Origin of the sequence: Sphingobium cupriresistens LL01 (assembly GCF_001046645.1) — a bacterium.
In the GTDB taxonomy this organism is placed as follows: domain Bacteria; phylum Pseudomonadota; class Alphaproteobacteria; order Sphingomonadales; family Sphingomonadaceae; genus Sphingobium; species Sphingobium cupriresistens.
In genome coordinates this window covers 1-53,771 of the sequence record NZ_KQ130439.1, presented here as the reverse complement: position 1 = coordinate 53,771, position 53,771 = coordinate 1, and the positions used below count along the sequence as shown (strand labels likewise).

Genomic DNA, 53,771 nt, shown 5'->3' with positions numbered 1-53,771 from the left:
CTTGGAGTCCGCTCGTATTCCTCGACAACCCGTGCCAGCTTGGCGAGACGGAATGTACCTTCGCGATCCAGGGCATCACCCGGCCAATTCGGACGCCGGCCCGGGTCGATCAGTTCGACAAGCCGCGCGCCTTCGCTTGGTCCTGCGGCATCCCTTATCTGTTCACGCTCGAAGAGCGGTACGAGCTGGCAGGGGACGATGGTGGCACCAGGCTAACACATAGCTGCACGCTGCGCGGGGCGCTGTCTCTGCCGTTCGCGGCGATGATGTTGCGTCGTCTGCGGTCCCTGATGATCGAGGCTGACGATCGCCTTGCAACCTATCTGCGCTGGCGGGTGGGTCAGCCTGCCCGTGGGATCAATCGTCAGCGCGTCCCCTCCCGCTACAGGAGGAAGGCGCGATGATGCCGTTGAAGCGGGTACTGCCCGCCCTCATCCTCGTTGTCGGGCTGGCGGCTTGCACGGAAAGCAAGCCGCCAGCCCCGCCAACGGAGCAGCAAATCCATTCGTCCGACAGCGCCGTGGCGACCGGGGAAATGGGGCGCCATCCCTATCGCTGTTCCGACGGGGAACCGCTGTTCGTCGACTACAAGGACAACGGCCTGCAGATCGATTTGCGGCGCTCCAGCAGCGCCGTGCCCATGACGCTGACCGCGCCAGCGCAGGGCCTCCAATATGTCGGCGAGACAGCCACCGCGACCTTCAAGGGGTCGCAGCTCACCGTCGTGGAAGGCGAGGGCCGCACCCGAATCTGCGAACGGGAGGGCACCCGATGAACCGTCCTGTCTTCCGACACGTCGCACTGGAACGGGAGAGAAACGATGTCTGACACGTCGATCTCGAATGTGATGGCCATTCGGGCCGAAGTGATCGCGCGAAGCCGCGCCTTGCGCGAGGCGCAGCCGACGGCACCGCCCGGCGTGACGCCGACCGCTCCGGCGTCGAACTTCGCCGATACCCTCAATGCCGTGGTCGCGAAGGTCAACGAGACCCAGGAGCAGGAGGATGTCGTCACCGAAGCATATGAGCGTGGCGAAACCACCGACATTGCAACCGTCGCGCTCATCCAGAGTCGCGCATCCATTACTTTCGAGGCGACCCTGCAAGTCCGGAACAAGCTGCTGTCCGCTTATCGGGACATCATGAACATGCCGATCGGATGACGATCGCTAAGAGATTTAGGGCGTAATTGATATGATTGTCGGCGCGAGGCCACGTTTTAGGCAGATCATTATCGAGGTTTGGAAGCCTCTCACGATCCTGTTCGTGTGGGACGTGGCGGTGACGGCATTCCACATGATGACCCCGATCAAGGAACCGCCTTTGCCGACGGCGCTGTTCGGCACTGCCATCGCGCTCTTCATGGGGTTTCGGACCAACGCAGCTTATGCGCGCTGGTGGGAAGCGCGAACCCTTTGGGGCGCGCTCATCAATGCGTCGCGCAGCCTGGCCAGGATCACACGCAGCCTGACCAAGGGGGAACCCGAGGGCAGTGAGACGCGGCACAACATCATCCTGCGGCAGATCGCCTTCGCGCACTCGATGCGCTGCCAGCTTCGCCGACAGTCGCCCTATGAAGACATTGCCCGGATCGCCGGAACGGACGTCGCCGATATGGCGGTCGCTCGCCTGAACCCTGCCAACGCGCTCTTGGAGGACATATCGGGCAATTACGCCGACGGGCTCGCGGAAGGTCGGATCACCGAGATCCAGCAGGCAACTGTAGAGCGCGTCCTGATCGACATCGCCAATGCGCAGGGTGGCATGGAGCGGATCAAGAACACGCCGCTGCCCAATGGCTTTCGGTTCTTCCCGAACCTCTTCACGCGCGTGTTCTGCGTGCTGCTTCCGATCGCGCTGGTCGAATCCCTGGGCCTTGCCACGCCGATCGGATCGACGCTGATCGGACTCGTCTTCCTCGCGGTGCTGAGCATCGGCGAGGATCTGACCGATCCGTTCGCCAATAGCGTCCACGATGTCCCGCTCACGGCCATGTGCCGCACGATCGAGATCGACCTTCTTCAGACGGCGGGACTACCGGCCCCTGAGCCGCTGACGCCCGATCACGGCGTGCTGTGGTGAGGGCGGTGCGCGCCTTGCGGCACCTGCCTGGCCTGACAGCCGCGCGCATCGGCGCCGTTCTGTTCGCGGGTATGGTCGTAGGGGCGTGCAACCCCGCTCCAAGCCAACCGGCCGAGCCGGCGCATGAAAAGCATCTGACGCCTCGATTGATCGCGCAGCGCATCATGTATTGCGACGATGGATCGCGCGCCGATGTCGACTTCATCGACGACGGCCTGAAGATGGCTGTCACCTGGCTGCCCAAGGGCAGAACCGAGATCCTGCACGCGCAACGGACCGGCGAAGAATTTCGCGGCGACCAGTCGCGGGCAGTCGTGGCGGGCGGGTCGATCGCCTTCACGCAGCGCGGGAAGATCCGCGTCTGTCATCGAACACCGGAGGAATCATAGGATATGCAGGCATTGCTCTACACGCTTGCGCCTGTGTTGGCGGTCGTGCTCGGCGCGATCATCGCGAGCCGCACCAAGTTAAATCCTGGCCTCGTGGCGGGGCTACAGCATCTTGCTGCCGGCGTCGTGTTCGCGGCGGCAGCGACTGAAATCCTGCCGCAGGTCAAGCATGAGGCTTCGCCCAGCGCGACGTTGATCGGCGGGGCGGCGGGCGTCGTAACGATGCTGGGTCTCAAGGCTTTCGAGGCCCGCTTCAAGGGGCCGATGGCGCTGCTCGCCGCGATCGGCATCGACATCCTGGTCGATGGCCTGGTGCTCGGCCTTGCGTTCGTCGCGGGCGAGAAGGCGGGATTTCTGCTGACGATCGCGCTGACACTCGAAGTGCTCTTCCTGGGTCTGACACTGACCAACGAGCTGGCGGAAACCTATCGCTCGCGCCTGCGCATCATCGTGATCGTCTCGGCCTTGGCGCTGCTGCTGCCGATCGGCGCGCTCGCTGCCGTTCCTGTCGCCACGCTCTCGCCGGTAATGGTCGCTGGCTTCCTGAGCTTTGGGCTGATGGCGCTGCTCTACCTCGTCACGGAAGAGCTGCTGGTTGAGGCGCACGAGAAGCCTGACACCCCGCTCATCAGCTCGATGTTCTTCGTAGGGTTCCTTGCCCTGCTAACGCTCGAGGAGATCATGGGATGATCCCGAGCAACGACAACAATGGCGGCGAAGAGCGTCGCACCCTCTGGATCGTCCTGCTGCTGAACGCGGCAATCGCGGCGGGCTTCTTCGTCTCAGGATTTTTCGCGGATTCGAGCGCCCTGATCGCCAACGGTGTCGACAATCTGTCCGATACGGCTGTGTATGCGCTGAGCCTTGTGGCGCTAACCCGGGGCCAGACGTGGAAGACACGCGCTGCGGTCGCTTCGGGCGTCATGCTGCTGATCTTCGCGGGCGGTATCCTGATCGACGTTGGCCGGCGCTACCTTCAGGGCAGCGAGCCGATCGGACCGACCATGATGGTCATGTCGGCGATCGCCGGCGTCGTAAACTACCTCTGCCTGCGGCTGCTCCAGCGGCTCAAGGATCCGGACGTTAACCTACGGGCCGCCACCACCTTCAGCTTCAATGACTTCATTTCCAATGGCGGCATCCTGATCGCGGGCGTGCTGGTGCTGTGGCTGGGCACCAACTGGCCGGACCTTCTGGTCGGCTTCGCTACCGCCATCATCGCCATCAAGGGCGGTGTCGAAATCCTGCGCGACGCGCGCGCCGAAACCAAGAAAAGCGAAAGGAGGTCGTCATGAACGACAAGCTCGAACTCGATATTCCAGTATTGTTGCCGGACCTTCCTGACGCGGCCGACGCTTGCCTGGACCGTCTCGTATCAACCCTGTCAAAGCGCGAAGGCGTCGAGCGGGCGCATGTGATCTGCCTCGATGGCGACACGCCGGCGGCCCTGTGCATCCATTTCGACGCCGCCAAGCTACCGCTGCCGCGATTGCGTGAAATGGTGCGGGCCGCAGGTGCCGAAATCACTGAACGCTACGGTCATGCGATCTGGCAGGTGACAGGGATCAGTCACGAACGGCGGGCGCGCACGGTCAGCGATGCGCTATGCGCGTTGCCCGGGGTGGTACAGGCAAGCGCCAGCACCAGCGGGTCGGTCCGGGTCGAATATGATCGCCGAGAGACCACAGAAGAGGAAGTGCGCGCTGCTCTTCGCAAGCTGAAGGTGAGGGTTGGCAAGCGGGTCGCCGCCGATGACCATGCCGGCCACGACCACGGCCCCGGGGGCCACGACGCGGGCGAAGAGAAGCACGGCCCCGGCGATGGTCACGACCATAGCCACGCCGAATTTCTCGGCCCCAATACCGAGCTGATCTTCGCGCTTGCCTGCGGCGCGCTGCTGGGGATCGGCTATGCGATCGAAAGGCTGGTTGCCGGCGCACCGGAGTGGCTGCCCACGGCCTGCTATGTCGCAGCCTATTTCTTCGGCGGGTTCTTCACGCTGCGCGAGGCGATCGACAACCTTCGGATGAAGAAGTTCGAGATCGACACGCTGATGTTGGTTGCTGCCGCCGGCGCCGCTGCGCTGGGCGCATGGGCCGAAGGCGCGCTGCTGCTGTTCCTGTTCAGCCTTGGCCATGCGCTTGAGCATTACGCGATGGGACGCGCCAAGAAGGCGATCGAGGCGCTGGCGAAGCTCGCGCCCGAAACCGCGACCGTGCGACGCGACGGCCAGACCAGCGAAATCCCGGTCGAGCAAATGGTCGTTGGGGATGTCGCCATCGTCCGCCCGAACGAGCGCCTGCCTGCTGACGGCTTCGTCATCACGGGCACCAGCGCGATCAACCAGGCCCCGGTGACCGGTGAAAGCATCCCGGTCGACAAGGTGCCGGTCGCCGATGCCGCCGCGGCGCGGGCAAAGCCTGATGCAGTGGACGCGGAGAGCCGGGTTTTCGCCGGTACGATCAACGGTGGCGGCGCGATCGAAATCGAGGTGACACGCCGTTCCAATGAAAGCGCGCTCGCCAAGGTCGTGAAGATGGTGAGCGAGGCGGAGACGCAGAAGTCTCCGACGCAGCGCTTCACCGATCGGTTTGAGCGGATCTTCGTGCCTGCTGTCCTGATCCTGTCGGTGCTCCTGCTCTTCGCATGGGTGGTCGTCGACGAGCCGTTCCGCGACAGCTTCTATCGCGCGATGGCGGTGCTGGTGGCAGCAAGCCCGTGCGCGCTCGCCATCGCAACGCCGAGCGCTGTCCTGTCTGGCGTTGCCCGTGCAGCGCGGGGCGGCGTGCTCGTGAAGGGCGGTGCACCGCTCGAAAACCTCGGGTCGCTCAAGGCGATTGCTTTCGACAAGACGGGGACGCTGACCGAAGGTCGTCCGCGCATCACCGATGTCGTGCCCGTCGATGGCGCCGATGAAGGCGAGCTGCTGGCGCTGGCCGTCGCCGTCGAAGCGTTGAGCGACCATCCTCTGGCCCAAGCGATCGTCAAGGACGGCCGCGAACGACTGAACGATCGTGCCGTGCCGACTGCCGGCGACCTCAAGAGCCTGACCGGTCGGGGCGTCACCGCGAGCGTGGATGGCGAGACGGTCTGGATCGGCAAGGCCGAGATGTTCGGGAGTGAGGGCATTCCGGCGCTGGGGCAGGGAGCGCAGAACGCGATCGCGAAACTGCGCGAGAACGGTCGCACGACGATGGTGGTCCGCAAGGGAGACCGCGACCTGGGCGCGATCGGCCTGATGGACACGCCCCGCGAAGCGGCAAAGACCGCGCTGCGCCGGCTGCACGAGATGGGCGTGTCGCGGATGATAATGATCTCTGGCGACCACCAGAAAGTCGCCGAAGCGATCGCCAACGATGTCGGGATCGACGAGGCGTGGGGCGACCTCATGCCCGAAGACAAGGTTGCGGCGATCAAGAAACTCGCCGGCGAAGACAAGGTCGCAATGGTGGGTGACGGCGTGAACGATGCCCCGGCGATGGCAAGCGCCACGGTCGGCATCGCGATGGGCGCGGCGGGGTCGGACGTTGCGCTGGAGACAGCCGACGTCGCCCTGATGGCTGACGATCTGGCGCACTTGCCATTCGCGGTGGGCCTAAGCCGGCATACGCGTGGAATTATCCGGCAGAACGTCTTCGTCAGCCTGGGTGTCGTCGCCTTCCTCGTTCCTGCCACCATCCTTGGCCTCGGTATTGGGCCAGCGGTGGCGGTTCATGAAGGATCAACGCTGCTTGTTGTCATCAATGCGCTCAGGCTGCTCGCCTACCGCGATCCGGCGGGGAAGGCGGCATGAAGTGGATGATCGCCTTCGACCTCGACGGCACGCTTGCCGAGAGCAAGCGGCCGCTATCGGAAGATATGGCCGCAACCCTCGCCCGATTGCTCGCCGTCACGGATGTGGCGGTGATCTCGGGCGGGGACTGGCCGCAGTTCGAAAAGCAGGTCGCCTCGCGTCTTCCTGCCGGCGCCGCGCTTGACCGTCTCTGGTTGATGCCGACCACAGGCACAAAACTCTATCGGTTCATCAATGGCGCTTGGCGCGCAGTCTATGCCGAGCTGTTCGACGATGCAGAGAAGGCGACGATCCGCGCGGCCTTCGATCAGGCCCTGACCGATGCCGGCCTCGCCGACGAACGTATCTGGGGCGAACGGATTGAGGACCGGGGCAGCCAGATTACCTTTTCGGGGCTGGGGCAGGCAGCGCCGCTAAAGGAAAAGGAAGCGTGGGATCCTGACCGAAAGAAGAGGACCGCGTTGCAGGCCACGTTGCGCGCGACGCTGCCGGACCTCTCGATCAATCTAGGTGGCACGACATCGATCGACGTGACCAGGGCAGGGGTGGACAAGGGCTATGGCCTGAAGCGCTTGAGTGCTGAAAGCGGCGTCCCGCTCGACGGGATGCTGTTCATCGGCGATGCGATCTTCCCCGGTGGGAATGACTATCCCGCCGCTGAAATTGGCCTCGATACGGTGAGAGTGCGCGACGTTGCGGAAACCACCGCCGTCGTGACTGCCATCATCGCATGTCTGCACCGGTAGGGATCGCCGATGTTCGCGATCCCCGCCTTGGGCCTGAACGTCTGTGGGACTCTCGGCCCGACCTTACCCCTTTACCTCCGATCTGGAGCAATCGCGTAGAACAGGCAGGCCGGCATGTTTCAAAGCTCGTGGTGGGAGATAACCACCCATATCATCAGTCTCGCCATCGCCTACGCGCTCGCCCTTCCTGTTGGCTGGGATCGCGAGAACGACGCCCGCAGCGCAGGCATCCGTACATTCCCGTTGGTTGCCATCGCCAGTTGCGGCTTCGTGCTGGTGGGCATTGCGATCCTCGGCCGCACGTCTCCAGCGCAAGCCAGGTTGCTCGAAGGTCTGATTACGGGTGTCGGCTTCATCGGGGGCGGCGCGATTCTGAAGAAGGGCGACAAGGCGTCAGGCACAGCGACGGCGGCCAGTCTGTGGGCGACTGGCGCGCTCGGCGCGGCCGTGGGCTACGGCCTATACGACATCGCCTTCATCCTGAGCGCTACCACCTTCCTCACCCTGCGCTGCTCTCGTCCGCTCAAGCGCGCCACCAATGGCGACGTCGGCAGCTCGGCGAGCCGATGACGAGCCCTTGGGCGAGCCGATGGATGCGGCCTGTGCGATCCCTTACCCGGCGCTGGGCACCGGCGAGGACCATCGCGGCGCGTGACCGCCAACATCGCTTGCTGCGCTGGGCGACGCTGCTGGAGCGCAATCCCCACCAGATCATCGGCCTGCTGTCCCCTTCGTGGGCGGGCGGCGACGCGCGCGGCACGATGGTCGATCGGCCGAGCGCGATCGATGTCGCATGGAGCGACGTGGTGCTGCGGGTGATGGGGTTGGCGGGACGATCGCGCGGTGAAGCAAAATCGTTCTTCGGGTTGTCGGATGCCGAGCTGGATCGGATTGCCGCAGGTTCGTGGCGGTGTCCGGTTCGACCCGCTTGGCAGGTCGCCGTGCGGATCAGGAACGTCGAATGTCCGCGCCTGGAAAATCGGATCGTTGGGTCCGTCGTCGCCCTCCTGCTCGTGATTTGCGCGATCTCCTATTGGATCTTCTGACGAGGCTGGTTTGTGTTCGACATCATAACATCGATCCTCGCGTCACTCGGCGGCTTTGGCGTCTTCCTGCTGATGCTGGCCGAAAATGTCTTTCCGCCAATTCCGTCGGAAGTGATTTTGCCACTTGCCGGCTACACCGCTGCGCAGGGGCGCGGCTCGCTGTGGGTGGTGGCAATCGCCGGCACCCTCGGATCGGCTGCAGGGGCGGTGCTGTGGTACTATGTCGGCCGCTGGATCGGCATCGAACGATTGAAGCGCTTTGCTTCCCGCCACGGCCGATGGCTGACGTTGACGCCCGGTGAGGTCGATCATGTCGACCGCTGGTTCGACCGCTACGGTCGTTGGGCGGTTCTGTTCGGGCGCATGGTCCCGGGAGTCCGGACCCTGATTTCGGTGCCCGCAGGGGTCAGCGGGATGCCCCTTGGTCCATTCTTGGTCTCGACGCTCACCGGCTCGGCCATATGGACCGTTATCCTCGTGCTGGCGGGCTATGAGCTGGGCGAACGCTATAGCCAGGTGGCGAGCGTCATCGAACCGGTCAGCAACGCCGTGCTCGCGCTGGCCGTCATCTGGTATCTTTGGCGGGTCGCGACTTTCGGGCGATCAAGGGGTGGCCATTGATGGCTGACCTGCTGCCCGCGTTTCCTGCCGGCCTTTGGCTCATGGCAGCTTCGATGCTTGTCCGCATCACACGCTTTGCACGTGCCTTTAGCCTGATCTCACCAGCCAGCGCGATCATCCTCATCAGATTGGTTGGAAGGCTTCACCGCAGCGGATTTCACGCATGGCGTCGCAACGGAGGGAAGTGGCGTTGGGCCGGAATATGGAGAGGATCGACATAATGGGGAACAGCAAGCAGCAGGCGATCATCGCCGTTGCCGCAACAATCGTTCTGTCCGGATGCGGGCTGATTAAACCACGCGACGCCGGCTATTTCCGCTTCCACGCGGAAGAGGCGAGACTGGTCGTCACACGCTGCGAGCGGGGCCAAGAGACCGGCAGCGACTGCGAGGCCGCGGCGCAAGCCGTGGCCGAGCTCGACGCGGCGGCGGGGCGGCAGTCTGGACGCTGAAGCGAGCCACCTTCGCCCGCCCCATGAACCAAATCACTATCACTGGAGAAGAATCGTAATGATCGGAAGCAACAGGCCGTTCGCGCTGGTGCTGGCAATGACCGCCGTCTTAACCCCGCTTTCCGCGAAGGCACAGCATACCCAGCATGGGTCAACTGGTGCCGTGTCAGGCTCGCTAAACGAGCCGCCCGCTACGCGGGCCTACCGGGCCGCAAATGCCAAGATGCATGGCGATATGGACGTAGCCTTCACGGGTGATGCCGACGCCGATTTTATGCGCGCGATGATTCCCCATCATGAAGGCGCTATCGCGATGGCTGAAATCGAATTGAAGTATGGCCGAGATCCCGCCGTGCGCCGCCTCGCGGCCGCAGTGGTGGCAACCCAAAGGCGCGAGATCGCCGAAATGCGCACCTGGCTTGCACGTCGGCAACCCCGAAAGTAGCGGCTGATTGAAAAGGTGGCGCTCACCGCCGTCAATGATGGCGACGGTCGTGATTTTGGGATCATAGGCCAGTCGCGCCGCCACGTCCCGGCCCTCGTCGGGGCCGGGACGTGGGGGCGCTCATGCCGGCTCGTCCAGTTCAGGGGCCGTCTCAACGGCCATGCGGCTCAAGAGCCAGTCGGACGCGTCCTGGGCTAGGCGGGCGGCGGTGAAGATGCACCGCTTGTCGTTGCGCAGGGCCTGTAGCCAACTCGCCAGATAGGCGGCGTGGTCTTCACGGTCGTGAAGCTTGATGCCGATGGTCGCGCTGACGAACGCCGCCCCTAGCTCGGCAACCAATTCCTCTCGGGCGTAGTCCTCGCGCTTCGTGGAAATGAGAGAGGGACGGGCAAGTCGGTCAACATGTCCCGTCGCGTGCGAGTTATGCCGATATCGGCATAACGGCCATTATGCCGAACGCAGGATTATGCCGCATGTCTTTGCAGAACGGCAGATTTCTGCGGATCAGCCATGCCGAAGTTCGGCATAGTCAGAGCTTTTGCGACAGTGGCTGTTGTGTCTGACTTTGTGGGTTGTTCTACGGGGGCATATCCTGTCGATGTTACCGCGAACCGATTGTTCCCAAGGGGAGAAGCCCTCACCTTAGCTGGCGTGGTTCGCGTATCTCGTCGGCATCCTGCGTGGCTTCGTGCACCTCCTCGCGGATGATCTTGGTGGTGATCTCGTCGAGATGGGCGGTGAGGGCACTGCTCAGTTCCTCAAACTCTGGCCAAAGCGTCATCTGGACGAAGCTGGCCGGGGCACGGATAATGACGGTTTGACGGTGCATCCGCGTGTAGCGGAAGGGCTTGATGCCGTATCGACGGCATAGGGCGATAAAAAGCTGACGGGACCAGGGATCTGTAATCGAGAATTTGAACTCTTCGGCACGTTCCTGCTTGCTGGCGTTCTCGAATTTGACCCTGATGCGCTCCGCCGCTGCGCCAGCGGCAGACTTCTCGCCGTCAGTCTTGGCACCGGCGTAGAGCGCTTCGATCTTGCGCAGCTTCTCGCGGAGTTGGTCTTCGGATATCATGGCCGTCAATGCACCGTCGGCTTCTCGGTGAGGATGCCCTCGATCATCTGACGGCGCGCGCGCGTGCAAGACGATACGGCCTCGTTGATCTCGGTCTCCATGATCCGCGTCAGTTCGCGCAAATGGCTGAAGGTCGTGCCTAGCTTGGCGGCGTCATCTGCATCCGGTGCGTGCGAAACCAGCTCGCAAATACCCGCCATCATAGCGCGCATCTCCGCAAGACGGTCGACGGCCTCGTGTGCCCGCTCAGGCAGATCGATGACGTCCTCGCCATTGAACAGGCCTTCAATGAACCCATCCAGTTCCTGGAGGCGAACGAGGCCATATTGGCCCAGGTCGACGGCGGTCGGCTCCGTGGACGGGCGGGTCAGCCGGAACGGCTGGCTGCGCTTCTGATGCCGGGTCAGGTCGTTCCAGAGCCCTTGCACGAGAGTATCGAGCAGTTCGTTGACCTCCTCAATACTGTCAAAGGGCGGCAGTTCGCCACCCCAAAGGTCCTTGATGATCTGAAGCGGCGAGGCCGAAATCGCGGGCGTTGCGATATTGCCCAGGAAGCGGGTGCGTACCTCGTGGAACGGCACGGGGCACTCATGCTTCGCCAGCAATGCCTGGGCCGTCTTAATGCTCGGCCCCTTAGTCGCCTTCTTCATATCGTTCCGCCCGCAACAAAGATCATGATCGTCATGCCCTAATCGGCAATTACGAGCTGACGATAGTATTGCGATCGGGGCGGTCGCAAGGGTCGGATCGTGCTTCCATAGCAAGGAGCACGAAAAATGCCGAACGACCTTCAATCTCCGCTCGACCGACACATCGTCACGTTCATGGACCGGCTGACCGCCGAAAACTACAAGCCTCAAACGATAAAGGCCTATCGGGGCCTGCTGAAGCGCCTGATATCCCTGATCGAAGCCGCCGGAATATCACCACAAGATCTGACGGCGGAACGGGCGGCCGAGTTGGTTCGCAACGACGAGCGTAACCGGCGCGAGCCCAACAAGTGCCAGAATATCGCCCGACGCTTTGTCGCCCATCTAATCGCCAGCGACGCGGTGCCAGCTCCGGTCGCGACATCGGGGCAGATCGCCCGTGCAGCCCTGCGCGTCGATTATGAAGAGTATCTGGTTCGGCAGCGCGGGATCAGTCCCCGCACGATCTATCATGCCTGGCGCTTTGCCGACCGGTTCCTCGACCATCGGTTCGGCGACGGCGAAGCCAAGCTCGCGGCGATCAGCGCCGGCGATGTGGTATCCTTCCTCCAGCATCTACTCGGAAGAAAAGGCCCCTATCGCGACAAGACGGCTGCCACCCACATGCGCGCCTTCTTCCAATATCTGTTCCAGCGTGGCGTCACGGAGACCAACCTTGCTCTGTGCGTGCCGACCATAGCCCAGCGCTGGGACGCGAGACTTCCGCGCTTCCTGTCGCCCGAGCAGATCGAAGCCCTGCTCGCATGGGTCCGCGACAATCCGAAGCATGGTTTGCGCGATCATGCAATGTTGCTGATGATGGCGCGCCTTGGGCTGCGGGCACCGGAGGTGATCGCCATCCGGCTCGATGATATCGACTGGCGCGCCGGTGAGTTGCTCGTCCGGGGCAAGGGCCAGCGCTACGATCGTCTGCCTGTTCCGCCGGATGTGGGAGAAGCGATCGCAGCCTATGTCCGTGAGGAACGCATATCGGCATCACGGACGCTCTTCGTCTCGTTGCGGGCGCCAAACGGCCCCTTCAAGGATGGACAGGTCATCAATACCATATTGAAGGATGCCTTCGCCGCGACCGGCGTCACGCCGCCCGGCCCATATGTAGGATCGCATGTCCTTCGCCACAGCCTGGCGACGAACATGGTGCGCAACGGCGCGTCACTTGCGGAGATCGGCGACATGTTGCGCCACCGGTCGCGGGCTTCGACGATGATCTATGCGAAGCTGGATATCGACGGCCTGCGTTCGATCGCAAAACCATGGCCGGTAGCGGGAGAGGCACAATGACTCTCGCTCATGAACTTGACCGCTATCTCAGCGTCAGGCGCAGCCTGGGATATGACCTCGGCACAGCCGAAAGGGCGCTGCGCCGCTTCGTGCAATATGCCGATGAGCAGGGCGTCAATCACATCACGACCGACCTGTTCCTGGGCTGGCAGGGCGCGTTCGGCAATGCCAGACGGTCAACATGGGGGGCTCGCTTCATCATGGTGCGCCTGTTCAGCCAATGGCTGCACGGCCTGGACACTACCCATGAAGTGCTTCCTCGTGGCCTGGTCCCGTACCGCTATTGCAGGACGCACCCCTATATCTTCACCCCGGCGGAGATCGTCGCCATCATCGAGGAAGCCGCGCAGCTGCCGTCAATCTATGGCATGCGCGGTCTGACCTGCTCGACGCTGTTCGGGCTGATCGCGGTGACGGGCATGCGGATCAATGAGGCGCTGAGCCTCGATGCCGACGACGTCGATCTCGATACCGGTATCGTTCACATCCGCTGCGGCAAGCTTGGCAAGGAGCGCCTGCTTCCCGTCCACGAGACCGCTGTTGACCAGTTGCGCGCCTATGTTGCCCAGAGGGACCGGTTGCTGGGGCGCGCTTCGGTTCCATTCTTTGTGAAATGCGATGGAAGCAGGCTCGGCGATTGCGGCGCGCGCTACAACTTTGCACATGTGTGTCAACGCATTGGCCTGCGTGAACCTCAGACCAAGGGGCGCCACGGGCGTGGTCCCCGCATCCACGATCTGCGGCACAGCTTCGCTGCGCGAACGATGATCGACTGGTACAGGTCCGGCAAGGATCCGGCGCGGGAAATGATCAAGCTGACCACATGGCTTGGCCACGCCAACCCCGATCACACCTACTGGTATATCGAGGCCGTTCCGGAACTGCTGGATCTGGCGTCAGCTCGGATCACCGATCCTCATGATCGGGAGATCTGCTCATGACCGGCATGACGTTCCCGGCGCTGCTCCAACGCTTCTTCACCGACCGGCTTTGCACGCAGATGGAGGCAAGCCGCCATACGATCGCGGGATATCGCGATACGTTCCGGCTTCTGGTTCGCTTTGTTGCCGCGCGATCGGGTAAGCCGCCGACGTGCCTGGGCATCGCCGACCTTGATGCCGAAGTGATCGGCCACTTCCTCATCCATATTGAAATGGCGCGAGGCAATGGCGCGCGAAGCCGCAATACGCGGCTTGCCGCCGTCCGGTCCTTCTTCCGGTATGTCGCCATGAACGAGCCGGAGTGGCTGTTGCACTGCCAGAGAATCCTCGCTCTGCCGGACAAGCGCTATGTGAAAAGAAGCGTCACGTTCCTTGATGGACCTGAGATCGCAGCATTGCTGGCTGCGCCCGACCGTTCGACCTGGACCGGTCGGCGAGACCACATCCTGCTGCTGGTCGCCCTGCAGACGGGCCTGCGGGCATCGGAACTGACCGGTCTGCGCCGCAGGGATCTCGTCCTCGGCACCGGGGCACATGTCCGCTGTCTGGGTAAAGGTCGCAAGGAACGTTGCACGCCGCTTCGTCGGGATACCGCCAAGGCCCTGCAAAACTGGTTGAAAGAATGGCGCAGCGACGATGATGGGCCGCTGTTCCCTTCCATCCGTGGCGATCCACTCTCGCGTGATGCCCTGGAACATCTGGTCCGCAAACACTGTCTGACTGCTGCGCGTTCCTGCCCAAGCCTCGCCAGCAAGCGGGTGACCCCGCATACCCTGCGCCACAGCACCGCTATGGAACTGCTTCACCATGGCGTCGATCAGTCGGTCATTGCTCTTTGGCTCGGGCATGAATCCGTCGAGACGACGCAAATCTATATCCATGCGGACATGCGGCTGAAGGAAAAGGCACTGGCCAGCGTCGCCGCTCCGGAAACTCGCCCCGGCAGGTTCCGCCCCGACGACGAACTACTCGCCTGGCTCGAAGCCCTCTGATTATGCCGAACCGCCGCATGGCTGGTCCTCAGAAATCCGTCGATCTGAAAGGCCATGCGGCATAATCCGGCGAGCGGCATAATGGCAAAGTTCGTGCGCTAGGGTCGAATAATAGTCATCGCTGGTGTGGAAATCGGCAAACTCGGGCATGACCACATGATCGCCGCTCGGCTGATAATAGGGCTGCGATCCGAAGTGTTTAAGGGTGACGGAGATGCGAGCGAAAAGCGCGTCCAGCTCGGCATCCCGCTCATCGGGATTGGTTGCGGTGATGATCGGCGCGGGGGTTGGATATTTCGCCTCGATGCCATCGATCTGCTCGGCATTGAAAACGGTATAGCGCTTAAGAAACGCCACCTGACGCTTGCCGTCCTCGCTGCTCTCTCCACCCTTGTCGGCGTCAACCTCGATCTTGTTGGCATAGACGACGGTCGAACCCTTCTCGCCCTTGCGGACGCATCCACCAAGCGCAAGCGCTTGCTTGAAGGTCAGCCAATGCGGAGAGGCATAGCCCTTGGTCATGGCGGCAACCCAAAGGGTCAGGACGTTGATGCCCCGATAGGGAACGCCGGTCGAGCGGAGCGGGATATTCGGTGCGGTGCTGCCATTCCACGATTTCGACCACGGCCGGGTGCCGGCCTCGATCATCGCGATCATCTGATCGGTGATTTCCTGATAGATGTCGGCTCGATTGTCGGTGATCCGTCCCATGATGTCTTCCTTTCCTTTGAGGCTGAAAGCCGGTCGCAACAGCAACCGGCTCTGCCTTTCCGGCGAGGAACGGGATGGGGAGGGAGGGCGAGAATCTGGCCTCTGGCGCGGGCGAGCCGCCTAGCGCGGCCGACGCTCCGCAGGGCGTCGGGTGCCGCGTTTGGCGGATTACACGGGGGGCCTGATTGTCGTTCGGGAACGAAAGGGCAGCCGCCCTTGGTGTTCCCCGGCACCGGTCTGGCCTCCGGGGGAGGGCAGCGTGCCCAACAAGCTGTGCCACGCTCCAGGCGTGTCATGGGGGGTGTGCCACGTGGCACACCTGCCTTGCGGCAGCGCGAATAGGAAAACACGGGGAGAGGGGGAGGCCGTGGGGGCTCCCGCTGGGTTTATCCTCGGTTGATACGCCAGGAGTGTACCCTGAGCGGTTCCTATATGGGGATGTCCTATGCTTTGTAGGCCCCGTGCGGCTCCCGGGTGGGCGGTCCAAAGGGCCGGGGAGGGGGCGGCCTGCGCGCCCTGTGGGGCGCCCCTAGTGCCGCCCCCTCAAACTTGAATCCCCTTCGCGCGAGGGGCATATTTGCAGCCAGAAAGGATAATCACATGGCTGCGAAAAAGCAAAAGGACAGCAGCGCCGATCTGCGAACGAATGAGAAGAAGTGGACCAAGCCGCTGATGGATGCGGGCTGGACTGCATTGCCGAGCGTCATCATCGAAAATCAGCGCCAGCTCATGCTGTCGCCGCTCGATCTCAACATCATCGTGTATCTGGCGAGCAAATGGTGGACGGCGGAGGGCAAGCCCTTTCCGTCCAAGACCACGATGGCGAAGGCGATGGACGTTCATCCGCGCACGATCCAGAAGCACATCGCTGCGCTGGAGGGGGCAGGGTATATCCGTCGCGAGGAGCGGCGGACCGAAACCGGCAGCCGCACCAACATCTACCATCTCGATGGGCTGATTAAGGCAGTAGCGCCGTTCGCGGTCGAGAAGCTGGCTGAGATCAAGGACAAGGCCGAGTTGGCGAAGCGCCGTCAGAACCGGGCCGGGGCGCCTAAGCTGCGTCTGGTACAGGATGACGACGAGTGAACGCGCATATCCAAGATTCACCCCCGAAAGTGGAACCGAGGGTTACGGCCGCGCCAAGCATCCGTCAGCTCTACTGGTGTGACTTTCCGCAAGACGCCCAGCTCCCGGAGTTCTGGAAGCGGCGCCCCGTCATCATCGTGTCGTTCAAGAACACGCTGCATGGCGCGGTCACGGTGGTGCCCTGCTCGACGGCAGCGCAGCCAGGAAACAAGTGGGCCTTTCCGCTGCAGACCACGATTGACGGTCGGGCGGCGTTCGCGATCTGCGACAAGCTGACGACCGTGGCGGTGAGCCGGCTAATCCCTGACAAAGGCGGCATCATGCGAATGCCGGTCGGGGAGTTCGACGACATGCTGCGCCTTGTGTTGGCCTGGCTGCCGGTGCCCTCGACGCCCCCGTCGCCGCCTCAGGGGGTGCCGCCTACGCCCACCGGTTCCGGCGCGTAAGGCCGGTTGATGTCCTTTCAGATTTTAGTTGAATCGTAAGGGATGGGTTTCTACATGGGGAGCACGCGCGGCCTCCCCCTGGGGAGTGTCCGTTTCCCGCGAGGGAACTAAATGGTCGGGGCCGCCTCAAAAGGGCGGCCCTTGGCTTATCTGCGGCACTGGCACGCAGCCCGCAAGCTTCAGACATAATGACCTGCTCGCCGGTAGATTGGCATCGAGTCGTCCAGTCGCATGGCAGGGAAGGGCGGAACGTCGTCGGCCGCCGCTTAGGCAGAGCAATAAATTCGCTGTGAGCGGATTTTATTCGTTGACTAGCGAAGTGCGCTAGGGCATCACACTCTCGTTCAGTTTGAAAGGGGATGTGTCGCCATCAACCGAGGGGGAAACCCCTCCTGGAGAAGAAACCTTCTCTGCTTTGTGGCTCCGTGCGTGCGAGCGAGCGGCGCCGCGGGCGGCCACCGGACGGCCCGGTGTCCGCCTTGGTGTTCAGGGTTAACGTGCTTCTACCCCACCCTCCAAAGCCTCGGCGGCGCCCCTGCATGGTGTGGGGGTTGGCAGAGGAGGACGCCATGCGAAAGCTTGGTCTGAACGAGAAGCGTGCGCGAACGAAGACGGTGCGACGGCAGCATTGGGCAAAGCGCCTGATCCGTCCGTCCACTTTGAAGACGGTGGTGGCCTTGGGGCGAGTGGTGGTGCAACTGCTCCACATCGCCCTCTCCATCATCAAGGTTTTCCGCCAGTAATTCGCACCCTGAATAGCCTCCTGAAAGGAGATGCAATGTTGGGTGAAGCTCTTCGCTTGATCCGAGTCTATCACGACCTCAAGCAGAAGCAGGCGGCTGAGCGGTTGGAGGTTTCGACGTCGTATCTGTCGGAAATCGAACGCGGCCTGAAGACGCCCACGCTGGACATCATCCAGCGCTATGCCACTGTCTTCGACATGCCTGTCTCGTCGATCATGTTCTTTTCGGAGAACCTCGATCAGAAGAGCACGCTCGACCAGGCACGGACCTTTGTCGCTGGCAAGGTGGTGAGCCTGCTTCAATTCCTCGAGGCTCGGTCCGGTCGGACCCATGCCGAATAAGACGGTCATCCCGCTCAATCAGTCGCAGCTCTATAAGCTCACGAGTCCGCGCCGCCTCGCTGACGTGCTCGGCCTTGCAGAAGCTGAGCTGCGGGCAATGGCGACCGGGCCGGATCGGTATCGGCAGTTTGAGATTGAGAAGAAGAGTGGCGGAAAACGTCCGGTTGAAGATCCGGTCGCGCCGCTCAAGCGTGTACAGGGCCGTATCGCCAAGATGCTGGCGCGGATCGAGCCGCCATCTTTTCTGTTCTGCCCGGTGAAGGGACGATGCTACGTCAGCAATGCCGCGCGCCATCGCGGCAACCGCGTCGTTCACTGCCTCGACATCAAGAAGTTCTTCCCCAACACGCCCCGTGTGCGGGTGATTGAAGCGCCCCGGGTTTCCAGGAGGCTCCAACTTGTGAGAAGGAGCATCCGTTATGAGCAAGACAACCAACAAATTTTCACCTGAAGTCCGCGAGCGGGCGGTTCGTATGGTGGTGGAGCAGCGGGCCGAGTACGGCTCGGAATGGGAAGTGATGAAGTCGATCGCGGCGAAGATCGGCTGCTCGCTGGAGACGCTGCGCCGGTGGTGCCGCGAGGAGGCGAGCCGACGAGCGGGGCCAGCGGCGCTGGCGGCGGATGACCGGGAACGCCTGAGATTGCTGGAGCGCGAAGTGAAGGAACTACGCCGGGCCAACGAGATTTTGCGCAAGGCATCTGCGTATTTTGCGATGGCGGAGCTCGACCGCCCCGGGAGATGATGATGGCGTTCATCGACGTCCATCGCGAGGATTTGGGTATCGAGCCGATCTGCCGGGAACTGGCAATCGCCCCATCCTCCTACCATGAACACGCCGCGCGTAGTGCCGATCCCGGCAGGCGTCCAGCACGTGCGCAGCGTGATGACGAGATCAGGGAGCAGATCAAGCGGGTCCATGAGGCCAGCTTCGGTCTCTATGGCGCACGCAAGGTCTGGCACCAGATGCGGCGTGAAGGCATCATGGTGGCGAAATGCACGGTGGAACGATTAATGCGCGCCATGGGGCTGGCAGGCGTCCGTCGTGGGAAGAAGACGATCACCACCATCAGCAACCCGAAGGCGCCGTGTCCGCTGGACAAGGTCAATCGGGCATTTCGCGTCAGCCGGCCAAACGCCCTGTGGGTCGTCGATTTCACCTACGTGCATACTTGGGCAGGCTTCGTCTATGTCGCCTTCGTGATTGATGCTTTTGCCCGGCGGATTGTCGGATGGAAGGTCAGCACGTCAGCCACTGCCAGCTTCGTTCTGGATGCCCTGGAGCAGGCGATTCATGCCCGCAGGCCAGATCCCGATGATGGACTGATCCACCATAGCGATAGGGGAGTTCAATATCTTGCGATGAACTATACCCAGCGCTTGGCCGAGGCCAAACTCGTCCCCTCGGTCGGTAGCGTAGGTGATTCCTACGACAACGCCTTAGCCGAGACGATCAACGGCCTTTACAAGGCCGAGGTCATCTGGCGGCAGCGATCATGGCCAAGCGTTTCGGCCGTGGAAATGGCAACGCTGCGCTGGGTCGATTGGTACAATAATCACCGGCTCTTCGGCCCTATCGGGCACATCCCGCCCGCTGAGGCCGAAGACAATTACTATGCAGCCCTCGAGAACCTCGATATGGCTGCATAGCCAAATGAAAACTGCCTCCTGAAAACCCGGGGCGCTTCAGATCGCGTTCTTCCAAAGCATCATGGGATGCCGCGCCGACGTTGCCGGCATTCTTGGTGATCTTTGCACGTTCGAGGGTCATTTGCCGACGGGCAGTCCCCTCAGCCCGATCCTGGCATATTATAGCTATCACGATATGTGGGCCGAGATCGCGGCGTTCTGCACGGCCAAGGGCTACACGCTGACGGTCTATGTCGATGACGTGACAATTTCCGGCGCGAAAGTGCCCGTAGCAGATGTTTGGCATGTGCGGCGCATGATCCACCGGACAGGGCTGCGCTATCACAAGCTCAAGCACTATGTGGATCGGCCAGCGGAGATCACGGGTGTCGTCGTTCGCGACGGGAAGGTCGTCGTGCCCAATCGCCAGCGCCTGAAGCACCGTAAGACGAGGTTGGCCCTCCAGCAGCCCGGCAGCGGCGATCAACGCCTGAAGGGCCGTCTGAGCGGCTTGGCGGGTCAAATGCGCCAGATAGATAGCATGAACGAACCAGGTTGATTGATGCCGGTTGCTGTGACCTTAGCAGGGTTTGCGGCTGACGATCGATCCCGCCTCAACACGCGCATACCCATATTCACGCTGATATTCGCGCGCGGCGGTCTCTACGTCGGTGCGCGAGGGGCCACCGGGAACGAAGCAGTTGATGTGGCGCTTGCCGCCATCTTGAGCATCGACGACCGGCTTTGACCACGGGTTGTCGTCCACCATCGGCCCCTCGACCGAAAAGACGCGCCTGTCGTGATCGGCAACAATAAGAACGAAAGGCTCTATCGGCATCACACCCTCGCAAAAGTCATCGCGACGCCATGTAGGTCTCGCGATAGGGGTGTGCCACGTGGCACACCTCGTGTTCATAGCCATTGCCCGTCGAGAGCGGCAGCATATTCGGCAGCAAGGGTAGCGGTCCCGGCGATCGTCGCGACGAGTGCAAACAGCACGAGCCGCGCAGGGATGCCAAGGCGCGGTCCGTCTTCCTTGGTGAAGACCACGGCGCTGCCGACCGCAGCAACCAAGATCAGCGCCGGACCCAGCTCGTATAGGACAAGGCCAGGAAGCCGATTGGGCAGGAGATAGGGGAAATTACGGATCAGGCGGCCGATCAGGACCGCGCCGGTAACAAGTGTGAGGGCCATCCCCCAGCGGCCGATCAATGCCGCTCTTGGCGATCCGCGTTCAAGCATTGTGCAGCCTATTTCTTGATCGTCCCTGTGCTACATCCCTGCGGCACCTGCGCCCTGCGAACAGCAAGCTGACGCATTCCCTCATAGTCCACGCCCCATAATCCTGCCCGCTGCGCTGCCGCCTTCTGCATCAGCTCGACATAGGCTCCACCGGAGAAAATGCGGTAGTCGACGGCATAGCCTTGGGCGACCATCGTTGCCCCCACGCTCGCCTTATTGGCGGGAAAACGACACGCCAGATTCAACCGCCCGTAGCTTTTCGGATCGGTGCGGCACTGCTTCTCCCGCCGCAGCGCATAGTCAAACATAGACACCGAGCAGTCCATTCCGCCGTCCCGGAGCGCCAGCCCGCGCAACGCCTCGCTGGAGATGGCCTTTAGCTGTGGCAGATCATCATCGGGCGCATCGATGCCGACGACGCGAACCCGTCCATTGGGAAAATCAATCGTATCCCCATCGATGATCCCGGGACTTGGCGAAGACAATCTTGTTTTCGAGACTTCGACGAGCGACTGCTTGTTCTGCGAGATTGCATAGGTTGCCACGATCAGGAACGTCGCCCCCATCGTCCATCGTTGGAACCGCGTCGCTCCAGGAAACAATTTCATAGCGAACGGATCTCGCGCAGCAGATCGTTCCAGTCGCCAGCATGGGGCGGTGGCTTGACGACGAGCTGGCGGCCGTTGGCCGCCAGATGCGGAGTGGCGCGCTCGATCGCGCGCGCTGCCTCGGCCCCATGCTGGCTATAGATGACGACGGTGTGCACGCTCTCCGGGATCGCAACAGCCTGATACCGTTCGATCCCGAGAACGGGCCATACAAAGCGGCCTGGCTCCAGCAGGTTCATCACGCTGGCGGCGTCCTCGACGCCTTCGGCGAGCCGCAAGATGCCGTCGAGCGGTACGCCACCCCAACGCACCGCGCCGACGCCGGGATTACCAAGCATTCGCTTGGGTTCGTCCATATCGGCTTTCCAGCGGCCATCAGGGCGCAGGAATGTGCGATGGATCGCGACGACGCCGGCGTCCTCCTCGATAGGGACAATAAGGGCAGGCGCAAAAGCCTTGGCGGCACCAGCACCGCATTGGCAGCGAGGGTCGAAACGAGCGTTGATCCCATCAGGAACGATCGACCGCCCCTCGCGCAGGTAGCGATCGGCCAGTGTGCCAGCGAAGGGTTCGGCGTGACGCCAGACCGCGAGCGCGAGCTTGTTGAGGTCCGTCTTGCTGTCCTGACGCTGCCCTGGGTCGTGATTGGCGGGCGCGAGGATCTTGCCTGTCCGTAACGCCGACATGATCGCGTCGGCCGTGCAACCGGCAAAACAATGGAAGAGAACGGCACGCTCGCCAACACGTATCGACAGGCTGGCCTTCCCATCTGCGTGCGCCGGGCACCGGCACATGGCGAAATCACCTTGCCACTTTCCGCCGAGTTGACGGACGATGCGGTCCGCCTGCTCCTCGATCGAAGCTGACTCACGTCGCGCCATCTATGGACACCTCCGTTACAGGACGCATAGTTGGTAGAGCGCGGGGGCAATGCGCGCCAGCGAAAACCAGTCAAATCGCTTTAGCAGGGTGGCAATGGAATTAGAACTCATACTGGAACGCGAGCTGACGACGCAACGCCCTCCAGGCGGGACGATGACTGACGTTCACGTCTGTCAGCACGAGTCTGGCAAGTGGCATATCAATGTCCGCGTGAGCTGGCGCGGCACCGCACTCTATCACGTCGGCCTCTATGATAAGAAACGTATCCGATTGTATAAAAAGGCTTCTTCGGCCATCCGACATATAGTGTTGGGGTATGGCTATGAAGGCGTGATTCACGTCCACCCGTTCGCGGGATTACAGGACGCAACTACATTCTGAGCCAAATCGGACCAATCTGCGAACCGTTCTCAAAGAGGGATGAAGCGAGCAACCGGGGCATTTTCGGACTAGCCCCCGCTCCAATAGCGATTTAGCCTTGTTCACCAGTGGAGTGAAAACATGGCTTATCGCTTGTTTACATCGCTCGCGGCTGCCGCCTCATGACGGCTTCGTTCGCCTCCGGTCCGGTTCGCGTCACCAGCACGCCGAACTGCAGGAACCTCCCGCGCGGCAGCCAACCGGGTCGGCTCAACTTCGCTCTTCATGCCGCCTATGGGGGGCGGGGAGCGGCACCCAAATCCCATTTGGAAAGTACGGCGCAGCCGGGCAGTCCCCTTGGGTCAAAGACATTGGAGCGGTAATGACGCTCCCCGCCGCGGTCATCATGGGTCTGGCAGCGCAATGCGCGCCGAGTGTGGCTCCAGCAACGATCGCGGCGATCGTTCAAACGGAAAGCCAAGGCTTCGAATGGGCGATCAACGTCAACGGTCTCGGTCGCAAGATCGTCCCGACAAGCCGTGAGCAGGCGGTGGCGCTCGCTCGTCACTATATCGGCAAGGGTCACTCGGTTGATCTCGGCCTTGGCCAGATCAACTCCCGCAACATGAAGGCCCTGGGTCTGACCTGGGACAATGTGTTCGATCCTTGCACGAACATCGCCGCTGCCGGAGCGGTTCTCTCGGGCAACTATCACAGCGTGCGCGCCGGACTTCACCCGCAGCGCGCGCTCCGCATCGCTTTATCGATGTACAATACGGGATCGCAGTCGCGTGGCTTTTCGAACGGCTATGTCGGGCGGGTAGTCGGCAATGCCGGCGTCTCGGACGGCATCCAGCCCGCCGCCGTTCGCATCGGTGAACCGATGCCCGCCACCGATACTAGCGCAGGGTCGAGCGCGGCTGCGCAGCTCGCCGCGCTGGTCGAGGAAAACACGTCCCCAGCAGGGCCGCCAAAGGCAATGCCCGCACCACCGCCGCCATCGTGGGACGTGTTCGCGAGGGCGGAATATGAGCGAGCACGGCTCGCCGAAGAAGGAGAAAACCGATGAATCTCGCATCTTTCGGTGGGCCGGCGCTTGCCCTTCGAACCCACGTCACCAAGCGGGTTGAGGCGATGACCCCGCGCCAGCGAAAAGCGTCGCGGGCGCTCTCAATGGCAAGCCTGGTGGCGCTGACATCGCTCGTCACAGCCGAACCAGCGTTCGCACAGACCAATTTGGAGAGCTTCGGCAATGCGGTCCTCGGTCTGCTGAGCAACGGGCTCCTGCGCATCGTTGCGATCCTTGCGCTGATTGCGGCGGGCTTCGGGTGGCTGACAGGTCGCGTCAACACAGGCGCGCTCGTCACGGTCATCATCGGTATCGCGATCATCTTCTCGGCGCCGTGGATCGTCGATCAGCTTCAGGGCTGATCCGTATGTGGGCGGGGTGCGAACAGCGCCTCGTCCACACCCGTTTCGTGTGGAGTGCGTAGCGTGGAGGAAGAACGGGAAGTAATGGCGCGCAACACGCTGTTCCTGGCGGTGACGCGCCCTGCGTTGTTTGCGGGCATCCCGATCGAGGCGGCCGTGGTGATCCTGCTGACCTCGGTCATTACGCTGATCGGGACGACAAACCCCGTTTACGGCCTTGTCGTCGCAGCGGTGATGTTCGGCATTTCGCGCCTCGTGGTGCGCCACGACGTCAACGCCTTCCGCCTCATCTTTCTCTGGGGCCGCACCAAAGCGGCCAATCGTAACCGCGTCTTCTGGGGCGGGTCGAGTTACACGCCGCTTCCCCTGAAAGGCATCAAGCGAAAGGGGTTTGGCCGCAATGGCTAGGGCCAATCGTCTGTCGGAACAGGTGCCGATGAAGGTCGCGCTCAAGGAAGTGATGCCGACCAAGTTCCTGCCCTATGCGCGGCACGTCACCGATGAGGTGGTGGTGCTCGATTCCGGGGCGATCATGCTGACGTTCGAGCTCCAGGGCCGAGCGTTCGAGACGGCTGACGTGCGCGATCTGAATGACTGGCACGCGAAGCTCAATGGGATGCTGCGCAACCTGCATGACGATCGCTTGTCGATCTGGACGCACCTCGTCCGCGCTCGGGTTGAGCAATATCCCGGCGGCAATTTCCGGTCCCGCTTCGCGCGGGATCTCGATGCCGCTTACTTCGCGCGGATGAACAAGGAGCGGTTGTTCATCAACCGCTTCTTCGTAACGCTGGCGTTGCGCCCATCGGTCCACGGTGCCGACAAGCTGGTGCAGCTCTTCAAGAACAAGGCGAGGGCCGAAGCCGAAACCGATGCGATCGACGCCGACCTACTGGAGGCGCTGGAGGACAAGGCGCGCGATTTCGAGAAGCTGATGGATCGCTGCTCGCCGCGCCGGCTCTCGATCTACGGACATAATGGCCTCAAGTTTTCTGAGACGATGGAAGTCGCGGAAATGGTGATGACGGGACGGCATCGCCGGGTTCCGATCATCCGGGGGCACCTCGGCAGCGCGCTCTATCGTCAACGCGTCGTCTTCGGCGGCGAGACGGTGGAGGTGCGCGATGCCGATCGCAGCGCTTTTGGCGGCATCTTCGGCATCAGGGAATACCCGGCGTCCACCACCCCCACGCAATTTCAATCTCTGCTGGCGGTCGATTTCGCGTTCGTGCTGACGCAATCCTTCACATTCCTCGGCCGTGCAGCGGCATCAGAGCGTTTTCGGCTGCGGCAAAAGCAGATGGAGAACGCCGATGATCGGGCCGTCAGCCAGATGCTCGATCTTGTCGACGCGGCGGACGATCTCATGTCCAACCGCTTTGTCCTGGGCGATCACCACTTCACGCTCGCGGTCTATTCCGACAGCCTCAAGAGCCTGCGCGACAACATGTCGATCGCCCGTGCAGCGCTGGCCGATACCGGCATGGTCGCGGCACGGGAAGGGGCGGCGCTGGAAGCCGCTTACTGGAGCCAGCTCGTCGGAAATTTCGCATGGCGCGCGAGGCCGGCGCCGATCACGTCGCTGAACTTCGCGGCGTTCTCGCCCTTCCATACCTATCCCGCTGGCCTCGCCACGGGGAACCATTGGGGGGACGCGATCGCGCTGATGAAGACGAGCGCACGCAGCCCCTACTTCTTCAGCTTTCACAAGCGCGACATTGGCCACACGCTGATCGTTGGCCCGACCGGGGGCGGCAAGACGGTCATCGTCAATTTCCTGATGGCGCAGGCCGAGAAAACGGGCGCGCGTCAGATTTTCGTCGACAAGGACCGCGGTGCGCAGATTTTCGTGCTGGCTTCGGGTGGCACCTATCTGACGCTCGAGAACGGCAAGCCCACCGGCTTCGCGCCGCTCAAGGCGCTCGAGAACAAGCCGGAGGATCGCGCCTGGCTGTCGCTGTGGGTGCGCCAGCTCGTTCGCGCCGAAAGTCGCCCGATCACTGTTCAGGAAGAGCGGATGATCGATGAAGGGATCGCCGCAGTGATGCGGCTTCCGCGAGAGGATCGTTCGCTCGATGCGCTGCGCACGATGCTCGGCATGGCGGACGCAGGCGGTATTGGCGCTCGGCTCGAGAAGTGGACCTCGCGCGGGTCGATGGGGTGGGTGTTCGATAACGCGGCGGACGAAATGACGCTCGATGCCCGATTCATCGGGTTCGACATGACGGACTTCCTCGACAACGCCGACGTCCGCACGCCGCTGATGCTCTACCTGTTCCACCGCATCGACAAGCTGCTGACCGGCGAGCGCACGATCATCGCCGTCGACGAGTTCTGGAAGGCACTTGGCGACGATGCGTTCCGGAGCTTCGCGCAGGATGGCTTGAAGACATACCGGAAGCGCAACGCGATGATGGTGTTTGCCACGCAGTCGCCGGCGGACGCGCTCAAGAGCGATATTGCCCACTCGATCCTCGAACAGGTCGCGACCCAGGTTATGCTTCCCAATCCAAAGGGTGCGCGTCGCGACTATGTTGACGGGTTCTCCCTCACCGACGCGGAATATCAGCTCATCCGCGAGGAGTTGTCGCCGGAATCGCGCAAATTCCTCGTGAAGCAGGGTCATGACAGCGTTGTGGTCGAGCTGGATCTGACAGGCCTCGATGACGAGCTGTCGGTGCTGTCGGGACGCGCCGAAACAACACCGATCGCCGTGCAGGCCGCAGCCGAATTTGGCCCCGATCCCGCCAATTGGCTCCCCGTATTCCACCAACGTCGTCGTCCAAGCTGAAGGAGAAGGGACATGCGTAGATTGAAGTTCGTCACCCTCGCACTGTCGGGATCAGCGCTCCTGTCTGCTGGTGCGGCACATGCGCAATTCGGTGGCATTGTTCATGACCCAACGGCCTTCGCCAGGCAGCTTCAGGAGTTGAACGAGGCCCGGAAAGTCGTCCAGCAAAGCGCGCAACAGCTCGATGAAGCACGGGCGCTGTACCGCGACCTCAATAAAATGACGGACATCGGCAACGTCGCGAACCAGCTCAAGAACGACGTGCTGCGCACCAGTAACGTGTCATCCAGCAGCCTTGATGGCTACACCAGTGGCGATCTGAACGTCGTCGGCGGCCTGCGGGGCAAGGCGAACGACGTTTATCAGGATCTTCTCGGGCGCGGATCGCCCACGATGACGCCCGAGCAGCGCGCCGCCTATGAACAAGGCTCGCGGGAAGCTGCGGTGACAACTGGCCTTGCGGGTAATGTCGGCGATGCCGTGACAAGCCGGCGTCAGGGCCTCGAAGAGCTGCGGGGTCGGCTCAACAGCTCAACCTCGGCGGCCGAACGCGCCGACATGTCGGCGCGGCTCCAATTGGAGCAGGCGCAGATGATGAACGATCAGATGGGCCTTCAGGCGATCGAGTTGCAGCGCCGGGCAAAAGCAGAGGCAAATTACCAGCGCAGCCTGGCATCAAACAGAGCGGAGATCGACAAGCTTCGGACTGAGGCTGGGGTCAATCCGTGACCAAGGGCCTCTGCCTGGCCGGGCTGCTGCTGACGCTGGCGGCATGTGGAACGAAGGAATCCAAGTCGGATGAAAGCAACCTTCGGTCCGACATGCCGCTGCGCAGTGCCAAGTACTTCATGCAGAACAAAGACGAGCTAACCGAAGTAGATACCATATGCACTGCGTGGAAGGCTTCACAACGTCCACCGCTGTCATGGCCCGCCGTTGTCGTTAACAACTGCAACAACGTCGATACTGCCAAGACACTACTTCTTAACAAGAATGAGACTGACAAGCTTCGTCGAGAGGCTGGCATCTAATTGACGTAACAATTTCCGGGGTCGTGTAATGGGCTTCAATATCTATACCGAGATGTTCGATCAGCTCAGCGCTGCTCTGGCAGGCGTCATTGCCACCTATGCCGGCGTTATAGGTTGGATCTCCGGCCCGTTACGGGTGGGAGTTACGATCTACATCATCCTTTTGGGCTTCGCTATCCTACGGGGCGCTGTGGAATACCCCTTCCGCGAGTTCGTCTATCGCGGAATGAAACTAGCTGCGCTCGTTTTTGCCGTAACGACGCTTTATGGCGCTTCGGTTGGCTTGCTCGCAATGAACGGGCTACCAAGAGAAGTCGCGAATGCTGTCGGCGCCCAAGACGTAAACGGTCTAGGCGGCTTTTTTGATGGCATTTTGAAGGGCGCAGTCCGCGCTATAGCCAACATCAAAGAGATCGTTGCAGCGCATACAGCCGAGGAAGGCGAGAACCTTGTAGGCATCCCGAATAATTGGGATGAGATCATCGTTAGCGAAATTATCAATGTCGTCATTATGTTGGCGGCTTTGCTGGCGTCTGCACTTGGGTTTGCCATCTGCGCCTTTGCGCTCTTCGCGCTATCTTTGCTTGCTGCCGTTGGGCCTCTTTTTGTAGCCGCCCTTCTTTTCGATTCGACCCGACCATTCTTCTTCCAGTGGCTCGGGAGCATTGTGAATTATGTCATTCTCGTAGCGTTCGCGCTGCTCGTAACGGTATTCATAGCGAACGCAGCAGACGCGTTTATCGACGCTATCACGCAGGATGACTCGCTGATCCTCGCGGCGGTTAAAGCCCTTGGGTTCTACGCGCTGGGCTTCTTCTTCTTCCTCCAAATACCAGGAATGGCTGCAGGTTTGGGCGGCGGCGGCGCATCACTCGCTTCACAGTTTGCCAACGCCGCAACCGGGGGAATAGCGCCGATGATTGGCCGTGCCTGGTCCAACGCTCCGCAGCGAGCGGTGAACCGCTGGCAAGCCAATCGTGCCCGTCGCGCTGAGGCGCGAGCCGCAGGCGGCACCCTCTACAACAACAGCTAATCGGAGATCCGACATGAAGCTCGGTGCAGCACTAGCCATCCTTGCCCTCGCGGCTCTCACTCCCTCGGCTCCGGCGAGCGCTGCGAAAGACGAGAAGCTGCCTCGGTGCAGCGGTCGGCAAAAGCGACCTGCCAACCTCTATGGGACCGTTCTCCCGTCGATCCCGCCGCGAAACGCTACCTCGGCTGCTCCCGCTGATGGTGTGCCACGTGGCACACCCCCATCGCAATCGGCTCCGGCTACCAACCTCTTCCCGGCCGACGGCGCGGCGTCCGCTCCAGAGGGAGCGGACGCTTCGCGAACAGGCAAGGTGCCGGCAATCGGCGCTCTCACACCAAATGGTAGTCCGACCGCCGCGCTCTCAATCTCATATGCGAGCTGCTGACATGGCTATTGGCGTCAAAGACAAAGACGAGGATCTGAAGGCATATTTCGCGGAAGCGGAAAGCTGGGACCGCGACAGGTTCGTGGCAGCGGTTCGCTCGCGCCGTGTCGCGTGGATCGTCGCCATCGTCGCCATCGTGTTCGCCGCGATCTGCGCGGCTGCCGTGCTGGCGCTCTCGCCGCTCAAAACGGTGGTGCCCTATGTTGTCACCGTCGATCGCTCGACGGGTGCAACCGAAGTCACGCAGGAGCTGCGCGGCGACAAGACGATCACTTATGACGAGGCGATCCGGAAGTATTTCCTCGCCGATTATGTTCGCGCTCGCGAAGGGTGGATTCCGCAGGCCAGGGAAGAGTTCTTCCGCAAGGTGCTGGCGCTGTCGACACGGGAGGAACAAACCCGCTGGACCGCCTTCTACAAGAAAGACAATCCGGACTCCCCGCAAAACCAGTTTACCGCCAGTGACGCGGTTTTCGTGGCGATCCGCTCGGTTGCGTTCATCTCGCCCAACGTCGCGCAAGTCCGCTTCATCAAGCGCCTCCAGCGCGACCAGCAGGTGATTGAGACGCCTGCCATCGCAACCATCACTTTTGACGTGCTGTCGAAGCCGGAAACAGAATCCGGTCGATACGCCAATCCGCTCGGGTTTCAGGTCAAGACATACCGGGCCGACGTGGAGGTTCCGACACGATGAAGACCATCCTGCTTCTGGCCGCGGCGATCGGCGCCATGTCGGCAGCGCCGGCGATGGCGCAGACGCCTACGCAGCGCGGTCCTGATGCTCGTATCCGCGAGGTCAATTACACCGATGGAAACGTGATCCAGATCCGGAGCGCGTTCCGCACAGCGACACAGATTGAGTTCGCACCCGGCGAGGTCATCAAGTTCGTGGCGATGGGTGACACCGTGTCGTGGGAGGTCGCCCCGGCTGACAATTCGCTGTTCGTGAAGCCTCGCGAGCGCGCTGGTGCTACCAACCTCATCGTTGTGACGGACTTCCAAGGCACCAAGCGCAACTACACCTTTGAGCTGTCGACCGTCGCTGCGGCGCGCTCTCCAGGCACATTCTTCAAGGTGCGGCTCCGTTACCCTGAATATGAGGCGGCGCAGGCCCGTTTGGCACAACAGCGCGCGCAACTCGCGACGGTCTTGGATGCGCAGAATAAGGCCACGAGGATCGCGCTCGATATGGGTGTTCTCGAAGGGACACGGAACCTCAATTACAAGGTGCAGGGCGCATCAGCGCTGCAACCATCGGAAGTCAGCGACAACGGGCAATTCACCGTGATGCGCTTCCCCAACCAGCGCGAAATTCCTGCCATCTTCACCGTCAATCCCGACGGCAGTGAAGCCACAGCCTCCTTCGACGTGCGCGACGAGTTCGTCGTCATTCATGGCGTCTACAAGGAGCTGCGCCTGCGCCGGGGGAAGGTGGTGCTGTGCATCTACAACGAAAGCCCGAGCTTCTACGGTCGCGATCCCAAGACGGATACGGCGTCGGAAGCTGTCGAGCGCACGACGGAGAACTGACGTGTCCGATAAGAGATTCGACGTCGATGCGACGCCTGACGTGAACGAGATTGACCGCACCCCTGCCGCCGATCGCCCGAACCGCATCCCTTCGCTCAACACCGTCCAGTGGGACAACAAGAAGATGGTCGTCGGCGCGGCCCTAGCCGGCGCGATCGTGTTTGGCGTGCTGTCGCTCGTTTCCGGGTCTGGCAGCGACAACAAGGCGCTTGAAGCGAGGAAGGCCCCTCCCCCGGCAGCGGAGGCGCCCTACGACCCAAATTCTGTCATTGCGCCGACACTCGCCACTGCGCCTCGCGATCCGAATGCGCCCGTCCAGCTCACAGGCGAGCAGGTGCCGGCGATCGGGCCCGATGGTCAGCCAATCACACCCTACGGATCGGCGGGAGGGCAGCAGGGCCGTGGTGTCAGCGAGGCGGAGCGGCGTGCGAACGAAGCGCGTGAGCTGCGCGACAATGCCCGGCGATCGACGCTGATCGCGTACAACGGGGACCAGGGGGTCAGACGCGCGATCGGCGACGTCGCCAGCGCTGGTGCCGGGAACGCGCAAGGTGACGCTGGGACCGCTCCTTCGCGGACCAACCTGGACAATCTCAAGCAAACCTCGGCTATCGGCACCGCTACAGCGCGCATGATCGGCGACCGCAACTATCTGGTCACTGCGGGAGCCATCCTCCCTTGCACGCTGCAAACGGCTATGGACAGCACCGTACCGGGCTATGCGACCTGCATCATCCCTCGCGATGTCTACTCCGATAATGGCCGCGTCGTGCTGCTTGAGAAGGGCACCCGCGTTTTCGGCGAGTATCAGGGCGGCCTTCAGCGCGGCCAAAATCGCCTGTTCGCGATGTGGACGCGCGCCGTCACGCCACGCGGCGTAGCGATCGACATAGGCTCGCCGGCCTCTGACCCGCTGGGTCGTGCCGGCGTCACTGGCAAGATTGATCGGTTCTTCTGGCAGCGGTTTGGTGCCGCGATGCTGTTCAGCGTCCTCGACGCGGGCGGCCAGATCGCAGGCCAGGCCGTCAGCCCACAGGGCTCGACGGTTTTCCGCACTCCCGGTGATTCAACGTCGCAAATCCTTCAGGACACGCAGAACATCCGCCCGATCGTGCGCGTCAACCAAGGGACCGAGCTGGCAATCACCGTCGCCAAGGATTTCGATTTCTCGCAAGTTTATGGACTGGGGCTCAAATGAACGCGCCGTTCCGCAATACGGCGATCCTCGATCATGCTGTTCGGCCGCTGCGGCAATATCTCGATGACGATGGCGTGACCGAAGTCGTCATCAATGAGCCGACTATCGTCGGTGTCGAGCGGCATGGTGGCTGGACCTGGGAGCGGGAAGCGGGATTGACCCTCGACGCCCTCAACGAACTAGCCCGGGCAGCCGCGGCTTTCACTTCACAGGATGTGACGCGCGAAAATCCTATCTGCTCGACGATCTTTCCAACCGGCGAGCGGGTCCAGCTCGTCCTTCCACCCGTCGTGCCCGATGGCACCGTGTCGATCACCGTGCGCAAGCCGTCGACCAAGACAATGACGATGGCCGATTTCGAGGCCAGCGGCCTGTTCTCGGAAACGAAGGTCGCCACAAAGCGGGTCAGCCCCGTCGAGGAAAAATTGCTCGGCCTGCTTCATGCGGGACGGCACATCGAATTTTTCGAGTTGGCGGTGCAAAGCCGGCTCAACATCCTGATCTCCGGTGCCACAGGCTCGGGCAAGACGACGTTCTCCAAGGGGCTCATCAAGCTAATCCCGGAGAATGAAAGACTGCTGACGATCGAGGATACGCGCGAGCTGGTGGTGCCTCACCAGAACGTCGTCCACATGATCTACAGCAAGGACGGCACCGGCACCGCCAAGGTCTCGGCCAAGGAGCTGCTGGAAAGCGCCCTACGGATGCGACCCGACCGCATTCTTCTTCAAGAGCTGCGCGATGGGACCGCATTTTTCTACCTGCGCAACGTCAATAGCGGTCATCCCGGCTCGATTACGACGATCCACGCGGATTCGGCCGAACTGGCCTTCGAGCAACTGACGCTGTTGGTGAAGGAAAGCGAAGGCGGCGCAGACCTGGCGCGTGAGGACATACGCTCGCTGCTCAAGATCCTCGTCGACGTCGTGGTGCAGATGAAGAAGGTCGATGGGAAGTTCCGGATGACCGAGATCTACTACGATCCGGCAGGGCGTCATGCAGCCTAAAAGGGGCGCCATTCTCGCCCTCGGCATTCCGGTCGGGATCGTCGTGGCCTTCCTCATCACGTCGGTCATCGCCTGGATCTACCTGGGCCTCCCCAGCGCCAAGTTCGACATTTTCAAGATGCCGGGGTTCTTCTGGTATTATCGGCACGATCCCGTGGTGCTGAAAGCGCTCGCCGGAGGTGCATTGGTCGGCTTCATCATCGCCGGCCTCATGCTGTGGTGGGTCGCAAAGCGGAAGCCACCTCTCCACGGGGCTGCCCGCTTCGCCAAAGATAGCGAGATCCGTCGCGCCGGTTTCCGCGCAAATGACGGGATTGTCCTGGGAAAGAAGGGCGGGAAGTTCCTGACCTTCGGCGGCAATGAGCACTGTATCGTTGAGGCCCCTACCCGCTCGGGCAAAGGGGTCGGCATCGTCATCCCGAACCTGTTGTCATGGCAGGAGTCGGTCGTCGTCCTCGATGTGAAGCGTGAGAATTGGGAAGCCACGGCGGGTTTTCGCCAGAAATACGGCCAGGCCGTTTACCTGTTCAATCCGACCGATCCGGAAGGCCGAACCGCCCGTTATAATCCGCTCGGCTACATCGACCGCACCGATCCTGACCAAGTGGTGATCGAGCTGCAGAAGATCGCCACGATGCTGTTCGTGCCCCCCGAGCGCGGAGAGCCATTCTGGACGGATTCGGCGCGAACCGCCTTTGTCGGCGTCGGGGCCTATCTTGCGGTCGCCGATCAGCCTTTCACCATCGGCGCCATCTACCGGTTGATGACGACGGGCGACACGCGCGGGTTTTTCCGCCGCGTTCTCGAAGATCGCTCGCTCGATCTATCGCAAGGGTGCCGGAATGCGCTCGCTGACTTCACATCGGGGGCAGACAACACCTTTGCCGGCATCGTCCAGACCGTCACGTCCAAGCTCAGTCTGTGGCTCAATCCCCGCGTTGATGCGGCGACGGAAGAATGCGACTTCGATTTGCGCGAGCTGCGCACCAAGCGCATGTCGATCTATCTGGGCGTCTCCCCTGACGAACTGGATCGGGTGGCGCCGCTCTACAACCTCCTGTTTCAGCAACTCGTCGACCTGAACGTGCGTGACCTCCCTGACGAGAAGACGCCGCTAAAGATCCTCGTCATCCTGGACGAATTTGCGCGGATAGGGCGGGCGCAGGTGATTGCGAGCGCCTTTTCCTATGTGGCGGGCTACGGCATTCGGCTCTTGCCCGTCATCCAGTCCCGCTCTCAACTTCGCGCTGTCTATGGTGAGCACGTGGCGAATGAGATCGTCGCCAACTGCGGCGTCGAGGTCGCCTTCACGCCGAAAGAGCTGCGCGTGGCGAACGAGCTTTCCGAACGGATCGGCTATATCGGGCAGGAATCGATCACCAAGTCGCTCACGATCCACGGCGTTCTGGCGAACCGCTCCAAATCCATGTCGGATCAGCGCCGCGCCCTCCTGCTTCCGCAGGAGTTGATGCAATTCCCCGACACCGAATTACTCCTTTTGCGGGGCGGCATACCACCCATCCACGGGGACAAAATTCGCTACTACGCGGATGGCCTCTTTCGCGCGCGCGTGGAGGCAGCGCCGCAAGTGGCTCCGATCCCGCGCGTAGTGCGTGATGACGAGGATCTTCCCGACTGTGTGCTGCCGACATTCGATCAGCTCACGGACCCCGATCCATTCACCTTCGCGATGGATTGCGTCGTCACCCAGGATCATCCCGACATGCTCATCGACGTGTCGGCCGAGCAAAGTGGCAATGAGGTCATTGGTGTAATCGAACAGGAGCGCTGACATGGTTGAGAATGTCGAAGCTGCCGGCACAGGCAAGGAAGGCGAGGCACGCCGCAGGCGTCCGATGGAAGTGCCCGCCGAGCTGGACTCTCGGTTCCTCCGGGTTGGCGACAAGCTCTATCGAAGCGCGCACGACAAACAGCCGGTCGCGACCATCACGCCTGATCGCATCAAGGCGAAAGACCCAAACTCCCTTCCCGATCTGATCCGGCTCGCGAAGGAAAACGGGTGGACTGCGATCAAGGTCAGCGGCGATGCCGAGTTCCAGCGGGCTGCCTATCTCGCCGCCTCGGCGCAGGGCATAAAGGTTGACGGCTACAAACCTGACGAGAAGACGAAGGCCGCGGCCGAGCGTGAGGCGTTGCGGCAAGGCGGCGTGCCCGACAATCAAGCGCGATCGACGCGGACCGCCAACCAGGCCCGCGACACGAGAGAACAGGCCGAACCGCGTGCCGATCTGGCCGAACGATTCCGCCGGCAGTCAGATGTCCAGAACGCGAAAGACCCCGAGTTGCGCAAGGCGCAAAGCCATGTCGCACTTGCAATGGCGGTCGCGGCCGAACGCTTCCCCAGCGATTACGATAAACGGCGCGAGTTCGTGGCGGAGCGCAAGGAGGAAGTGGCAGCTCGGATCGGCCGTGGCGAGACGATTGCCGGCATTGAGGTCAAAGCGCGCCAGGAACAGCGGGTGCGTGAGATGGCGCAGGATCAGATCCTTCAGAAATCCCGGAGCCGATGAAGCGCACCATCGAGCCTGACCATTTTCGCATCGCATTCCCTCGGCGCGGAGCTACCATCGCGGTATGGGGCTGACCTTCAATTCACTGCTGGACGACTAGGGGTGACTGCACGAAAGTGACTTATCTGCACGCTAAGAGCGAACGGACCGGGAACGCTGGGACTTTGTGTTCTTCTCCGTGGCTTCGAGGGCTTTGTAGAGGGCGGTTTTGCCGATCTTGAGGCGCGCGGCGGCCTCGCGAACTGTGAGGCCGGAAGCGATATGTTCGCGCGCCTTGCGGAGCTTGTCAGGTGTGACCACTGGCCGCCGCCCACCGGGGCGACCTCGCTCGCGAGCGGCCTTGAGGCCTGCATGGGTGCGCTCCCGGATCAGATCGCGCTCAAACTGGGCAAGCGAGCCGAAGATGTTGAACACCAGCATCCCGCCCGAAGTGGTGGTGTCGATGTTCTCGGTGAGCGAGCGGAACCCGATACCTCGCGTCGCTAGCTCGCCGACCTTCTCAATCAGATGGCTCATCGAGCGCCCAAGACGGTCGAGTTTCCAAACCACCAGCGTGTCGCCGCTGCGCAGATAGGCGAGCGCCTCGGCCAGGCCGGGCCGATCGGCTTTTGCACCAGATGCGTGATCGTCGAATATCCGGTCGCACCCGGCCGCGTTCAGCGCGTCGAGCTGGAGTGAGAGCTTCTGGTCTGCCGTCGAGACGCGCGCATAGCCGATCAACGCCACATGCAGCCCAATCCTGTCCGTTTTCCCATCATTATCTGATCTTGTCCGAATCGCCGTTATAGGTCCAGAGTTAACGGACATATTCCTGCTGGCCGCCAGAGGACCGTCTGACGGACAAGGACGCGGAAGGAGATAGTGCTTGGCGAGACGGCGACTGGTGAGCGCGGAAATCTGGGCAGGGCATTATGGCGCGCCGCTCGATGAGCGCGAGATTGCGCGGCACTATACGCTGACCGGTGACGACCTGGAAATTGTCGGCCGCCGTCGCGGCGATGCCACCCGGCTCGGCTACGCGATGCTCCTACTCTATATGAGATGGCCTGGCCGTGCGCTGGAAGCGGGTGAAGTCCCGCCCGCTCCTGTGCTCGCCTATGTGGCGCAGCAACTCGGCGTCGCGCCCGAAGCCTTCGCGGACTATGCCCATCGGGACCAGACCCGTCGCGAACATCTCGTTGAAATCCGACGATCGCACGGGTTCAGGATTTTCGACCGCAAGGCTTTCCACGAAGTTGTCGCATTCTCGATCCCGATCGCACAGACCATCGTCCACCCCGGCCAGATGGCGGGGGTCATCGTTGACGAACTTCGGCGCCGGCAGATCCTCCTGCCTTCTTCATCGGTTCTCGAAGCGGTACTCCGGCGTGCTCGCCAGCAGGCCGAACAGCTTACCTATGAAGTGCTCACGAACGGCCTGCGGCCCGATACGCTGCAGGGGCTGGACGATCTGCTGGCCCGACGAACAGGGCAAGCCGCGACATGGCTATCCTGGCTGCGCAATGCACCACAGTCGCCGGCAGCGCGCAACATCCTACGCCTGATCGAACGGCTCACTCATATCCGCGCGCTGGATCTCGATCGCGCCCGTGCCGACATGATCCCGGCTTTGACTTTTGACAGGCTGGCGGACGAAGGCAGCCGGATCACACCCCAGCACCTTGGCGAACTCAATGCCCTGCGCCGCCATGCGACGCTGGCGGCGCAGGGCATCCGTCTTGAGGAAAGCCTGACCGATGCCACCCTGACGATGTTCGACAAGCTGTTGGGCAGCATGTCGCGTCGCGCCGAGAACCGGACCCGTGACAAAGCCCTCAAGACGGTGCGCGAGTTGCAAGGCCATCTCCGGACGCTCACAGGGTCTTGCCGCATTCTCATCGAAGCGCGCACCAACGGTGTGGACTCTCTGGCGCAGATCGAGGCGCTGGATTGGCAGCGCTTCGCCGTGGCGGTCGCGCGGGCCGAAGTACTCGGGCGACCGGAAACCGTCGATCGCACCGCTGAATTGATCGAGCGGCATCGCACGGTGAAGCTCTTTGCCGGTGCCTTTCTCAACACCTTCGAATTTCGCGGCGCCGGTGCGGTGCAGGGACTCCTGTCGGCGCTTACCATCATCGCGGAGCTATACCGGACCGGCAAACGGCGCTTGCCTGATCGCGTGCCGCTGCGCTTTGTGCCCTCCGCATGGCGGCCGTTCGTCCTGCGGGACGGCATCGTCGATCGCGCCGCCTATGAACTATGCGCCTTGTCCCAGCTACGGGAGCGGTTGCGAGCGGGAGACATATGGGTCTCGGGAAGCCGCCAGTTCCGCGATTTCGATAGCTACCTCATCCCGCCGGCCACCTTCGACGCGCTTCGCGAGAAGGGGCCGTTGCCGCTCGCCATCGAAACGGACTTCGATCGTCATATCGAGGAAAGGCGCGCCAGGCTCGACACGGCGATCGAACAGGTGACGGTCCTCGCCCGACAGGGCGAGCTGCCCCAGGTCAGGCTTGACGAAAGCGGCCTTATCATCTCGCCGCTGAAAGCGGCAACGCCACCCGCCACCGAGATTGCCCGTCGCGCTGCCTATGACCGACTGCCGCGCGTGAAGATCACCGATCTCCTGCTTGAGGTCGATGCCTGGACCGGGTTCAGCGAATGCTTCATCCATCGGCGTTCGGGCCGGGAGGCCGACGACCGCAATGCGCTGCTCACCGTCATCCTTGCCGATGGCATCAATCTCGGCCTCACACGCATGGCGGAAACCTGCCGAGGCGCAAGCCTGCGCCAGCTCGCCCATCTCCACGACTGGCACATCAGCGAGGCCGCCTATGGTGAAGCGCTGGGAAGGCTGATCGACGCCCATCGCGCCATGCCGCTCGCCGCGCTGTGGGGAGACGGCACCACCTCGTCGAGCGACGGACAGCAATTCCATGCCGGGGGCCGTGGCGCCGCAATCGGCGACATCAACGCGCGCAGCGGCAACGAACCGGGCGTTGCCTTCTACACCCATGTCTCGGATCGATATGACCCCTTCGCGACCCGGGTAATCGCGGCGACCGCCGGCGAAGCTCCCTATGTGCTGGATGGCTTGCTGTATCAGCAGACCGGCCTGACAATCGAGGAGCACTACACCGATACAGGCGGTGCATCGGACCATGTGTTCGGCCTTATGCCCTTCTTCGGCTACCGCTTCGCGCCGCGCCTGCGCGACATCAAGCAGCGTCGTTTGCACCTCCTTCCCGGCCAGGAAGCCGGCCCCTTGCTTGCCGGCATGACGGCCGAACCGATCGCATTGGGTCATGTCGCGGCGCATTGGGATGAACTGCTGCGGTTCGCCACATCGATACGCACCGGCACCGCCACCGCTTCGGCGATGCTTCGCCGCCTGTCCGCCTATCCGCGACAGAACGGACTGGCCCTCGCGATGCGCGAGCTGGGCCGCCTCGAACGCTCGATCTTCATGCTCGACTGGCTGCGCGACATTGATCTGCGCCGGCGTACCCAGGCGGGCCTCAACAAGGGCGAGGCCCGCAACGCGCTCGCACGCGCGCTCTTCTTCAACCAGCTCGGCGAATTGCGTGATCGGCGGTTCGAGAACCAGACCTATCGCGCCTCCGGCCTCAACCTGCTCGTCGCCGCCATCATCCTGTGGAACACCCGCTATCTCGAAGTGGCGCTGGCTGATATCGGCACGCCCGACGAAATCGCACGTCACGTCGCGCCATTGGGCTGGGAACATATCTCGCTCACCGGCGACTATAGCTGGAATGTTGAAGATCGGCCCGATCCGGATGTCCTGCGGCCACTGCGCGCCATCAGTTCGTTGCTCGCCGCGTAACGTTCACCATACGTTCGCGCTTAGCGTGCGGATGCGTCACTTTCGTGTAGTCACCCCGACTACGGCATCGATCCGCGTGACGTGCGCCTGCTGCGTCACCAAACAATCAAATATGCAGGTCGGACGCCATACACTTTGTGGCGAGACGACCATGACGGGTTCCTGCTCTATCAGTCCATCCAAAGCGTTCAGAATGGACCGAAGCTGACAGGGAGATATTGGGCCAGCTTCGTCGTCACCCCAGCAGCCTCGACGCTGTTCGTAGGACTCTACGAGATCGAGAAGATAGGACCGTGCGATCCCACCATCATTGATCCCCTGCGGGGCGTGCCGGTGACACAGGGAGGCGCCCGCGAACTCGATCTATACCGACAGGCCGTAGTGGGCGTCTCTATGGAGGACGCGGGTCGCGTCTATATCGATTGGGGGCCGGGAACGCGGGCCTGGGTTCAAAGGGCACAAGAGAAGCCGAAGCCCATTTTGGAAGTCACCCGCATCTTTCAGGAAGAGGCTTTCCCGGGCTACACGGCCTTCATCGCGAACCTCTCGGCGATCGAGGCGCTGCCGTCGAACTGGCTCGCCGCGCTCAGGGCCGCGCGCGGGATCTACCTTCTGACCTGCCCCCGCACCAAAGAGCAATATGTAGGCTCTGACGTGCTCCCCAAAGCTCTACCAGTCATAACTGGAGTCCGGGGTTGGTATGGTGCCCCTCGGGGCGGTGTTGCACAACCCGCCTGGCAGCATCGGCGGGCGTCAGCCCGCCAACACCACTATGCGGCCGCACATGGTTGTAGTCGTCGCGCCAGAGCCGCAGCACCGAGCGGGCATGGCCGAGCGACACGAACAGCGTCTCGTTGAGGCACTCGTCACGCAGGCGGCCGTTGAAGCTCTCGACATAGCCGTTCTGCTGCGGCTTGCCCGGCGCGATGTAGTGCCACTCGACAGGTCGCTCCTGCGTCCATCTCAGGATCGCCAGGCTGGTCAGCTCGGTGCCGTTGTCGCTCACGATCATCAGCGGCGGTACGCCTCTGACGGCGATGATGGCGTCGAGCTCACGAGCGACACGCGCGCCTGACAGCGAGGTGTCGGCCACCAGCGCGAGGCACTCGCGCGTAAAGTCGTCGACTACCGCAAGGATGCGGATGCGCCGGCCGCTGATCAGCGTGTCGCTGACGAAGTCGAGGCTCCAGCGCTGGTTCGGTCCCTGCGGCAGCGTCATCGCTCGCGTGCCCATGGCTCGCTTGCGGCCACGCCTGCGCCTGACCCGAAGGTTCTCCTCGCGGTATAGCCGCAGCAGCTTCTTGTGGTTCATGACCAGACCCTCGCGAGCCAGCATGATGCCAAGCCGACGGTAGCCAAACCGACGGCGCTCAGCCGCGATCTCCCGTAACCGCGACCGCAGGTCGCCATCATCACTACGCCGGGGCGCGTAGCGCACCGACGTCCTGTCCACGCCGAAGATCGTACACGCCCGACGCTCGCTGATGCCGAACAGCTGCCGAGCATGCTCGACAGCCTTCCGCTGAGCGGCGGGCCTCACCAGTTTTTTGCCGCGACTTCCTTCAGCACGGCATTGTCGAGCATGGCGTCCGCCAGCAGCCGTTTGAGCCGGGCGTTCTCCTCCTCGAGCACCTTCAGCTTGCGCGCCTGCGACACGTCCATGCCGCCATACTTGGCCTTCCACGCGTACAGCGTCGCGCTGCTGATGCCGTGCTTGCGACACACATCGGCGGTCTTCATCCCGCCTTCCTGCTCGCGCAGCACCGCGATGATCTGCTCCTCGCTGAACCTGGTCTTCCTCACGTCCGTCTCCTCACGAAGGCGGACTCTAGCTCAAACTGGCAGAGTTTCAGGGGAGCACGTCAGCTCCGCCTATGGTGAGGATGGCTTTCTCGGCCGCTGGACAGGCTACGCGCGCGATGGCCACGGTGGCAACATCGGGCTGAAAAGTCGCGAGCTCTCGGACTACCAAGTATCCATTCTGGAGGTCTGCGGGTCGGGCTTAACGGTTGACGAGATCATCCGCGTGGAGGCCCTTTGGAAAGCAAAGCTTCAGAGCAGGGAAATGGGCCTCAATAAGAACTAGCGGGTTCGCTCAGTGCGTCTGGTGATCCAAGCCGATCCCACGCCTCGCGATATTCTTCAAGCGCGTAGGACTTGGGCTGGAGCCAGTATGAGGCAGTGCCGGCCTGGTTGACGCCACGATGGGCTGCGGCCTTCACTTCATCCAACGTCAGCACGAAGCATGTAGGCGAGGCAGTGTTTGCATTGATGGTGACGACCCACCAGTGCGAGCAAAGTCGGTCGAGCGATCCGCCAAGGGGCACCGGCGCCCGCTTCGACAGCGCTTTCGACTGGATCGGCAGTACGCGCGCCTCGTCATCGCTTGCGGCGTAGAGATCGGCTCCACGCGCATTTCTGACCGTCGGCATCACATGCCAACCCCGCCGGGATAGCTCGCGCGCGACATGGTAGAGGCCGACATTTCCTGTGAGTTGATGGCGCATTGTCAGCGACGTCTTGCCGGAGGTGGAGGTGTGCCACGTGGCACACCCGGTTCAAGCGAAGGATCGGTCCGCGCTGGCTGTCGCGCCGCTATGACCCGCGCTTCGGCATCCCGTAGCATCCGATCGGGGACCGTCTCGATGTTGGCCCGCTCTTGGAGGAATGTTCGGACATCGCCGGCGAGCTTGCGATCCTCGTGATCGGCGCTGCGGTCGAGCCGATCGGCCGCAGCCTCATAGCGGCGCCTCGTGTCCTGCCAGCGCGCGCGGGTCTTCGACACGAATGCGGGCTGCTCGGCATTGCCAAGTGCGATCTGCATCGCCTCACGGGCCTGACGAAGATCTGTTTCGGTCGGCTGACGGGATGCGCCGCTGCGTATGCGGGAGCGAAGCTGTGTCAGCGCCATGCTGGTCCCCGCCCTCCCCTGGCCTCGGCTGTAACGAGGCGTTGCCTCGGCCTCGACGCCCCGGCTGCGCAGCGCCTCGGCAAACGCCTCGCGAAATCGAAACAGATCCTCGCGGCGTGGGTCGAACCGCTTGCGGTTCAATCCCTCGGCCTGGACGGTCAAATGCACGTGAGGTCGCGGCGTGTCCGTATGGAGCGCCATGAGATAATCGTGATTATCGCCGATCATGCGCTCGGCGGTTTCGCGCACGGCCTGCTTCACAGTTTCAGGGTCCGTGCCTGCCGGCATCGAAAACACCATCGCGACGGCTGAAACGGACGTCCCTTGCCGCCAGTAGAGGGAATCGGACCACTCATCCGCGATCCGCTGCGCATCCTCCTTCGTCGCGAGCTGTTCCCCGTCGCGCGTCTCAAGAGGAATGTCGCCATGACGGCCGATATAATCGAGATGCGCGGCAAGGTGCTTCGCGCCCTTCTTCCGCCCCGTAACCTTGACCAGCACCTCCGGGGCTCGGCGCACGACGCGCGCAAGCGTCGCCCGAACATCAGTGCGGCCAAGTGACGTTAGCGCCCCTCTTGTAGCGAAAGGCCCGGTCTGATTGACCAGATGCTTGGCGTATTTGATGTTCGGATCGCTGACGAGGCGTGGCTTGAAGCTGGGCTTCATTGCCTCCCACAGCTCGTCCTCGCGATCCCCGAACGACATTAGTCAGCCACCTCCCAAAAGGCGGTTTCGCCGCGCAGCGCAGCCGCCAGCGCCTCGATCTGCTCGTTGATCTCTTCGCGCATGTCGGCGATCCTGCGCAGCTCACGATCGATTTGCAGGCCGCTATCGGCCATCATCGCAGCGTTCCCGGCCTTCATGGCCTGATTTAGATTTCGCCCGATCCGCGTGAGCTGCATCCGGATCGGCGCCACCGCGTCGCGCAGCCCGTCGTCGACACCTGCCTTGAGCGCAAGATGGCGACGGACAAGCGCCTTGATCCACCCTGCCCGATCGACACCGCGTTGCGCCGCCCGATGATCGAGGACTGCGGTTTCGACGTCGGTGAAACGAAGGTTGACCCGATTGCTGGGGCTGTCCGCCCTGGGTGCGATCCGGGGCGCGTCAGCGACATGCTTCAATGACTGCTGGAGGACGGTGCGGAGGAGAGCGCTCCGCCCTCCCCTCCCCTCGGCGACTGCATCGAACGCCGCCAGCAACTCGCGATCGACGCGCGCCGTCAGCATCGCTGTGTCCTTTGTGGGGGATGCAGGCTGCGGCGCAATCGACATAGCCCGAAGGCTAATGTAATACACAAGACGCCGCAACACCTATCCTGCCATCAAACATCCCCCACTAAAATCTGCCTTCACGTGTGCCACGTGGCACAGCAATCCATCTTGCAAGTGAGAAATCGCGGAAAGAAGGATTGAGCCCGGAAGCGAGGGGCGGCAACTGCCGGCGCTCTCCGTTCACTCGGCGAGATTAGCGCCAGCTAACGATCCGGGGCTCTGCTTCACCGTCGAAATGTAGCAGCGCCTCGACCACCATTGCGCGCTTGCCTTCAAGCTCGATCGTAGGGCGCTCGATGCGCGGCTTGCCACCCTTCGGTTTCGACGTTGCTCGGGGGGGTGGCGTTTGAGACGGCGCGGAAAGAACAGGAACCGGTGTCTCATCCAGCGCGCGTTCGGCTTCGTCGTCCCTGATCTCGTCCGTCGTCGGTGCCAGAGAAGTTGCATCCGGCTCGCTATCAGTCGACGGTTCCGGCGTGGAGGCAGGGGTAGGGGGCGCGACACCCTCCACTGGAGCCGCCTCGGGCTTTGATGTGGACTTCTTCCCGCCAATCTCGCGCGCGAACCGCTCACACGCCAGCACGGTCATGTCCTCAGCGGCGGTATTCGCAACAAACGCACGTGTCGCCGCATCATCGGCCTTCGCAGCCTGGGTCAAAGCGACAGCACTTCGCATCGAGATGTCCGCAAATAGCGCCGCGACATAATCGGGAGCCTTTGCCAGCCCCTGATAGCGGGTCAGCAACGTGCGGTTGCGGCCTGTCGCGCGTGCCAGCTCGGCGAGCGAACGTCCCTTCGCTACCTGGCCGGTGACGAAACGGATCATGTCGGCGGTCGACAAGTCCTCGCGCTGATCGTTCTCGATGAATTGATCGATGCGCACCTGTTCGATGTCGTCGGCCTTGCTGACGATCGCGCGGACCTGCATTCCCAGCTTCCGGCACGCACGCCAGCGCCGCTCGCCGAACATGATCCGATAGCGCCCATCTTCATCCTTGGGCGCGACGGTGATCGGTTGAAGCTGGCCCCGCTCCTTGATCGTCTCGGCCATCTCATCGATCGTCGCTTCGTCGATCGCACTCCGCACGTTCTCGGGATCGGGGTAGAGCAGCTCGGGATCGAGAAGCTGGACGCGATCGGCGTCAGCAACAGCCGCTTTCTCGCTGAAAACATCAAAGCCGGAGAAATCTGTCATTTGTGGCTCCCGATCCGGGTCATGGCTTCCTCAAGGAAGGCGCGCATGGGCGGCAAAGAGGTCCGAACGTCTTTGTCGAACCGCCAGACCGGGACATGCTCCTGCATCGCCTGGCTGTAGTGCGCACGCTCGGGAAGAAAGTTCGTGAACAGATTGCGCCCGATCTTCTCCTTGATCGCAGCAAGCATCTTCATTTGATGGGTGTCGTTTGCACGCACTCGGTTCGGAACTAGCCCCACGACGTGGATTGGCGTCTTCCGGCGCTGGTTCACCGTCGCAATCGAGTCCGAAACCTGCTTCGTCGCTGCCGGCCCGAACGGTCCTAGCTCGACGGGAACAATCAAGTGATTGCATACCAGCAGCGCCGCATAGTTGATCCACGACCAAGAGGGCGGCGTATCGATGACGCAAAAGTCGAAATGAGAATCGAGCGCGGGAAAATTGGCATTAATGTTAGTCAGCGCGCGAGGATAGTCGGCATCGTATTCGCCGCCCATGCGGTTCGAATAGATAGAGAGGCGGGGAAGGCTGGTCGGCGGAACATAGTTCGGCTCGAACAGCGGCTTACACGTGCCAAGGCTCTCGAAGTCGGCGAGGGCATCGGTTGCATTGCACTGCCGGTCAAGGTCGAGGAACAGCACACGATGCCCGGCATCAGCCAGCACCCACGCCAAGTGACAAGCGATCATCGTCTTGCCGGCGCCGCCCTTCTCCACATTAATGGCAATGGTCTTCACGCCCTACCAACCCCGATCCGAATTGTTGTTCCAATGGTCATAGCCGCGATAGTTGGAATCGGTTCGCGTGTTGCGACGCGCCTCCTCATCAGGCGTGTCGCCGCTCCAAATGCGCGGATTACGGCCGCCACCGCCCCGAAGGACGGCCCAACCAATCAGGACGAATAGTCCGATCGTCAGCAGATTATCCCACATGGCAGTGCCTCCGTCGCCTTGATGAAAGGCGCATCCTGTAATAAGTGGTATCTGAAATCACGTCAATAGGTGGTATCAACAATATGCGTACTTCGGGATGACCACTAGCAAATCAGGAACGGCAGGTCGCCCGCGGATTAACGCGGAAAAGACGATGGCGCGATTTCCGGAAGGGACGCTCGGCCGGATCAAGGCCGTGCTGCGGGATGGTGAGAACCAGTCCGACTTCATGCGCGAAGCGGTCGAGCTGGAACTTCGCCGGCGAGAAGGGCCGCCAGTAGGCGGCCCCGACCGCTCTTAGTCGCGATCCTCCGATCCCTTGGCGAGTACCGCAAAGCCGTCGGCGATCAGCTCCACCGTGTAGCGCCGGCCCTCAGCCGTGTCGTAGGAGTTTTGGCGCACGCGGCCCGTGATATGCACCAGGTCGCCCTTCTGGGCTTTGCCGCCGCGCTCGATCAGCTTGCCGAACAGCGTCACCTCGTTCCAATGGGTGTCCGTCACCCACTCGCCATTCTCCTGGCGGTTGTAGTTGGCGGCGACGTTCACCTTCGTCACCTTGTCGTGCTCAGAGATCTTGCCCACCCGGCCGATGATCCGAAACTCCGCGATATTCTGCATGGTCCTGTCCTTTCCATCGATCAGGCTCATTCCTGATGGGAATTGAAGGGGAGTGCAGACGCCGCGATCCAGCTAAAAAACGGAGGGTCCGCGTGGCGGAAACCGTAGGCGCAGCCGGTTTTTTGCTTGATCGTGCAAGGCGGCCAGCGCCCATTTTCCCATCAATACAGGAATAGCCAATCGAAGGACGGCAATCACAATCGCGCGGCATCGATTTCGCGCCCAACAGGAATGCCGACGCGACAAGAGGAAGGTCGTTCAAGCCGCAACCACCGAGCCGAATTGAGATGGCAGGCAGCTTTGGAAATGAGATGACGGTGCCGATCACGCCTCTGCGGCCCTTTGGGCTGGACGCTACGGCCGCGTTCGTCGATGAAAATCGCTATCATCAAGCACGAACGTGGCCATTTGAGCGCGACGGAAACCGCTTGCTCCTCTCGGGAGCATCGCGACGCGTAGCGCCGCGTCCGACGGAGCGGCTAAGTGCCTCGGGGTGGGATTTTGTCCTGTGGGTTCGTCTAGGCCGTTCTGCGCCGTCAGGCGTTAGAGCGTTGGCCGACTAGGCCAACTCCATCTGCCCTTAGATTATATGAATCTAGGAGCGGTTGACCATTTTTTTGAGACTCTTGCTTCTCGAGCGCAATGGCAAGGCTGTCCAACACCCGGCGCAGACCGTCGTCCTCGATCTCCTCAGCCACCACCTGTCGCGGCGTCCGCCAAAGGCGCATCGTCTCGATTTCTTCGATGCGGTCGATCTCGCGTTGCACAACATCGTCGGGGAGCGGAACGGGACGCAGGAAGCGCGGAAGAAATCGAGCAAGCCGATTGGGAAAGCTCATGCGATAGACGTTCGACGTCTGCGCATTGCGGGCCTTGGGACGATCAGCGGGCGGATCGATCGGCACGCAGCGGCGCTGCTTCTCGATCAAGCCCATCGTGGCGAGGATCGAAAGGCCCCGCCCGACGCTCGCACGAGACAGGCCGCTTGCAGCCTCGATCCACTCCCAGGTCGGAAACACCTTGCCAGCGCACGTCCGGGCCAAGGTGGTAAGCTGCTCGAACACGCGCACGGCTGCCGGCGTTATCAGCGTCACAAGCCGCTCGTCTTCGGTGAGTTGTCGCCCCTCGGCGCGCGCCAGCCTGCGCACGGCATTCTTGCGCTTCAGCAGCTCGACGGCCTTCTTGTAGAGCCGGTCGGTCTCGCCTTTGGCATAGCTATAGAAGAAGTCGTCCTCGAACGTGCCCGCCTTGCGGCTGTTCGGGTGGACATGCGCCCGTGTCGGATTTGCAGACCCCGATCGCGATCGTGGGCGCGCCCGCTCGATGCGGTCGAGCGCCATGAAGCTCGCCTTCGCGAGTGAAACAGCTCCCATCTTCCGTCCCCTTCGTGGGGCCGGGACCAGGCAAAACTAGAGCGTGGCGCGAAGCGCGCTCCCTTGAACCAAGGCTCGGGAACGAGTATGAGGGGGGTGTCTTACGTCCCGATCGATGCTTGCAGGCATCGCTCATCACGTTCCAGGGTGCCCGGCCTTCGTGCCGGGCATTCGTTTATGTGGTCACGGCCGCTCCCTGATGGCCGATCGCAGAATGCTCCCGGCACTCCGATATTTTTGGCGAATTACGCGGAGGGGCGAAACAGTTGAAGTTCGTGCTTTCGACGACCGACTCCAACAAAAGTTCGTGCTTTCGCTGACCGTTGCCGATCGCGTTCGTGCTATTGGCGACCGCGCTTCGTGCTTTGGCCGACCCTACTTCGTGCTATCGCTGACCGAAGGGCGGCAACGCCGCTTAGTTGATTCGCGAAGTCGAACTGATGAAGAGGTCAGGCACTTGCCAAGAGGGGGCGGGGAGTAATCTTGACCCGTCCAGCTCCGGCGTTGCGTCGCGATCGCCCTTTTTCAGATGTCGCGGCATGTTCGAGCAAATCGAAGGTGAAGCCGGGAATGCTGTTTTCGTCGGCTATTCGTTTAAGCTCGTAGCGGAAATGCTTGAGCGAGCTTTGATAGCCGAGTTGTAAGCGCAGCTCGTCAAGATCGACATCGACAGCACCATGCACACAGGCAGAGCGCGCAACCTCGTAAAGCCGCCGCTCGATGGGACCGAGCTGGAAATAGCTGGGAGCATAGTCGAGCACACGCCGGTCTCGCAAAATGGCACGGTATAGCCAATCGCACAGCCGTACCTTGACGGCTTTCAGCCGCTTATCGCCAGTTTTGGTCTTGGTGTAATGAAGCTGGGCCTCGGACAGCCACGAGAAAAAGCCGGCCTGGCCCTCGCCACCAGCCTCGATGTTGGTCTTGATCTGCGTGCCCTGCAGCCGCTCCAATGCGTCCGACAGGCGAGCGTAGGATCGCGCCGATCCATTGACGCCAGTGACGCGGAATAGATCATGAGCCGTGAAGTAGAAGTCTTGCGACACGCCGACACCGGCTTCCAGTTTCGCCACCATCAGGCTGGCGATATAGAGCAGCACTTCCTTGTCATAGATCGTCGCGACGCCTTTGGAAGTGGCAACGATTTCGATTGAAACCGTATCGGTCTTATAGGCGAGCGGTTTTGTCCATTTCCCTTTGCTCAGTGCGAAGAACGGGAAAGCCATCAGCGAACGCTCGCCGCGCACCTCGGTCAGCAACGGACTGTCGAGCGCGAAAAGATCGCCCTGGATCGAACCGGCGTCATTCATGGTAGGGCGGCCCCCGTCCGAAGGCGATCGGTCGGTGAAAGCACGAAGATGGGGTGCGGAATCGTCCGCATCCCTCCAATCGCCTCGCCACAGGCCGCAAAGTTCGTGCTTTCGATGACCGTTTGCAGCGCGCGCCGTGTGCCTTCGTGCTTTTGGCGACCGAAGCTGCCGGCGTGTCTCTTAAACGATCGTTTTTGAAGCGACTTCATGTGAGACACCGATAGCAGCAATCGGCCGTGTCTCAAAACGCTTTCGCAAAATGCTCGTGGCATGATAGGGGTCGCGGATGAGTTTTGAGACTGATCGATGCTAATCGGCTATGCGCGCGTATCGACCGCGGAGCAGGATCTGACGCCCCAACTCGTAGCGCTGAAGGAAGCAGGCTGCGATCGCACTTTCTCGGACAAGGCATCTGGAGCCAAGGCGAACCGCACTGGCTTGGCCGAAGCGTTGTCGCACGCTCGCGAGGGGGACGTGCTGGTCGTATGGAAGCTCGATCGCCTTGGCAGGACGATGAAGGGGCTGGTCGATCTTGCGGCCGAGCTGGCAGATCGCGGCATCGGCCTTCGATCCATCACCGATGGCATCGACACGGCAGGGACGGCGGGGAAGCTCGTCTTTCACATCATGGCTGCGATGGCCGAGATGGAACGCGACCTCGTGCGCGAGCGAACGACGGCCGCGCTCATCGTCGCGCGTAGCGCAGGCCGGGTAGGTGGGCGCAAGAAGGTCATGACGCCCAAGCGGATCGAGGCCGCGCGAAAGCTCCTGGCATCGGGCATGTCCGCCCGCGAGATCGCACCAACGATCGGGGTGTCGGTGGCGACGTTGTACCGCCATCTGCCTGCCCCCGAACAAGAGGCGATCAACGCGGAAGAGATGGAACGGGATGGCGCGGCAGGCGCGTCGACCATCAAACCTACGGAGTAAGCGATGAAACTAGCCGCCCTAGTCGAAGCCCTTTCAGCGATCGCCAAGGATCATCCGGAAGCGGAGATCGTCATGAGCGACGGCGAGACCGCTTACAATCTTCGCGAGCGACCGATCGCCTGGTCGGACTTCCCTCATGATGGCAACGGTAGCGTCACGCTCTATTATGGAGGGCTGGCTGACGCCCTCGGCCCTCGGCCGATGTCTCGCTGAACTTCTTGGGGGCCGATGCGCCCCCCGTCAGGTCGGCGTCGCGTCGGGAGGGGGGCCTTGCGCGATCGACCATTCTCTACCGGTCCTGGCCTGAAGCCGCTCGACGATCTTTTGACCTCGCTCGGCGAATATCTCGTCGAGCGCATCGACGAGCTTCGTCCAGTCGTTCGACCCTCCGATATAGAACCCGAAGCGGAAGCCTAGATTGACGATGAAGCGCCCTTCATCCTCCTGGATCTTCATTTCATCGTTGACGGAATGGCTCTGTTGCAAAGATTGGCGGCAGTCAGAGGTAGGCTGTCGCTCTGCGCCGATCAGGCGGCTGCTGCGAAATGGTGGTTGAGCATGCCCATGGCCTCCGTCAGCGCCGAGGGCCCAATGCCAAAAGCTCTCTCCACAAGGCGCACCTCGCCCCTGATGCCGGGCTGCAGGCACCAGGGGCGAGCCTGTCCTTTGCGCAGGGCTCGCATGACTTCGAATCCCTTGATCGTGGCATAGGCCGTGGGGATCGATTTGAAACCGCGCACCGGCTTGATCAGTATCTTGAGCTTTCCGTGATCGGCCTCGATCACGTTATTGAGATACTTCACCTGCCGGTGGGCCGTCTCCCGGTCCAGCTTTCCTTCGCGCTTCAATTCGGTGATCGCTGCACCATAGCTCGGCGCTTTGTCGGTATTGAGCGTGGCAGGCTTTTCCCAGTGCTTCAGGCCTCGCAGGGCCTTGCCCAGGAACCGCTTCGCTGCCTTGGCGCTGCGGGTCGGCGACAGGTAGAAATCGATCGTGTCGCCCCGCTTGTCGACTGCCCGGTACAGGTAGGTCCACTTGCCCCGCACCTTGACGTAGGTTTCATCCAGGCGCCAGCTCGGATCAAAGCCACGCCGCCAGAACCAGCGCAGCCGCTTCTCCATCTCCGGGGCGTAGCACTGGACCCAGCGATAGATCGTCGTATGGTCGACCGAAATGCCGCGTTCCGCCAGCATTTCCTCAAGGTCGCGATAGCTGATCGGATAGCGACAATACCAGCGCACCGCCCACAGGATCACATCACCCTGGAAATGGCGCCACTTGAAATCCGTCATCGTTCCGTCCGTCCAATCTCCGCCAAGCATGCTCAAGCTTCACGATTTTTGCAACAGAGCCAACGCAACCATGAAGCGGGTGCCGCTCGCGATCTTGCCGTCGGCAAGCAGCTTCTCGAACGTCCGATAGGATTTGAGCGCCGCCGACGCATAGCCCAGAGGCGGGAAGACCGCATCACTCGCCGCGTCCGGCTTCCTGGAATAGAGATCGACCTGAACGGCTCCATAGCCCTCGACATGCTGGCGCTTCTCGAGCATCGGCGCCTGGTCCATGACGCTCTTCTGCCAGTTGATCCAGTTCGTCCGCTCCCCCGTCTCGCCGTCCGGGATCGCCCTGATGCGGTCGCCCAAAGTGCCCGAAACCGCGGAAAACACTTCCTGTTCGTCACGCAAGGGAACGCTGCCCACAAGGAGAATGGGGGTCCGGGCATCGCTCATTCAATCATCCTCATTTCTATATCGGTTCGGTCCGGGATCAGGCAAAGTTCAGCATTTCCAGCTGCTGCGCTGGTCGCAGGACCGCTCGCTTCCCGACTTCCGGGCGCACCCTAGAGCCGGGACCGGCAGCGCGGAACTTCGCCACAGTGGATTATGCTTATCCAGAATCCGCAATTTTGTAGGCGCGCCGGGCGAACGTGGCGCCCCTCCCAGCCAACCCCCTTTCGCGACCGACGTCGGCCTAGGCCGTCCTGACAGGAATGCCCGTCCGCCCCTGCACAAATTCCAGGTCGAGATCGTCGGCAAGCTCCTGGGCGATCAACTCGCCGGAATCTCGATCGAGGATGAACCGGCCGAAATCGGAAACGATGGCGTCGACAACCCCCGTCCCGGTCAGGGGCAGCGTGCAACGATCGACGATCTTGGGATTTCCAGCCTTGTCGGTATGGCTCATCACCACCACGACCCGCCTCACACCGGCGACGAGGTCCATGGCTCCGCCCATGCCCTTGATCATCTTGCCCGGGACGGTCCAGTTCGCCAGATCCCCGTTCCCGGCAACCTCCATCGCGCCAAGGATCGCGAGATCGATATGCCCACCCCGGATCATCGCGAAACTGTCGGCCGAGCTGAAGAAGCTCGATGTCGGCAGCGTGGTGACGGTTTGCTTGCCGGCATTGATCAGGTCGGGATCGACCTCGTCGTCATAAGGGAAGGGGCCGATGCCGAGCAGGCCATTTTCCGACTGGAGAACAACCTCGATGTCGTCGGGCACATAGTTCGCCACCAGCGTGGGGATGCCGATGCCAAGGTTCACATAAAAGCCGTCCTGCAGCTCGCCAGCGGCCTGGGCCGCCATCTGTTCGCGTGTCCAGACCATCAGGCGCTCGCCTCCTCACGCGGACGGGTGGTTCGAAACTCGATCTTCTTGTCATAGGCCGGGCCCTGGATGATCCTGTCCACATAGATACCGGGCGTGTGGACCTGATCGGGGTCCAGCGCTCCTGCGGGAACGATTTCCTCCACCTCAGCGATCGTGATCTTGCCCGCTGTCGCCATGTTCGGATTGAAGTTCCGCGCCGTCTTTCGATAGACGAGATTGCCTTCGGGATCGGCTTTCCAGGCCTTCACGATCGAGAGATCGGCGCGCAACCAGGTCTCCCTGACATAGAGCGCGCCTTCGAACTCCTCGACCGGCTTGCCCTCGGCCACCACCGTGCCGACGCCCGTCTTCGTGTAGAAGGCGGGGATGCCGGCCCCGCCGGCACGAATTCGCTCGGCAAGCGTGCCTTGCGGATTGAGTTCAAGGTCGAGCTTCCCGGCCAGGTAGAGCTCGGCGAACAGCTTGTTCTCCCCGATATAGGAAGAGACCATCTTCCGGATCTGCCCGTTGTTGAGCAGGGTCCACAGGCCAAAGCCATCCGCACCGCAATTGTTCGAGATGATCGTCAGTTCCCTGACCGCGCTATGGAGCAGGCCGGCGATCAGATGTTCCGGATTGCCCGAAAGCCCGAACCCGCCGGACATGATCGTCATCCCGTCGAAGAGGACGCCGGACAGAGCCGCACCAGCGTCTGGAAATATCTTGCGCTTCGCCATTAGATCCTCTAAATGTCCGATTACCGGACAAAAGAATCAATAATCTAATAGTGGCGAAAGGTCAATCCGATGGGCGCGACCGGCGATACCGCCGATCCCAATTTCATGCAGTCGCTGGCCCGCGGGCTGGAAGTGCTTCGCGCGTTCGAGGGGCAGCCGTCGCTCAGCATGGCCGAGGCGGCGCGCATCAGCGGTCTCAATCGCCCCAGCACGGGGCGATGCCTGTTGGCTCTGTTGCAAAAATCGTGAAGCTTGAGCATGCTTGGCGGAGATTGGACGGACGGAACGATGACGGATTTCAAGTGGCGCCATTTCCAGGGTGATGTGATCCTGTGGGCGGTGCGCTGGTATTGTCGCTATCCGATCAGCTATCGCGACCTTGAGGAAATGCTGGCGGAACGCGGCATTTCGGTCGACCATACGACGATCTATCGCTGGGTCCAGTGCTACGCCCCGGAGATGGAGAAGCGGCTGCGCTGGTTCTGGCGGCGTGGCTTTGATCCGAGCTGGCGCCTGGATGAA

Annotated in this window: 66 protein-coding genes, 2 pseudogenes and 1 other annotated feature (1 of these 69 running past the window's edge); of the genes and pseudogenes, 43 read left to right on the top strand and 25 right to left on the bottom strand. The window is 62.1% G+C overall.

Features of this window, described 5'->3' with window-relative positions; all coding sequences use genetic code 11:
- The 4 genes in view from V473_RS21145 to V473_RS21130 are tightly spaced (at most 45 nt apart) and all read left to right on the top strand, a layout consistent with a single transcriptional unit that may run on beyond the window.
- Positions 1–404, top strand: the 3' portion of a protein-coding gene (locus tag V473_RS21145; protein WP_066609250.1) for an SRPBCC family protein. 85 nt of this gene lie to the left of the window's left edge; only the last 404 of its 489 coding nucleotides appear in the window; its start codon lies beyond the left edge, outside the window; the stop codon is at positions 402–404.
- Positions 401–775: a hypothetical protein gene (locus V473_RS21140; RefSeq protein WP_019368192.1), complete on the top strand. Its 375-nt coding sequence runs from the start codon at positions 401–403 to the stop codon at positions 773–775. Before V473_RS21145 ends, V473_RS21140 begins: the two co-directional genes overlap by 4 nt.
- A 45-nt stretch (positions 776–820) precedes the next feature.
- Positions 821–1,162: a flagellar hook-basal body complex protein FliE gene (gene fliE / locus V473_RS21135; protein WP_019368193.1), complete on the top strand. Its 342-nt coding sequence runs from the start codon at positions 821–823 to the stop codon at positions 1,160–1,162.
- 31 nt (positions 1,163–1,193) lie between these two features.
- On the top strand, positions 1,194–2,081 hold the full coding sequence (locus V473_RS21130; RefSeq protein ID WP_066609249.1) for a bestrophin family protein: 888 nt from the start codon (positions 1,194–1,196) through the stop codon (positions 2,079–2,081).
- On the opposite strand, the gene V473_RS24650 is transcribed toward V473_RS21130, so the two are convergent.
- The gene (locus V473_RS24650; protein ID WP_201785571.1) at positions 2,063–2,449 is read right to left on the bottom strand and encodes a hypothetical protein; all 387 of its coding nucleotides are present in this window, start codon (positions 2,447–2,449) and stop codon (positions 2,063–2,065) included. The two genes, V473_RS21130 and V473_RS24650, sit on opposite strands and share 19 nt — an antisense overlap.
- A 24-nt stretch (positions 2,450–2,473) precedes the next feature.
- Between V473_RS24650 and V473_RS21120 the strand changes: the two genes are divergently transcribed.
- The 9 genes from V473_RS21120 to copM all read left to right on the top strand — a co-directional run bounded on the left by V473_RS21120 (position 2,474) and on the right by copM (position 9,572).
- On the top strand, positions 2,474–3,160 hold the full coding sequence (locus V473_RS21120) for a ZIP family metal transporter (protein ID WP_018251225.1): 687 nt from the start codon (positions 2,474–2,476) through the stop codon (positions 3,158–3,160).
- Positions 3,157–3,765 carry a cation efflux transmembrane domain-containing protein gene (locus V473_RS21115; protein ID WP_019368196.1) on the top strand — a complete coding sequence of 203 codons (609 nt, stop codon included), beginning with the start codon at positions 3,157–3,159 and terminating at the stop codon, positions 3,763–3,765. The genes V473_RS21120 and V473_RS21115 overlap by 4 nt, the downstream gene beginning before the upstream one ends.
- Entirely contained in the window at positions 3,762–6,263 is a 2,502-nt protein-coding gene (locus V473_RS21110; RefSeq protein ID WP_066609247.1) for a heavy metal translocating P-type ATPase, read from the top strand. Before V473_RS21115 ends, V473_RS21110 begins: the two co-directional genes overlap by 4 nt.
- A complete protein-coding gene (locus V473_RS21105) occupies positions 6,260–7,009 on the top strand; it encodes an HAD-IIB family hydrolase (RefSeq protein ID WP_019368198.1) in 750 nt (249 codons plus the stop codon). Before V473_RS21110 ends, V473_RS21105 begins: the two co-directional genes overlap by 4 nt.
- 114 nt (positions 7,010–7,123) lie before the next feature.
- Positions 7,124–7,579 (top strand): MgtC/SapB family protein, encoded by a 456-nt coding sequence (locus tag V473_RS21100; RefSeq protein ID WP_019368199.1) that lies wholly within the window; start codon positions 7,124–7,126, stop codon positions 7,577–7,579.
- Between the two features lie 98 nt (positions 7,580–7,677).
- Positions 7,678–8,055: a hypothetical protein gene (locus V473_RS21095; RefSeq protein WP_019368200.1), complete on the top strand. Its 378-nt coding sequence runs from the start codon at positions 7,678–7,680 to the stop codon at positions 8,053–8,055.
- Between the two features lie 12 nt (positions 8,056–8,067).
- Entirely contained in the window at positions 8,068–8,676 is a 609-nt protein-coding gene (locus V473_RS21090; protein WP_019368201.1) for a DedA family protein, read from the top strand.
- A gap of 220 nt (positions 8,677–8,896) precedes the next feature.
- A complete protein-coding gene (locus V473_RS21085; protein ID WP_231471584.1) occupies positions 8,897–9,127 on the top strand; it encodes a hypothetical protein in 231 nt (76 codons plus the stop codon).
- Between the two features lie 58 nt (positions 9,128–9,185).
- Positions 9,186–9,572 carry a CopM family metallochaperone gene (gene copM, locus V473_RS21080; protein WP_330219427.1) on the top strand — a complete coding sequence of 129 codons (387 nt, stop codon included), beginning with the start codon at positions 9,186–9,188 and terminating at the stop codon, positions 9,570–9,572.
- 120 nt (positions 9,573–9,692) lie between these two features.
- Here copM and V473_RS21075 read toward each other — a convergent pair.
- The 3 genes and pseudogenes from V473_RS21075 to V473_RS21065 all read right to left on the bottom strand — a co-directional run.
- Positions 9,693–9,983 (bottom strand): annotated as a pseudogene (locus V473_RS21075) (zincin-like metallopeptidase domain-containing protein); the annotation flags it as partial.
- A 226-nt stretch (positions 9,984–10,209) separates the two neighbouring features.
- Positions 10,210–10,647, bottom strand: coding sequence for a hypothetical protein (locus V473_RS21070; RefSeq protein ID WP_066609245.1), 438 nt, complete (start codon positions 10,645–10,647; stop codon positions 10,210–10,212).
- A gap of 5 nt (positions 10,648–10,652) precedes the next feature.
- Positions 10,653–11,297 carry a hypothetical protein gene (locus V473_RS21065; RefSeq protein ID WP_066609244.1) on the bottom strand — a complete coding sequence of 215 codons (645 nt, stop codon included), beginning with the start codon at positions 11,295–11,297 and terminating at the stop codon, positions 10,653–10,655.
- Positions 11,298–11,423: 126 nt separating this feature from the next.
- On the opposite strand from V473_RS21065, the gene V473_RS21060 reads away from it, so the two are divergent.
- The 3 genes from V473_RS21060 to V473_RS21050 are packed head-to-tail and all read left to right on the top strand — an operon-like array spanning position 11,424 to position 14,571.
- Positions 11,424–12,638 carry a tyrosine-type recombinase/integrase gene (locus tag V473_RS21060; protein ID WP_066609243.1) on the top strand — a complete coding sequence of 405 codons (1,215 nt, stop codon included), beginning with the start codon at positions 11,424–11,426 and terminating at the stop codon, positions 12,636–12,638.
- Complete coding sequence (locus tag V473_RS21055; RefSeq protein WP_066609242.1) at positions 12,635–13,579, top strand: tyrosine-type recombinase/integrase; 945 nt, start codon at positions 12,635–12,637, stop codon at positions 13,577–13,579. Before V473_RS21060 ends, V473_RS21055 begins: the two co-directional genes overlap by 4 nt.
- On the top strand, positions 13,576–14,571 hold the full coding sequence (locus V473_RS21050; RefSeq protein WP_066609241.1) for a tyrosine-type recombinase/integrase: 996 nt from the start codon (positions 13,576–13,578) through the stop codon (positions 14,569–14,571). The genes V473_RS21055 and V473_RS21050 overlap by 4 nt, the downstream gene beginning before the upstream one ends.
- Here V473_RS21050 and V473_RS21045 read toward each other — a convergent pair whose 3' ends face one another.
- Positions 14,572–15,282, bottom strand: a complete 711-nt coding sequence (locus V473_RS21045; protein WP_269076456.1) for an ArdC family protein — start codon at positions 15,280–15,282, stop codon at positions 14,572–14,574.
- 600 nt (positions 15,283–15,882) lie between these two features.
- On the opposite strand from V473_RS21045, the gene V473_RS21040 reads away from it, so the two are divergent.
- From V473_RS21040 to V473_RS21005, 7 genes are all read left to right on the top strand, one after another.
- Positions 15,883–16,368: a helix-turn-helix domain-containing protein gene (locus V473_RS21040; protein ID WP_017503469.1), complete on the top strand. Its 486-nt coding sequence runs from the start codon at positions 15,883–15,885 to the stop codon at positions 16,366–16,368.
- Positions 16,365–16,814 carry a type II toxin-antitoxin system PemK/MazF family toxin gene (locus V473_RS21035; protein ID WP_148648484.1) on the top strand — a complete coding sequence of 150 codons (450 nt, stop codon included), beginning with the start codon at positions 16,365–16,367 and terminating at the stop codon, positions 16,812–16,814. Before V473_RS21040 ends, V473_RS21035 begins: the two co-directional genes overlap by 4 nt.
- Before the next feature lie 569 nt (positions 16,815–17,383).
- A complete protein-coding gene (locus V473_RS21030) occupies positions 17,384–17,557 on the top strand; it encodes a hypothetical protein (protein ID WP_236704401.1) in 174 nt (57 codons plus the stop codon).
- Between the two features lie 35 nt (positions 17,558–17,592).
- The gene (locus tag V473_RS21025; protein WP_019368207.1) at positions 17,593–17,898 is read left to right on the top strand and encodes a helix-turn-helix transcriptional regulator; all 306 of its coding nucleotides are present in this window, start codon (positions 17,593–17,595) and stop codon (positions 17,896–17,898) included.
- Positions 17,888–18,349, top strand: coding sequence for an RNA-dependent RNA polymerase family protein (locus V473_RS21020; RefSeq protein ID WP_244884584.1), 462 nt, complete (start codon positions 17,888–17,890; stop codon positions 18,347–18,349). Before V473_RS21025 ends, V473_RS21020 begins: the two co-directional genes overlap by 11 nt.
- Positions 18,318–19,546, top strand: a protein-coding gene (locus tag V473_RS21010; RefSeq protein WP_096064161.1) for an IS3 family transposase whose coding sequence is annotated in 2 segments (ribosomal slippage) — positions 18,318–18,606 and positions 18,606–19,546 — 1,230 coding nt in all. Because the reading frame shifts where the segments join, the coding sequence is not laid out codon by codon here. The genes V473_RS21020 and V473_RS21010 overlap by 32 nt, the downstream gene beginning before the upstream one ends.
- Positions 18,599–18,713, top strand: a sequence feature (AL1L pseudoknot). (Overlaps the previous gene by 115 nt.)
- A gap of 175 nt (positions 19,547–19,721) precedes the next feature.
- Positions 19,722–20,084, top strand: coding sequence for an RNA-dependent RNA polymerase family protein (locus V473_RS21005; RefSeq protein WP_244884583.1), 363 nt, complete (start codon positions 19,722–19,724; stop codon positions 20,082–20,084).
- A 21-nt stretch (positions 20,085–20,105) separates the two neighbouring features.
- Here V473_RS21005 and V473_RS21000 read toward each other — a convergent pair whose 3' ends face one another.
- The 4 genes from V473_RS21000 to V473_RS20985 form a co-directional block, all read right to left on the bottom strand.
- Positions 20,106–20,294, bottom strand: a complete 189-nt coding sequence (locus V473_RS21000; protein ID WP_017503474.1) for a hypothetical protein — start codon at positions 20,292–20,294, stop codon at positions 20,106–20,108.
- A gap of 143 nt (positions 20,295–20,437) precedes the next feature.
- Entirely contained in the window at positions 20,438–20,719 is a 282-nt protein-coding gene (locus V473_RS20995; protein WP_017503475.1) for a hypothetical protein, read from the bottom strand.
- Positions 20,720–20,775: 56 nt separating this feature from the next.
- Positions 20,776–21,333 carry a thermonuclease family protein gene (locus V473_RS20990; protein ID WP_019368210.1) on the bottom strand — a complete coding sequence of 186 codons (558 nt, stop codon included), beginning with the start codon at positions 21,331–21,333 and terminating at the stop codon, positions 20,776–20,778.
- Positions 21,334–21,371: 38 nt separating this feature from the next.
- Entirely contained in the window at positions 21,372–22,256 is an 885-nt protein-coding gene (locus V473_RS20985) for a DUF7146 domain-containing protein (protein ID WP_026008893.1), read from the bottom strand.
- 94 nt (positions 22,257–22,350) lie between these two features.
- Here V473_RS20985 and V473_RS23735 point away from each other — a divergent pair, with 94 nt between their 5' ends.
- From V473_RS23735 to V473_RS20915, 14 genes are all read left to right on the top strand, one after another.
- Complete coding sequence (locus V473_RS23735) at positions 22,351–22,638, top strand: hypothetical protein (RefSeq protein WP_125977908.1); 288 nt, start codon at positions 22,351–22,353, stop codon at positions 22,636–22,638.
- 361 nt (positions 22,639–22,999) lie between these two features.
- Positions 23,000–23,686 (top strand): lytic transglycosylase domain-containing protein, encoded by a 687-nt coding sequence (locus tag V473_RS20975; RefSeq protein ID WP_019368214.1) that lies wholly within the window; start codon positions 23,000–23,002, stop codon positions 23,684–23,686.
- Positions 23,683–24,048, top strand: coding sequence for a TrbC/VirB2 family protein (locus V473_RS20970; protein WP_125977902.1), 366 nt, complete (start codon positions 23,683–23,685; stop codon positions 24,046–24,048). The genes V473_RS20975 and V473_RS20970 overlap by 4 nt, the downstream gene beginning before the upstream one ends.
- A 63-nt stretch (positions 24,049–24,111) precedes the next feature.
- On the top strand, positions 24,112–24,456 hold the full coding sequence (locus tag V473_RS20965; protein ID WP_019368216.1) for a VirB3 family type IV secretion system protein: 345 nt from the start codon (positions 24,112–24,114) through the stop codon (positions 24,454–24,456).
- 28 nt (positions 24,457–24,484) lie between these two features.
- A complete protein-coding gene (locus V473_RS20960; protein ID WP_125977904.1) occupies positions 24,485–26,839 on the top strand; it encodes a VirB4 family type IV secretion/conjugal transfer ATPase in 2,355 nt (784 codons plus the stop codon).
- Between the two features lie 12 nt (positions 26,840–26,851).
- Complete coding sequence (locus V473_RS20955; protein ID WP_026008894.1) at positions 26,852–27,568, top strand: type IV secretion system protein; 717 nt, start codon at positions 26,852–26,854, stop codon at positions 27,566–27,568.
- Positions 27,565–27,870, top strand: coding sequence for a hypothetical protein (locus V473_RS20950; protein WP_026008895.1), 306 nt, complete (start codon positions 27,565–27,567; stop codon positions 27,868–27,870). Before V473_RS20955 ends, V473_RS20950 begins: the two co-directional genes overlap by 4 nt.
- Before the next feature lie 28 nt (positions 27,871–27,898).
- The gene (locus V473_RS20945; protein ID WP_019368219.1) at positions 27,899–28,903 is read left to right on the top strand and encodes a type IV secretion system protein; all 1,005 of its coding nucleotides are present in this window, start codon (positions 27,899–27,901) and stop codon (positions 28,901–28,903) included.
- A gap of 386 nt (positions 28,904–29,289) precedes the next feature.
- Positions 29,290–29,982: a VirB8 family type IV secretion system protein gene (locus V473_RS20940; RefSeq protein WP_019368220.1), complete on the top strand. Its 693-nt coding sequence runs from the start codon at positions 29,290–29,292 to the stop codon at positions 29,980–29,982.
- The gene (locus V473_RS20935; RefSeq protein ID WP_019368221.1) at positions 29,979–30,818 is read left to right on the top strand and encodes a TrbG/VirB9 family P-type conjugative transfer protein; all 840 of its coding nucleotides are present in this window, start codon (positions 29,979–29,981) and stop codon (positions 30,816–30,818) included. Before V473_RS20940 ends, V473_RS20935 begins: the two co-directional genes overlap by 4 nt.
- A 1-nt stretch (position 30,819) precedes the next feature.
- The gene (gene virB10, locus V473_RS20930) at positions 30,820–32,016 is read left to right on the top strand and encodes a type IV secretion system protein VirB10 (protein WP_026008896.1); all 1,197 of its coding nucleotides are present in this window, start codon (positions 30,820–30,822) and stop codon (positions 32,014–32,016) included.
- Complete coding sequence (virB11, locus tag V473_RS20925; RefSeq protein WP_019368223.1) at positions 32,013–33,023, top strand: P-type DNA transfer ATPase VirB11; 1,011 nt, start codon at positions 32,013–32,015, stop codon at positions 33,021–33,023. Before virB10 ends, virB11 begins: the two co-directional genes overlap by 4 nt.
- Complete coding sequence (locus V473_RS20920; RefSeq protein WP_019368224.1) at positions 33,013–34,815, top strand: type IV secretory system conjugative DNA transfer family protein; 1,803 nt, start codon at positions 33,013–33,015, stop codon at positions 34,813–34,815. The genes virB11 and V473_RS20920 overlap by 11 nt, the downstream gene beginning before the upstream one ends.
- Before the next feature lies 1 nt (position 34,816).
- A complete protein-coding gene (locus tag V473_RS20915) occupies positions 34,817–35,554 on the top strand; it encodes an LPD7 domain-containing protein (protein ID WP_019368225.1) in 738 nt (245 codons plus the stop codon).
- A 132-nt stretch (positions 35,555–35,686) separates the two neighbouring features.
- Here V473_RS20915 and V473_RS20910 read toward each other — a convergent pair whose 3' ends face one another.
- Entirely contained in the window at positions 35,687–36,280 is a 594-nt protein-coding gene (locus V473_RS20910; RefSeq protein ID WP_013039114.1) for a recombinase family protein, read from the bottom strand.
- A 139-nt stretch (positions 36,281–36,419) separates the two neighbouring features.
- Here V473_RS20910 and V473_RS20905 point away from each other — a divergent pair, with 139 nt between their 5' ends.
- Complete coding sequence (locus V473_RS20905) at positions 36,420–39,377, top strand: Tn3 family transposase (RefSeq protein WP_011627729.1); 2,958 nt, start codon at positions 36,420–36,422, stop codon at positions 39,375–39,377.
- 676 nt (positions 39,378–40,053) lie between these two features.
- Here V473_RS20905 and V473_RS20900 read toward each other — a convergent pair.
- The 7 genes from V473_RS20900 to V473_RS20865 all read right to left on the bottom strand — a co-directional run bounded on the left by V473_RS20900 (position 40,054) and on the right by V473_RS20865 (position 45,689).
- A protein-coding gene (locus V473_RS20900; RefSeq protein WP_148648483.1) for an IS3 family transposase occupies positions 40,054–41,180 on the bottom strand; the annotation gives its coding sequence in 2 pieces (ribosomal slippage) (positions 40,054–40,928 and positions 40,928–41,180; 1,128 coding nt in all).
- Positions 41,181–41,449: 269 nt separating this feature from the next.
- Positions 41,450–41,884, bottom strand: coding sequence for a hypothetical protein (locus V473_RS23195; protein WP_082664400.1), 435 nt, complete (start codon positions 41,882–41,884; stop codon positions 41,450–41,452).
- A 2-nt stretch (positions 41,885–41,886) separates the two neighbouring features.
- Positions 41,887–42,993, bottom strand: coding sequence for a relaxase/mobilization nuclease domain-containing protein (locus tag V473_RS20885; protein WP_019368227.1), 1,107 nt, complete (start codon positions 42,991–42,993; stop codon positions 41,887–41,889).
- Positions 42,993–43,517, bottom strand: a complete 525-nt coding sequence (locus V473_RS20880) for a hypothetical protein (protein WP_019368228.1) — start codon at positions 43,515–43,517, stop codon at positions 42,993–42,995. The genes V473_RS20885 and V473_RS20880 overlap by 1 nt, the downstream gene beginning before the upstream one ends.
- Positions 43,518–43,755: 238 nt before the next feature.
- On the bottom strand, positions 43,756–44,757 hold the full coding sequence (locus V473_RS20875) for a ParB/RepB/Spo0J family partition protein (RefSeq protein WP_066609238.1): 1,002 nt from the start codon (positions 44,755–44,757) through the stop codon (positions 43,756–43,758).
- Complete coding sequence (locus V473_RS20870) at positions 44,754–45,494, bottom strand: ParA family protein (RefSeq protein WP_019368230.1); 741 nt, start codon at positions 45,492–45,494, stop codon at positions 44,754–44,756. Before V473_RS20870 ends, V473_RS20875 begins: the two co-directional genes overlap by 4 nt.
- 3 nt (positions 45,495–45,497) lie before the next feature.
- Positions 45,498–45,689, bottom strand: coding sequence for a hypothetical protein (locus V473_RS20865; RefSeq protein WP_019368231.1), 192 nt, complete (start codon positions 45,687–45,689; stop codon positions 45,498–45,500).
- Between the two features lie 154 nt (positions 45,690–45,843).
- On the opposite strand from V473_RS20865, the gene V473_RS24215 reads away from it, so the two are divergent.
- The gene (locus V473_RS24215; RefSeq protein WP_019368232.1) at positions 45,844–45,990 is read left to right on the top strand and encodes a YlcI/YnfO family protein; all 147 of its coding nucleotides are present in this window, start codon (positions 45,844–45,846) and stop codon (positions 45,988–45,990) included.
- Here the strand turns inward: V473_RS24215 and V473_RS20860 are convergent.
- The 3 genes from V473_RS20860 to V473_RS20850 all read right to left on the bottom strand — a co-directional run bounded on the left by V473_RS20860 (position 45,987) and on the right by V473_RS20850 (position 48,990).
- Positions 45,987–46,307 (bottom strand): single-stranded DNA-binding protein, encoded by a 321-nt coding sequence (locus tag V473_RS20860; protein WP_026008897.1) that lies wholly within the window; start codon positions 46,305–46,307, stop codon positions 45,987–45,989. The genes V473_RS24215 and V473_RS20860 overlap by 4 nt on opposite strands.
- 536 nt (positions 46,308–46,843) lie before the next feature.
- Positions 46,844–47,647, bottom strand: coding sequence for an RNA replicase (locus tag V473_RS20855; RefSeq protein ID WP_236704404.1), 804 nt, complete (start codon positions 47,645–47,647; stop codon positions 46,844–46,846).
- Between the two features lie 482 nt (positions 47,648–48,129).
- Positions 48,130–48,990, bottom strand: coding sequence for a replication initiator protein A (locus tag V473_RS20850; protein WP_019368235.1), 861 nt, complete (start codon positions 48,988–48,990; stop codon positions 48,130–48,132).
- Positions 48,991–49,296: 306 nt separating this feature from the next.
- Here V473_RS20850 and V473_RS20845 point away from each other — a divergent pair, with 306 nt between their 5' ends.
- Entirely contained in the window at positions 49,297–49,920 is a 624-nt protein-coding gene (locus V473_RS20845) for a recombinase family protein (RefSeq protein ID WP_066609237.1), read from the top strand.
- A 3-nt stretch (positions 49,921–49,923) separates the two neighbouring features.
- Positions 49,924–50,133 (top strand): hypothetical protein, encoded by a 210-nt coding sequence (locus V473_RS20840; protein ID WP_066609236.1) that lies wholly within the window; start codon positions 49,924–49,926, stop codon positions 50,131–50,133.
- 27 nt (positions 50,134–50,160) lie between these two features.
- Here V473_RS20840 and V473_RS20835 read toward each other — a convergent pair whose 3' ends face one another.
- The 5 genes from V473_RS20835 to V473_RS20815 all read right to left on the bottom strand — a co-directional run bounded on the left by V473_RS20835 (position 50,161) and on the right by V473_RS20815 (position 53,249).
- Positions 50,161–50,376, bottom strand: coding sequence for a hypothetical protein (locus V473_RS20835; protein ID WP_066609235.1), 216 nt, complete (start codon positions 50,374–50,376; stop codon positions 50,161–50,163).
- A 71-nt stretch (positions 50,377–50,447) separates the two neighbouring features.
- Positions 50,448–51,212: an IS6-like element IS6100 family transposase gene (locus V473_RS20830; protein ID WP_001389365.1), complete on the bottom strand. Its 765-nt coding sequence runs from the start codon at positions 51,210–51,212 to the stop codon at positions 50,448–50,450.
- 39 nt (positions 51,213–51,251) lie between these two features.
- Entirely contained in the window at positions 51,252–51,650 is a 399-nt protein-coding gene (locus V473_RS20825; protein ID WP_244884579.1) for a hypothetical protein, read from the bottom strand.
- A 241-nt stretch (positions 51,651–51,891) separates the two neighbouring features.
- Positions 51,892–52,530: a 3-oxoacid CoA-transferase subunit B gene (locus V473_RS20820; protein ID WP_066609234.1), complete on the bottom strand. Its 639-nt coding sequence runs from the start codon at positions 52,528–52,530 to the stop codon at positions 51,892–51,894.
- Positions 52,530–53,249 carry a CoA transferase subunit A gene (locus tag V473_RS20815; RefSeq protein ID WP_082679266.1) on the bottom strand — a complete coding sequence of 240 codons (720 nt, stop codon included), beginning with the start codon at positions 53,247–53,249 and terminating at the stop codon, positions 52,530–52,532. The genes V473_RS20820 and V473_RS20815 overlap by 1 nt, the downstream gene beginning before the upstream one ends.
- A 69-nt stretch (positions 53,250–53,318) precedes the next feature.
- Between V473_RS20815 and V473_RS20810 the strand changes: the two genes are divergently transcribed.
- Positions 53,319–53,498 (top strand): helix-turn-helix domain-containing protein, encoded by a 180-nt coding sequence (locus tag V473_RS20810; RefSeq protein ID WP_066609233.1) that lies wholly within the window; start codon positions 53,319–53,321, stop codon positions 53,496–53,498.
- A gap of 39 nt (positions 53,499–53,537) precedes the next feature.
- Positions 53,538–53,771: pseudogene (locus V473_RS20805) on the top strand (IS6 family transposase); the annotation flags it as partial.

Excerpts from the sequence above, each read along its gene's own strand:
- V473_RS21140 (WP_019368192.1), top strand. The coding sequence starts at position 401 with ATGATGCCGTTGAAGCGGGTACTGCCCGCCCTCATCCTCGTTGTCGGG.
- fliE (WP_019368193.1), top strand. The coding sequence starts at position 821 with ATGTCTGACACGTCGATCTCGAATGTGATGGCCATTCGGGCCGAAGTG.
- V473_RS21130 (WP_066609249.1), top strand. The coding sequence starts at position 1,194 with ATGATTGTCGGCGCGAGGCCACGTTTTAGGCAGATCATTATCGAGGTT.
- V473_RS24650 (WP_201785571.1), bottom strand. The coding sequence starts at position 2,449 with ATGACAGACGCGGATCTTCCCGCGCTGCGTGAAGGCGATCGACCCGCC.
- V473_RS21120 (WP_018251225.1), top strand. The coding sequence starts at position 2,474 with ATGCAGGCATTGCTCTACACGCTTGCGCCTGTGTTGGCGGTCGTGCTC.
- V473_RS21115 (WP_019368196.1), top strand. The coding sequence starts at position 3,157 with ATGATCCCGAGCAACGACAACAATGGCGGCGAAGAGCGTCGCACCCTC.
- V473_RS21110 (WP_066609247.1), top strand. The coding sequence starts at position 3,762 with ATGAACGACAAGCTCGAACTCGATATTCCAGTATTGTTGCCGGACCTT.
- V473_RS21105 (WP_019368198.1), top strand. The coding sequence starts at position 6,260 with ATGAAGTGGATGATCGCCTTCGACCTCGACGGCACGCTTGCCGAGAGC.
- V473_RS21100 (WP_019368199.1), top strand. The coding sequence starts at position 7,124 with ATGTTTCAAAGCTCGTGGTGGGAGATAACCACCCATATCATCAGTCTC.
- V473_RS21085 (WP_231471584.1), top strand. The coding sequence starts at position 8,897 with ATGGGGAACAGCAAGCAGCAGGCGATCATCGCCGTTGCCGCAACAATC.
- copM (WP_330219427.1), top strand. The coding sequence starts at position 9,186 with ATGATCGGAAGCAACAGGCCGTTCGCGCTGGTGCTGGCAATGACCGCC.
- V473_RS21070 (WP_066609245.1), bottom strand. The coding sequence starts at position 10,647 with ATGATATCCGAAGACCAACTCCGCGAGAAGCTGCGCAAGATCGAAGCG.
- V473_RS21065 (WP_066609244.1), bottom strand. The coding sequence starts at position 11,297 with ATGAAGAAGGCGACTAAGGGGCCGAGCATTAAGACGGCCCAGGCATTG.
- V473_RS21060 (WP_066609243.1), top strand. The coding sequence starts at position 11,424 with ATGCCGAACGACCTTCAATCTCCGCTCGACCGACACATCGTCACGTTC.
- V473_RS21055 (WP_066609242.1), top strand. The coding sequence starts at position 12,635 with ATGACTCTCGCTCATGAACTTGACCGCTATCTCAGCGTCAGGCGCAGC.
- V473_RS21050 (WP_066609241.1), top strand. The coding sequence starts at position 13,576 with ATGACCGGCATGACGTTCCCGGCGCTGCTCCAACGCTTCTTCACCGAC.
- V473_RS21045 (WP_269076456.1), bottom strand. The coding sequence starts at position 15,282 with ATGGGACGGATCACCGACAATCGAGCCGACATCTATCAGGAAATCACC.
- V473_RS21040 (WP_017503469.1), top strand. The coding sequence starts at position 15,883 with ATGGCTGCGAAAAAGCAAAAGGACAGCAGCGCCGATCTGCGAACGAAT.
- V473_RS21030 (WP_236704401.1), top strand. The coding sequence starts at position 17,384 with ATGCGAAAGCTTGGTCTGAACGAGAAGCGTGCGCGAACGAAGACGGTG.
- V473_RS21025 (WP_019368207.1), top strand. The coding sequence starts at position 17,593 with ATGTTGGGTGAAGCTCTTCGCTTGATCCGAGTCTATCACGACCTCAAG.
- V473_RS21020 (WP_244884584.1), top strand. The coding sequence starts at position 17,888 with ATGCCGAATAAGACGGTCATCCCGCTCAATCAGTCGCAGCTCTATAAG.
- V473_RS21005 (WP_244884583.1), top strand. The coding sequence starts at position 19,722 with ATGTGGGCCGAGATCGCGGCGTTCTGCACGGCCAAGGGCTACACGCTG.
- V473_RS21000 (WP_017503474.1), bottom strand. The coding sequence starts at position 20,294 with ATGGTGGACGACAACCCGTGGTCAAAGCCGGTCGTCGATGCTCAAGAT.
- V473_RS20995 (WP_017503475.1), bottom strand. The coding sequence starts at position 20,719 with ATGGCCCTCACACTTGTTACCGGCGCGGTCCTGATCGGCCGCCTGATC.
- V473_RS20990 (WP_019368210.1), bottom strand. The coding sequence starts at position 21,333 with ATGGGGGCGACGTTCCTGATCGTGGCAACCTATGCAATCTCGCAGAAC.
- V473_RS20985 (WP_026008893.1), bottom strand. The coding sequence starts at position 22,256 with ATGGCGCGACGTGAGTCAGCTTCGATCGAGGAGCAGGCGGACCGCATC.
- V473_RS23735 (WP_125977908.1), top strand. The coding sequence starts at position 22,351 with ATGGAATTAGAACTCATACTGGAACGCGAGCTGACGACGCAACGCCCT.
- V473_RS20975 (WP_019368214.1), top strand. The coding sequence starts at position 23,000 with ATGACGCTCCCCGCCGCGGTCATCATGGGTCTGGCAGCGCAATGCGCG.
- V473_RS20970 (WP_125977902.1), top strand. The coding sequence starts at position 23,683 with ATGAATCTCGCATCTTTCGGTGGGCCGGCGCTTGCCCTTCGAACCCAC.
- V473_RS20960 (WP_125977904.1), top strand. The coding sequence starts at position 24,485 with ATGAAGGTCGCGCTCAAGGAAGTGATGCCGACCAAGTTCCTGCCCTAT.
- V473_RS20955 (WP_026008894.1), top strand. The coding sequence starts at position 26,852 with ATGCGTAGATTGAAGTTCGTCACCCTCGCACTGTCGGGATCAGCGCTC.
- V473_RS20945 (WP_019368219.1), top strand. The coding sequence starts at position 27,899 with ATGGGCTTCAATATCTATACCGAGATGTTCGATCAGCTCAGCGCTGCT.
- V473_RS20940 (WP_019368220.1), top strand. The coding sequence starts at position 29,290 with ATGGCTATTGGCGTCAAAGACAAAGACGAGGATCTGAAGGCATATTTC.
- V473_RS20935 (WP_019368221.1), top strand. The coding sequence starts at position 29,979 with ATGAAGACCATCCTGCTTCTGGCCGCGGCGATCGGCGCCATGTCGGCA.
- virB11 (WP_019368223.1), top strand. The coding sequence starts at position 32,013 with ATGAACGCGCCGTTCCGCAATACGGCGATCCTCGATCATGCTGTTCGG.
- V473_RS20920 (WP_019368224.1), top strand. The coding sequence starts at position 33,013 with ATGCAGCCTAAAAGGGGCGCCATTCTCGCCCTCGGCATTCCGGTCGGG.
- V473_RS20915 (WP_019368225.1), top strand. The coding sequence starts at position 34,817 with ATGGTTGAGAATGTCGAAGCTGCCGGCACAGGCAAGGAAGGCGAGGCA.
- V473_RS23195 (WP_082664400.1), bottom strand. The coding sequence starts at position 41,884 with ATGCGCCATCAACTCACAGGAAATGTCGGCCTCTACCATGTCGCGCGC.
- V473_RS20885 (WP_019368227.1), bottom strand. The coding sequence starts at position 42,993 with ATGTCGTTCGGGGATCGCGAGGACGAGCTGTGGGAGGCAATGAAGCCC.
- V473_RS20880 (WP_019368228.1), bottom strand. The coding sequence starts at position 43,517 with ATGCTGACGGCGCGCGTCGATCGCGAGTTGCTGGCGGCGTTCGATGCA.
- V473_RS20875 (WP_066609238.1), bottom strand. The coding sequence starts at position 44,757 with ATGACAGATTTCTCCGGCTTTGATGTTTTCAGCGAGAAAGCGGCTGTT.
- V473_RS20865 (WP_019368231.1), bottom strand. The coding sequence starts at position 45,689 with ATGTGGGATAATCTGCTGACGATCGGACTATTCGTCCTGATTGGTTGG.
- V473_RS24215 (WP_019368232.1), top strand. The coding sequence starts at position 45,844 with ATGGCGCGATTTCCGGAAGGGACGCTCGGCCGGATCAAGGCCGTGCTG.
- V473_RS20860 (WP_026008897.1), bottom strand. The coding sequence starts at position 46,307 with ATGCAGAATATCGCGGAGTTTCGGATCATCGGCCGGGTGGGCAAGATC.
- V473_RS20855 (WP_236704404.1), bottom strand. The coding sequence starts at position 47,647 with ATGGCGCTCGACCGCATCGAGCGGGCGCGCCCACGATCGCGATCGGGG.
- V473_RS20850 (WP_019368235.1), bottom strand. The coding sequence starts at position 48,990 with ATGAATGACGCCGGTTCGATCCAGGGCGATCTTTTCGCGCTCGACAGT.
- V473_RS20845 (WP_066609237.1), top strand. The coding sequence starts at position 49,297 with ATGCTAATCGGCTATGCGCGCGTATCGACCGCGGAGCAGGATCTGACG.
- V473_RS20840 (WP_066609236.1), top strand. The coding sequence starts at position 49,924 with ATGAAACTAGCCGCCCTAGTCGAAGCCCTTTCAGCGATCGCCAAGGAT.
- V473_RS20835 (WP_066609235.1), bottom strand. The coding sequence starts at position 50,376 with ATGAAGATCCAGGAGGATGAAGGGCGCTTCATCGTCAATCTAGGCTTC.
- V473_RS20830 (WP_001389365.1), bottom strand. The coding sequence starts at position 51,212 with ATGACGGATTTCAAGTGGCGCCATTTCCAGGGTGATGTGATCCTGTGG.
- V473_RS20825 (WP_244884579.1), bottom strand. The coding sequence starts at position 51,650 with ATGAGCGATGCCCGGACCCCCATTCTCCTTGTGGGCAGCGTTCCCTTG.
- V473_RS20820 (WP_066609234.1), bottom strand. The coding sequence starts at position 52,530 with ATGGTCTGGACACGCGAACAGATGGCGGCCCAGGCCGCTGGCGAGCTG.
- V473_RS20815 (WP_082679266.1), bottom strand. The coding sequence starts at position 53,249 with ATGGCGAAGCGCAAGATATTTCCAGACGCTGGTGCGGCTCTGTCCGGC.
- V473_RS20810 (WP_066609233.1), top strand. The coding sequence starts at position 53,319 with ATGGGCGCGACCGGCGATACCGCCGATCCCAATTTCATGCAGTCGCTG.